We start from the raw sequence: 56,169 nt of genomic DNA, 5'->3' as shown, positions 1-56,169 counted from the left end.
GCACCGCCTCAAGTTCTGGACGCCGGGCGGCTCCTCGACCCCGATGTTCACCGACGAGCACCTCGACGTCCCCCTTGATTACGAAGGAGTGGGCGCCGCGGGTTCCATGCTCGGCACAAAAGCTCTCCAGTGCTTCGACGAGACGACCTGCGTGGTGCGGGCCGTGACGCGCTGGACCGAGTTCTACGCCCACGAGTCCTGCGGCAAGTGCACGCCCTGCCGCGAAGGGACGTACTGGCTCGTGCAGCTGCTGCGCGACATCGAGGCCGGCAAGGGACGGATGTCCGACCTCGACAAGCTGAACGACATCGCCGACAACATCAACGGCAAGTCCTTCTGCGCCCTCGGCGACGGCGCCGCCTCGCCGATCTTCTCCTCGCTCAAGTACTTCCGCGAGGAGTACGAGCAGCACATCACGGGCCGGGGCTGCCCCTTCGACCCGGCCAAGTCGACGGCCTGGGCCGACCGCACGGAGGTGAACGCATGACCGTGACCACCAGCTCTCCCTCAGGCGGGGGAGAGGCGGCGGTCCCGCCGGAGGACCTCGTGTCGCTGACGATCGACGGCGTGGAGATCAGCGTGCCCAAGGGCACCCTGGTCATCCGGGCCGCCGAACAGCTCGGCATCGAGATCCCCCGGTTCTGCGACCACCCCCTCCTCGACCCGGCCGGCGCCTGCCGCCAGTGCATCGTCGAAGTCGAGGGCCAGCGCAAGCCCATGGCGTCCTGCACCATCACCTGCACCGACGGGATGGTGGTCAAGACCCACCTCACCTCGCCGGTCGCCGAGAAGGCCCAGAAGGGTGTGATGGAGCTCCTGCTCATCAACCACCCGCTGGACTGCCCGGTCTGCGACAAGGGCGGTGAGTGCCCGCTGCAGAACCAGGCGATGTCGCACGGTGACGCCGAGTCCCGCTTCGAGGGCCGCAAGCGGACCTACGAGAAGCCCGTCCCGATCTCCACGCAGGTGCTGCTCGACCGCGAGCGGTGCGTGCTGTGCGCACGCTGCACCCGGTTCTCCAACCAGGTCGCGGGCGACCCGATGATCGAGCTGGTCGAGCGGGGCGCGCTCCAGCAGGTCGGCACCGGCGAGGGCGACCCGTTCGAGTCGTACTTCTCCGGCAACACCATCCAGATCTGCCCGGTCGGCGCGCTGACCTCGGCGGCGTACCGATTCCGCTCCCGCCCCTTCGACCTGGTCTCGTCCCCGTCGGTGTGCGAGCACTGCTCCGGCGGCTGCGCCACGCGCACCGACCACCGGCGCGGCAAGGTCATGCGGCGGCTCGCCGCCGAGGACCCCGAGGTCAACGAGGAGTGGATCTGCGACAAGGGGCGGTTCGGATTCCGGTACGCGCAGCAGCGGGACCGGCTGGAGACGCCGCTGGTGCGCAACGCCGAGGGTGAGCTGGAACCGGCCTCCTGGCCGGAGGCGCTCCAGATCGCGGCCCAGGGGCTGCTGGCCTCCCGGGGCCGCACCGGCGTGCTGACCGGCGGCCGGCTCACCATCGAGGACGCCTACGCGTACAGCAAGTTCGCGCGCGTGGCGCTCGACACCAACGACATCGACTTCCGCGCGCGCGTGCACAGCGGCGAGGAGGCCGACTTCCTCGCCGCCCAGATCGCCGGGCGGGGCCGGGACCTCGACGGTACGGGTGTCACGTACACCGCGCTGGAGAAGGCACCGGCCGTCCTGCTGGTCGGTTTCGAGGCGGAGGAGGAGGCGCCCGGCGTCTTCCTGCGGCTGCGCAAGGCCTGGCGCAAGCACGGGCAGAAGGTCTTCTCGCTGGCCACGCACGCCACGCGCGGTCTGGAGAAGGCCGGCGGGACGCTGCTGCCGGCCGCCCCCGGCACCGAGACCGAGTGGCTGGACGCGCTCGCGGGCAACGCCGGCCTTGAGGGCGACGGCGCGGCGGCCGCCGAGGCGCTGCGCGCCGAGGGCGCCGTGATCGTCGTCGGTGAGCGGCTGGCCGCGGTGGCCGGCGGCCTGACCGCCGCCGTACGCACCGCCTCCGCGACCGGTGCCCGGCTGGCGTGGATCCCGCGCCGGGCCGGGGAGCGCGGCGCCGTCGAGGCGGGCGCGCTGCCGTCGCTGCTGCCGGGCGGGCGCCCGGCCACCGACCCACGCGCGCGTGACGAGGTCGCGGGCGTCTGGGGCGTCGCCGGTCTCCCGCACCGCTACGGCCGCGACACCGGCCAGATCGTGGAGGCCGCCGCGACCGGCGAACTCCAGGCGCTGCTGGTGGCGGGCGTCGAGATCGCCGACCTGCCCGACCCGGCACGCGCGCGTGCGGCACTCGACGAGGCCGGCTTCGTGGTCTCGCTCGAACTGCGGCCCAGCGAGATCACCCGCAAGGCCGATGTCGTCCTGCCGGTCGCCGCGGTCGCCGAGAAGGCCGGCACCTTCCTCAACTGGGAAGGCCGGGTCCGCTTCTTCGAGGCCGCGCTCAAGCCCGACCACATGCCCCGCCGCCTCGCGCCCACCGACGCGCGCGTGCTGCAGATGCTGGCCGACGCCATGGACGTCCACCTCGGACTGCCCGATCTGCGCACCGTACGCGCGGAGATCGACCGGCTCGGCGCCTGGGACGGCCCGCGGGCCACCGAACCCCTGGAGACGGCGAGTGCCCTGCCCCGTCCGGCCGCCGGGGAGGCCGTGCTCGCCGGGCACCGGCTGCTGCTCGACCAGGGCGTCCTCCAGCAGGGCGACGAGGCACTCGCCGGCACCCGGCACGCGGCACGCGCGCGTGTGTCGGCCGCGACGGCCGCCGAGGCGGGCGTCAAGGAGGGCGACCTCCTCGCGGTGACCGGCCCCGAGGGAATCGTCGAACTCCCCCTCCAGATCAGTGAGATGCCCGACCGAGTGGTGTGGCTCCCGCTGAACTCCGCCGGCGGCGGCGTCGCCTCCGACACCGGGGCGCGGCCCGGCTCCCTCGTCCGCATCGGACCGGCGACGCTCGCCGGCGAGGCCCCCAAGGAGGTGGAGGCATGAGCCCGTACTTCGCCGCTGAAGACCTCTCGATGTTCGGCCACGACCCGTGGTGGCTGGTCGTCATCAAGGCGGTGTTCTGCTTCGCCTTCCTGATGGTGACCGTGCTGATCTCCATCGTCATGGAGCGCAAGGTCGTCGCCTGGATGCAGCTGCGCATCGGCCCCAACCGGCACGGCCCCTGGGGCATGCTCCAGTCGCTCGCCGACGGCATCAAGCTGATGCTCAAGGAAGACGTCATCGTCAAGCGCGCGGACAAGGCGGTGTACGTCCTCGCGCCGATCGTCGCGGCGATCCCGGCCTTCATGGCGATCGCGGTGATCCCCTTCGGCCCGGCGGGCAACGAGATCTCGATCTTCGGCCAGCGCACCACGATGCAGCTCACCGACCTGCCGATCGCGATGCTCTACATCCTCGCGGTCGCCTCCGTCGGCATCTACGGCATCGTGCTGGCGGGCTGGAGCTCCGGATCCACGTACCCGCTGCTGGGCGGTCTGCGCTCCTGCGCGCAGATGATCTCGTACGAGATCGCGATGGGCGCCGCCTTCGCCTCCGTGTTCCTCTACTCGGGGTCGATGTCGACGTCGGCGATCGTCGAGCAGCAGACCGACCGCTGGTACATCCTGCTGCTGCCGCTCTCCTTCGTCATCTACATCGTGACGATGGTGGGCGAGACCAACCGCGCCCCGTTCGACATGCCGGAGTCCGAGGGCGACCTGGTCGGCGGCTTCAACACCGAGTACTCGTCGATCAAGTTCGCGATGTTCATGCTCGCCGAGTACGTCAACATGGTGACCGTCTCGGCCGTCGCCACGACGTTGTTCCTCGGCGGCTGGCGGGCCCCCTGGCCGATCAGCACCTTCTGGGAGGGCGCGAACCACGGCTGGTGGCCGATGCTCTGGTTCACGGTCAAGGTCCAGCTGCTGCTGTTCATGTTCATCTGGATCCGCGGCACGCTCCCCCGCGTCCGCTACGACCAGCTGATGAAGCTCGGCTGGAAGGTCCTCATCCCGGTCTCGCTGGTCTGGCTGATGCTCGTCGCCACCGTGCGGGCCTTCCGGAACGAGGGCTACGACTTCGCCGACATCGCCCTCTACGTCGGCGGCGGCGTGCTGGCCCTGCTGGTGCTCTCCTTCGTCGTCGACATGTTCCGCGAGAAGGCGAAGGAGGCCGAGCAGCCGGCCGAGACCCCGGCCGCCTTCGACCCGATGGCGGGCGGATTCCCCGTACCGCCCTTGCCTGGGCAGGAACTTCCACCGGTCCCGCGACGGCCCTCGCGCCGTGAGCGGGAGCTGATTGTCAGTGGTGGGCCCGATACTCAGAGTGACGAATCTCTGGGCGGAACTACGGATGGAAAGGAGGCGTCCGATGGCTGAGGAACCGAAGGACACCAAGCCCGGGTTCCAGAACCCGGTGGCCGGCTTCGGCGTGACCTTCAAGGCCATGTTCAAGAAGCGGCTGACCGAGCAGTACCCGGAGCAGCAGAAGACCACGGCTCCGCGCTTCCACGGACGGCACCAGCTCAACCGCCATCCCGACGGCCTGGAGAAGTGCGTCGGCTGCGAACTGTGCGCGTGGGCCTGCCCCGCCGACGCCATCTACGTGGAGGGCGCGGACAACACCGACGAGGAGCGCTACTCGCCGGGCGAGCGGTACGGCCGCGTCTACCAGATCAACTACGCCCGCTGCATCCTGTGCGGCCTGTGCATCGAGGCGTGCCCCACGCGCGCGCTGACGATGACGAACGAGTTCGAGCTCGCCGACTCCAGCCGGGCCAACCTCATCTACACCAAGGAGCAGCTGCTCGCCGGTCTGGAGGAGGGCATGGTCGACACGCCCCACGCCATCTACCCGGGCACGGACGAACAGGACTACTACCGGGGCCTGGTGACGGAGGCGGCACCCGGCACCGAGCAGCAGGTCGCCCACTCCAAGGGCGAGGTCGTGCAGGAGGCCGACTCGACCTTCGGCGGGACGGAACCGGCGTCGGAGGAGGTGATCGGCCGATGACCACCCAGCTCGCCGCCTACTCCACCTCCACCGGAGAGGCCGTCCAGTTCTGGATCCTCGGCACGATCGCCGTGATCGGCGCCCTGTGCACCATCCTCATGAAGAGAGCCGTGCACAGCGCGCTCTGCCTCGCCGGGACCATGATCATCCTGGCGGTGTTCTACCTCGCCAACGGCGCCTACTTCCTGGGCGTCGTCCAGATCGTCGTCTACACCGGCGCGATCATGATGCTGTTCCTGTTCGTGGTGATGCTCGTCGGCGTCACCGCGGCGGACTCCCTGAAGGAGACCATCAAGGGCCAGCGCTGGCTGGCCCTGCTGTGCGGGCTCGGTTTCGGCGTCCTGCTGATCGCCGGCATCGGCAACGCCTCCCTCAGCGAGTTCAACGGCATCGGCCAGGCGAACGCCGGGGGCAACGTGGAGGGCATCGCCGCCCTCCTGTTCACCAAGTACGTCTTCGCGTTCGAGATCACCGGCGCCCTGCTCATCACGGCCGCCGTCGGCGCCATGGTGCTCACGCACCGCGAGCGCACCGAGCGGGCCAAGACGCAGCGCGAACTCTCCGAGGAGCGGGTCCGCGAGGGCAAGCAACTGCCGCCCCTGCCGGCCCCTGGTGTGTACGCCCGGCACAACGCGGTCGACATCGCGGGCCTGCTGCCCGACGGCACGCCCTCCGACCTCACCGTCAGCAAGACGCTCCGGGAGCGCGGCCAGATCCGGGACGTGTCGCAGGAGGCGCTCAACGACCTGCGGGCCCTGGAGCAGCGTGCCGAGGAGCGCCTGGAGCGGAAGGCCATCGAGCCGACCACGTTCAAGCGGCCCGAGGAGGCATCGAAGTGAACCCGGTCAACTACCTCTATCTCGCGGCCCTGCTGTTCACGATCGGTGCCACCGGCGTGCTGATCCGGCGCAACGCGATCGTCGTGTTCATGTGCATCGAGCTCATGCTCAACGCCTGCAACCTCGCGTTCGTCGCCTTCTCCCGGATGCACGGCAACCTCGACGGCCAGATCATCGCCTTCTTCACGATGGTCGTCGCCGCCGCGGAGGTCGTGGTCGGGCTCGCGATCATCGTGTCCCTGTTCCGCGCCCGCCACTCGGCCTCGGTCGACGACGCCAGCCTGATGAAGCTGTAAGGGGTCGGAAGAATCGTGGAGAACCTCATCGCGCTGCTGGTGGCGGCGCCCCTGCTCGGAGCGGCGGTCCTGCTGTGCGGCGGACGCAGGCTGGACGCCGTGGGCCACTGGCTCGGCACGCTGCTCGCGGCCGCCTCCTTCGTGCTCGGCCTGGTGCTGTTCAGCGACATGCTCGCCCAGGACCCCGAACACCGCGTCATGTCCCAGCACCTGTTCAGCTGGATCCCGGTCGAGGGCTTCCAGGCGGACGTCGCCTTCCAGCTCGACCAGCTGTCCATGACGTTCGTGCTGCTGATCACGGGCGTCGGATCGCTGATCCACCTCTACTCCGTCGGGTACATGGAGCACGACGAGCGGCGCCGCCGCTTCTTCGGCTACCTGAACCTGTTCCTCGCGGCGATGCTGCTGCTCGTCCTCGCCGACAACTACCTGCTGCTGTACGTCGGCTGGGAGGGCGTCGGTCTCGCCTCCTACCTGCTGATCGGCTTCTGGCAGCACAAGCCCAGCGCCGCCACGGCCGCGAAGAAGGCCTTCCTGGTCAACCGCGTCGGCGACATGGGCCTGTCCATCGCGATCATGCTGATGTTCCTGTGGTTCGGCACCTTCGCCTTCGGGCCGGTGCTCGGCGACCACGCGGAGGCCGGGCTCGCCGGTGCCGCCGGCGAGGACAAGCTCACCGCGATCGCGCTGATGCTGCTGCTCGCCGCCTGCGGCAAGTCCGCCCAGGTGCCGCTGCAGTCCTGGCTCGGGGACGCGATGGAGGGCCCGACCCCGGTCTCGGCCCTCATCCACGCCGCGACCATGGTGACGGCGGGCGTCTACCTGATCGTCCGCTCCGGGGCCGTCTTCAACGGCGCCCCGGATGCGCAGCTGGTCGTCACGATCGTCGGTGCCGTCACGCTCCTGTTCGGTGCGATCGTCGGTTGCGCGAAGGACGACATCAAGAAGGCCCTGGCCGGCTCGACCATGTCGCAGATCGGCTACATGATCCTCGCCGCGGGCCTCGGCCCCATCGGCTACGTCTTCGCGATCATGCACCTGGTGACGCACGGCTTCTTCAAGGCCGGGCTGTTCCTCGGCGCCGGTTCGGTCATGCACGGCATGAACGACGAGGTGGACATGAGGAGGTACGGCGGCCTCAGGAAGTACATGCCGGTCACCTTCGTCACCTTCGGCCTCGGCTATCTGGCCATCATCGGCTTCCCGGGCCTGTCCGGCTTCTTCTCCAAGGACAAGATCATCGAGGCGGCGTTCGCCAAGGGCGGCACCGAGGGCTGGATCCTCGGCGCCTGCGCCCTGCTCGGCGCGGCCATCACCGCGTACTACATGACGCGCGTGATGCTCATGACGTTCTTCGGCGAGGAGCGCTGGCGCAACGCCCCGACGCCGTCCCCGGCCGAACCGGACGTGGAGCCCGCCGCGGAGACCCGCGGCGAGTACACCCCGCCGCACCCGCACGAGTCGCCCAAGGTCATGACGATCCCCATGATCGTGCTGGCCGTCGGGTCGGTGGCCGGCGGTGCGTTCTTCAGCATCGGCGACCGCTTCCTGCACTGGCTGGAGCCGATCACCGGGCACAGCCACGGCAACCCGCCGATCAGCGCGGGTGTGGTCACCGGTGCGACCGTCGCGTGCATGGTCATCGGTGTCGCCCTCGCGTGGGCGCAGTACGGCCGCCGCCCTGTCCCGGCCGTCGCCCCGCGCGGCTCGCTGCTCACCCGGGCCGCCCGGCGCGACCTGCTCCAGGACGACTTCAACCACGTGGTCCTGGTCCGCGGCGGCGAGCACCTCACGCGGTCCCTGGTCTACGTCGACCACACCCTGGTCGACGGCGTCGTCAACGGCACGGCGGCCTCGGTCGGCGGCCTCTCCGGGCGGATGCGCAAGCTGCAGAACGGCTTCGCCCGCTCCTACGCGGTCTCGATGTTCGGCGGCGCGGCGGTCATCGTCGCCGCGACCCTGCTGATGAGGGCGGTCTGATACCGATGTCCTTTCCTCTGCTGACAGTGACAGCGGCGCTCCCGGCCGTCGGAGCGATCGCCACGGCCGCCGTACCGGCCGCGCGGCGCACCGCCGCCAAGTGGCTGGCGCTGCTCTTCTCGCTCGCCACGCTCGTCCTGGCGATCACCGTCCTGGTGCGCTTCGACCCGGACGGCGACCGCTACCAGCTCACCGAATCCCACGCCTGGATCGCCGACTTCGGTGTCCGCTACGAACTGGGCGTGGACGGCATCGCGGTGGCGCTGATCGCGCTCACGGCCCTGCTGATCCCGTTCATCATCCTCGCGGGCTGGCACGACGCCGACCCGCTGGAGACCGGCAGCACCCGGTGGCGGCCCACGCAGGGCTTCTTCGCCCTGATCCTCGCCGTCGAGGCGATGGTGATCCTCTCCTTCGAGGCCACCGACGTCTTCCTCTTCTACATCTTCTTCGAAGCCATGCTGATCCCGATGTACTTCCTCATCGGCGGCTTCGGGGACCGTGCCCACGAGCACGGCGAGAAGGCGGCGGCGACGCAACGGTCGTACGCGGCGGTGAAGTTCCTCCTCTACAACCTGGTCGGCGGTCTGATCATGCTGGCCGCGGTGATCGGCCTGTACGTGGTCGCCGGGAACTTCTCCCTCCAGGAGATCGCCGCCGCCCGCGCCAACGGCTCGCTCGACATGGCGACCAACACCGAACGCTGGCTGTTCCTGGGCTTCTTCTTCGCCTTCGCGGTGAAGGCGCCGCTGTGGCCGCTGCACACTTGGCTGCCCAACGCGATGCAGGAGTCCACCGCCCCGGTCGCCGTACTGATCACGGCGGTCGTCGACAAGGTCGGCACCTTCGCGATGCTCCGCTTCTGCCTCCAGCTGTTCCCGGAGGCCAGCAAGTGGGCGACGCCCGCGATCCTCGTCCTGGCCCTGATCAGCATCATCTACGGGGCGCTGCTCGCGGTCGGCCAGCGGGACATCAAGCGGCTGATCGCCTACGCGTCGATCTCCCACTTCGGCTTCATCATCATGGGCATCTTCGCGATGACCAGTCAGGGCCAGTCCGGCGCGACGCTCTACATGGTCAATCACGGCATCTCGACCGCCGCGCTGATGCTGGTGGCGGGCTTCCTGATCTCCCGGCGCGGCTCGCGGCTCATCGCCGACTACGGCGGAGTGCAGAAGGTCGCTCCGGTGCTGGCCGGCACGTTCCTGATCGGCAGCCTCGCGACCCTCTCCCTGCCGGGACTGGCGCCGTTCGTCAGTGAGTTCCTGGTTCTGGTCGGCACGTTCACGCGCTACCCGGTGATCGGCATCATCGCCACCTTCGGCATCGTCCTCGCCGCGCTCTACACCCTCGTCCTCTACCAGCGGACGATGACCGGGCCGGTGAAACCCGAGGTCAGCGCGATGCCGGACCTCAGGGTGCGTGAACTCGTGGTCGTCGCCCCGCTGGTCGCACTGCTGATCTTCCTGGGCGTCTACCCGAAGCCCGTCACGGACATCGTCAACCCTGCGGTGAAACAGACCATGTCCGACGTACAGAAGAAGGACCCCCAGCCCGAGGTGGAGGCGGCCAAGTGAGCGCAACAGCCGTCCACAGCCTGTGGACAACCGCGGCCGAGCCGATCACCAAGATCGACGCGCCGAAGTTCGAGTACGGACAGTTGGCGCCCACCCTGATCGTCGTCGGAGCGGCGATCATCGGGATCCTCGTCGAGGCGTTCGTGCCGCGCAAATCGCGTTATTACGTCCAGATGTTCGTGTCCGTCGTCGCCCTCGCGGCCGCCTTCGCCGCGGTCGTCGCCCTCGCGGCCGACGGCTACGGCACCACCAAGGCGCGCATCGCGGCGATGGGCGCGATCGCCGTCGACGGACCGGCCCTCTTCCTCCAGGGCACGATCCTGCTGGCGGCCCTGGTCGGCCTGTTCACCTTCGCCGAGCGGCGGCTCGACCCGGTGGTGCATGGCAACCGGGTCGACTCCTTCGCTGCACAGGCCGCGTCCGTGCCGGGCAGCGAGAGCGAGAAGGCGGCGGTCAAGGCCGGGTTCACCACCACCGAGGTGTTCCCGCTGCTGCTGTTCGCCGTCGCCGGCATGCTGATCTTCCCGGCCGCCAACGACCTGCTGACGCTCTTCGTGGCGCTGGAGGTCCTCTCGCTCCCGCTGTACCTGCTGTGCGCGCTGGCCCGCCGCAAGCGGCTCATGTCGCAGGAGGCGGCGGTCAAGTACTTCCTGCTCGGCGCGTTCGCCTCCGCCTTCACCCTGTTCGGCATCGCCCTGCTGTACGGCTACGCGGGCTCGATGTCGTACGCGACGATCGCGCAGGTCGTCGACGGCACGATCGCGGACGTCAACCCGGCGCTCGCGGACACCATGGGCAACGACGCGCTGCTGCTGATCGGTGCCGCGCTGGTGGTGATGGGCCTGCTGTTCAAGGTGGGCGCGGTGCCGTTCCACATGTGGACGCCGGACGTGTATCAGGGCGCGCCGACGCCGGTGACCGGTTTCATGGCGGCGGCGACGAAGGTGGCGGCGTTCGGCGCGCTGCTGCGGTTGCTGTACGTCGTCCTGCCGGGCCTGCGCTGGGACTGGCGGCCGGTGATGTGGGCCGTGGCGATCGTCACCATGCTGGGCGGCGCCATCGTCGCGATCACCCAGACCGACATCAAGCGGCTGCTGGCGTACTCGTCGATCGCGCACGCCGGGTTCATCCTGGCGGGTGTCATCGCGACGACGCCCGACGGTGTCTCGTCGGTGCTGTTCTACCTGGCCGCGTACTCGTTCGTGACGATCGGCGCCTTCGCGGTGGTCACGCTCGTGCGCGACGCGGGCGGCGAGGCGACGCACCTGTCCAAGTGGGCGGGGCTCGGCCGGCGTTCGCCGCTGGTGGCGGCCGTGTTCGCGGTGTTCCTGCTGGCCTTCGCGGGCATTCCGCTGACCTCCGGCTTCGCCGGGAAGTTCGCCGTGTTCAAGGCGGCGGCGGAGGGCGGGGCCGCCCCGCTCGTCGTGATCGGTGTGATCTCGTCGGCGATCGCGGCGTTCTTCTACATCCGCGTCATCGTGCTGATGTTCTTCAGCGAGCCGCGGCCCGAGGGCCCGACGGTGGCCGTGCCGTCGCCGCTGACGATCACGGCGATCGGGGTGGGCGTGGCGGTCACGCTGGTGCTCGGTGTGGCGCCGCAGTACTTCCTGGATCTGGCGGGACAGGCAGGAGTGTTCGTGCGCTGACACCCCCGTCCACAGAAGTGGGACCCGGTCTCCTTCGGGAGCCGGGTCCCACTGTGTGTCCGGGTCAGGGGCACGTCACCCTGGGGTTCCAGGGGTAGAAGACACCCCTGGGGTTGTCCTTGAAGATCCAGGCGTGCAGCGTGTAGACGACGCCCAGGCCGGGGGTCTCCTCCGGCCCGTCGAAGTGCCGGTCGCCGAACATGACCGGACGGTCGTCGTCCGTCGCCACGTTCTGGTCGGCGTCACGGACGATCCACTCCACGGCACCGAGACGCAGCTTGCCGTGCTTGCCCTTGTGGTAGACGAGGCCGGCGGGCTTGGTGGGGTCGGTGGAGTTGATGAGCCGCTGCTTGACGTAGTGGTAGCCCATGCCGCCCTCGCCGGGCAGGGCGGTGCACGGGCCGGCGGGGAGGTGGCCGTCCTTGATCGCGCGCTTCACGTGCTGGTAGTGGCGCGTGGCGGCGTACGTCTGGACGAGCTCGGGCTCGCCTTCGTGGTCGTGTCCGGCGGCGTGCGCCGGGGCTGCGGCGAGTGCGAGCGCGGTGGTCAGCGTGAGGGCACAGGCGGCCTTGAGAAAGGACATGTCGTGTCGCTCTCCTTGCGGGAGGGGTGCCCAGGGGCGGGCGCCCGTCATGGGGGCGCGGTCGCGCCCGGTGAGGGATGGGCGGGCCTCCCCCGTCCCGCGTCAGCAGCATCGCCCGGCCGGTGGGGGCGTGCCAGGCGGGGCGTCCGTTCGGGCTGGGTACGAGCCGTCGATTCGGGCGGGTGCGGGGTGTCTGTCCGGGCTGGGGGTCCGCTGTCCGTTCGAGCCGGGTGTCGACCGCCCGTTCGAGCTGGGTGCGGACGCGACGTGATCCGTCGGGCCGGGCCTGTGGATAACTCCGGGAGTGTCGGTGCGGGCACCTATGGTGGACGCAGTGGTCGAGGGGCGACGTACGGGGGACAGGACGATGGGCGCGATGGGCGGGACGGGTGTGATGACGGACGTGGACGCGGTGACCGGGACCGGCGGGCCAGGCGGTGCCAGCGACAGCGCGGCGCTGGCCACGCTGCACCGGGTCTTCGGGTACGAGGCCTTCCGCGGCGAGCAGGAAGCGGTCATCGAGCACGTGGTCGCGGGCGGCGACGCGGTGGTGCTGATGCCGACCGGCGCCGGCAAGTCCCTCTGCTACCAGGTCCCGGCCCTGGTCAGGCCCGGTACGGGGGTGGTCGTCTCCCCGCTCATCGCCCTGATGCAGGACCAGGTGAACGCGCTGCGGGCCCTGGGCGTGCGGGCCGGGTTCATGAACTCCACGCAGGACTTCGACGAGCGGCGGATGGTCGAGGCCGAGTTCCTCGCCGGCGAGCTGGACCTGCTGTACCTGGCGCCGGAGCGGCTGCGGCTCGAGAACACGCTCGACCTGCTCTCACGCGGGAAGATCTCCGTCTTCGCGATCGACGAGGCGCACTGCGTGTCCCAGTGGGGCCACGACTTCCGGCCGGACTACCTGACGCTGTCGCTGCTCGGCGAGCGCTGGCCGGACGTACCGCGGATCGCGCTCACGGCGACGGCCACGCGGGCGACGCACCAGGAGATCACCGAGCGGCTGAACATGCCGGCGGCCCGGCACTTCGTGGCCAGCTTCGACCGGCCCAACATCCAGTACCGGATCGTGCCGAAGGCGGACCCGAAGAAGCAGCTGCTGAGCTTCCTGCGCGAGGAGCACCCGGGCGACGCGGGCATCGTCTACTGCCTGTCGCGCAACTCGGTCGACAAGACCGCCGAGTTCCTCAGCCGCAACGGCATCGAGGCGGTGCCGTACCACGCGGGGCTGGACGCGGGTACGCGCGCGGCCCACCAGTCCCGCTTCCTGCGGGAGGACGGCCTGGTCGTGGTGGCGACCATCGCCTTCGGAATGGGCATCGACAAGCCGGACGTACGCTTCGTCGCCCACCTCGACCTGCCCAAGTCGGTCGAGGGCTACTACCAGGAGACGGGCCGGGCCGGGCGTGACGGGCTGCCGTCGACGGCCTGGATGGCGTACGGGCTGAACGACGTCATACAGCAGCGCAAGCTGATCCAGTCGGGCGAGGGCGACGAGGCGTTCCGGCGCCGGGCCCAGGCCCACCTGGACTCGATGCTGGCGCTGTGCGAGACGGCCCAGTGCCGCCGGGGCCAGCTCCTCGCCTACTTCGGCCAGGACCCGGACCAGCCCGCCTGCGGCAACTGCGACACCTGCCTCACCCCGCCGGAGACCTGGGACGGCACGGTCGCGGCGCAGAAGGTGCTGTCGACGGTGGTGCGGCTGCAGCGGGAGCGCGGGCAGAAGTTCGGCGCGGTGCAGATCGTCGACATCCTGCTGGGGAAGCGGACCGCCAAGGTCATCCAGTTCGACCACGACCAGCTGTCGGTGTTCGGCATCGGTGACGATCTGGCCGAGGGCGAATGGCGGGGCGTCATCCGGCAGTTGCTGGCCCAGGGGCTGCTCGCGGTGGAGGGTGAGTACGGCACGCTGGTGCTGACCGAGGCGAGCGGGGCGGTGCTGCGGCGGGAGCGTGAGGTGCCGCTGCGCAAGGAGCCGAAGAAGCCGGTGACCTCCCGGTCGGGGTCGTCGTCGTCCTCGGGTTCGGGGCGGGGCGAGCGCAAGGGCAAGACGGTTGCCGCCGAGCTGCCCGAGGAACTGCTGCCGGCCTTCGAGGCGCTGCGCGCCTGGCGGGCCGAGCAGGCTCGCGAACAGGGCGTCCCGGCGTACGTCATCTTCCACGACGCCACGCTGAGGGAGATCGCCACGGTGTGGCCGGGCTCGGTGGCCGAACTGGGCGGGATCAGCGGCGTGGGGGAGAAGAAGCTCGCGACGTACGGGGAGGGCGTGCTGGAGGTGCTCGCGTCGCTCGGCGGGCCGCAGGGTGCGGCGCCGGCGGCCGGCTCGGCAGCGGTGGCGGGCCCGACGGCGGCTGAGGCGCCCGGCCAGGACGCGGGCGAGCCGGACGAGTGGCCGGAGCTGCTCGGGGAGCCGGAGCCCGACTGGACATAGGGCCGAGCTTCGGCAGGGCAGGGTGTCGTCGGCGGCTGGGGTGGGGGATCGGCAGAGCTGGGCGTCGGCGCCCGGCGGCCCTCGAGCGTCAGCCCGCGCCCCGGCAGCACGGGGCAGCCGTCACCGTCCGGCAGCACGGGCCAATCGTCACCGTCCCGTCCGGCTACGACAGGGCGGTCAGACCCGGCGCGAACACGATGAGCAGGGGCAGCAGCGGTACCAGCGCGGCCGTGGTGGTCGTCAGGGCCCGGTGCCGGCGGCCCAGCCGGGGCGGCGGTTCCAGGAGCCGGTCGACCCGCTCGCCCAGCAGGCGGTGGCTGGAGGCGCAGGACAGGACGCCGCGGTGCTGGTTGAGCTCGATCAGCGCCAGGGCCGTGGTCAGGTGGCCGCAGCGGCGGGAGGCGGTGTCGTCGGCGGCCAGTTCGACCAGGCGGTGCGTCTGGTCGCAGAAGTGGGCGAACAGCGGGATGCGGGGGAAGCCCGTGGCCAGGGCGGTGGACAGGTGCAGCAGCCAGTCGTGGCGGGCGCGGGCGTGGCCGCGCTCGTGGGTGAGGACGGCGTCGAGCTGGTGGTCCGTGAGGCGGTGCAGGGCGCCCGTGGTGACGATCAGCTGGGGCGGGCTGCCGGGCATCCACCAGGCGTCGGGGTATTCGTCCTCCAGGACCAGGAGGGGGCCGCGGTCGGCGGGCAGTCCGGCGGGCAGGTCGGGGGCGCGTTCGCGGAGGTGGGCGCGGGCCTGGGCGCGGCGCCGGCGCGCCTCGACGAGTTCCCGTGCGAGCATCGCGGTCGTCCAGGCGGCGCCGCAGGCCAGCAGCAGGGTGAGGGCGGCGGCCCCCGGCGGGGCGGTGGACAGGTCGTACGCCGCCGTCACCGCGGGCGGGGCCGGGGCGAAGAGCTGGGCGCGGACCGTGCCGAACACGGCGGCGGCGCCCAGGGCGAGTGCGGTCACGCAGCACAGCAGGACGGTGGCGACCAGGCACTGCCACACCCACAGCGCGACCACCGGTTCCCGCTCGGGCCAGTCGGCCCGGGTCAGCGCACGGGGAACGGGTACGGCGGCCGTCACGGCGACAACGCTCAGCAGGAGCAGGCAGACGGTCATGGCCACGGGCTCCGGTCGGTCGGAAGAGGGGCGGCTACGGGTCGTGCGGGGGAGGGCGGCTGCCGAGCGCACCGGTGACGCGGCTGCGGTGCACACCGGCGAGCGCCCCGAACGTGCCGTGCACCGCGCACGTGCGGGCACACCGCCCGAGCCCAGTATGACGGTGCCGGGCGGTGTGAGTCAGGAGTCGAGCGGCATCACAAGCGCCGGGAGGGGCGACTGTCGGCCAGACCCGGACGACTGTAGGCCAGACCCGGGCCGTTGTCGGCCAGCCCCGGGCGACTGTAGGCCAGCCCCGGGCAACCCTGCGGGCGCACGACGGGACCGTCGCGGACGCCCCCTGGAACGCCGTCAGGCGGGCACCACCCGCCCCGTCACCTCGCCCAGCCCCACCCGCACCCCGTCCGGCCCCGGGGCCCAGGCGGACAGGGTCACCACGTCGCCGTCCTCCAGGAACGTCCGCTTGCCGTCGGGCAGTTCGAGCGGGTCGCGGCCGTTCCAGGTCAGTTCGAGGAGGGAGCCGCGTTCGCGGTCCGCCGGGCCGCTGACCGTGCCCGAGCCGTACAGGTCGCCGGTGCGCAGGGAGGCGCCGTTGACGGTCATGTGGGCCAGTTGCTGGGCGGCCGTCCAGTACATGGTGGAGAAGGGCGGCTCGGAGACGACGTGGCCGTTGACGGCGACGCTGATCCGCAGGTCGTAGCCGCCGGGTTCCTCGTCGCTGTCGTCCAGGTACGGCAGCAGCTCGTGCGTCCGCGCCGGCGGGGTCACCCGGGCCTCCTCCAGGGCGTCCAGCGGGGTGATCCACGCCGACACCGACGTGGCGAAGGACTTGCCGAGGAACGGGCCGAGCGGGACGTACTCCCAGGCCTGGATGTCGCGCGCGGACCAGTCGTTGAGGAGGCAGAGGCCGAAGACGTGCTCCCGGAAGCCGTCGAGGGACACCGGCGCGCCCATCCGGGACGGCACGCCGACCACGAAGCCGACCTCCGCCTCGATGTCGAGGCGCACGGACGGGCCGAAGACCGGAGCCGGGTCCGCCGGCGCCTTGCGCTGGCCCGAGGGGCGCATGACGTCCGTGCCCGAGACGACGACCGTGCCGGAGCGGCCGTGGTAGCCGATCGGCAGGTGCTTCCAGTTGGGGGTCAGGGAGTCCTCGGCGTCGGGGCGGAAGATCCGGCCGACGTTCCGGGCGTGGTTCTCGGACGCGTAGAAGTCGACGTAGTCCGCGACCTCGAAGGGGAGGTGCAGCGTCACCGAGGACAGGTGGTGGAACATCGGTGCGAGGGTCTCGCGGTGGGACGGCACGGTCACCCACGCCGTCAGCGCCCGGCGGACGTCCGACCAGGCCGTGCGGCCCGCGGCCAGCAGCGCGTCGAGGGTCGGCCGCGCGAGCAGGGAGGCGTACGGGGAGCCGAGGGCGTGGGCCGCCGCGCCGGCGTCCAGGACGTGGTCGCCGAGCCGGACGCCCACGGTCCGGTGGGAGGAGCCGGGGAGGGAGAACACGCCGTACGGCAGGTTGTGCGGGCCGAAGGGGTCGCCCTCGGGGACATCGAAGGGGGGCATCGGGTGCTGCCTCGCTTTCGGGTGTGCCGTGTCGTCGCCACGTGTTCGTGGTCCTGCCACACGTTACGGGTGGCACACCCGTCCTGGGCAGTGTCCGAGGAGGCGGATACGGGCGAACGGGGCAGGTGGGCCCGGGTGGGACCGGACGGCGCGGTTCGGGCGCGGCGGACGGGACGTCACATCCGTACGAGCCGGAAGTTATCCACAGGACGCGACGCAATCTTGACGGAGCGGTGCGAACGGGGCGACTCTGGGCGGGTGCCGGAAGGCCTCGGGGAGGGGGCGTTCCGATGGCACACCAGGGGGGCGGATGGCCATTGGGGAGGCCGGTCCGGGCTCGGTGCGGCATGGCGTGCAGCCGAAGCGGCTGGAAGAGGCCATGCGCGTGCGGCTCGGCCGGGAATGCGTGTATGTACCGTCGTGCCGTTTCGGGCTGTACGTGGCCCTGCGCCACTGGTGCCCGCCCGGCGGACGGGTGCTGATGTCGCCGGTCAACGACGACGTGATCTTCTTCGTCGTGCTCGCGGCCGGACTGCGCCCGGTGCAGGCGCCGTTGAACCCGCTCGACGCGTCCATCGACATCGAGGCCGTGCCGGGCGAGACGTGGAGATCGGTGTCCGCCGTGCTCACGACGAACCTGTACGGGAACCCTGACCCGGCACCGGGCCTCAGGCAGAAGTGCGACGCGCTGGGGATCCCGCTGTTCGAGGACGCGGCGCACGCCATCGGCAGCCGGGTGGGGGACCGGCCGGTCGGGGCGTGGGGCGAGGCCTCCGCGTTCAGCCTGTCCAAGCATGTCGGGGCCAAGGCCGGGGGCATGCTCTCCCTGGCCGACCCGGGGCAGCGCGACGCGGTGGAGAAGACCTGCGCGGGGCTGCTCACGCCGCGCCGCCCGGGCTCCGAACTGGCCTATGCGATCCGGCCGTACGCGGAGGCGGCGGTGCGCGGGCTGAGGCTGCGGCGCGCCGCCTGGGCCGCGATCCGGCTGCTGGGGCTGGCGGACCGCGAGGAGATCCGGATGCCGCTGCGCCCGGACGAACTCGCGCGGGCCGCCCGCCATGCGCCCGGGCTCGACGCCCACCACCCCTGGGTACGCGTCGACATGCACGACTACCGCCAGGAGTCCGGCCGGCTGCGCCTGCGGCGCGTCGGGCGCAAGCTCGACCGGCTGGACGAGGTGCTGGACGCCTGCCGGGCGGGCACCGAGCTGCTGCTGTCCACACCCTGGGCCAAGCCCCGTGACGGGCACGGCACCCAGCCGCTGTTCCGCGTCCCGCTGTTCGTGGCGGACCGCGACGCGGCGATCGCGGCACTGGCACGGCGGGGCATCGTCGTCGGCTACCTCTACGACCCGCCGCTGGACGACTACGCCGGCGAGCGGTTCACCGACCTCTCACCGGCCCCCGAGGCGGCCCGCTGGTTCGCGCGGCACGCGCTGCCCGTGGACCCGCTGCGGGCCCGGACGGTCGTGGAGGTGCTGGAGCGCTCCGGGGCACGGCCGGCCGGGGCACCGGGAGAGCCACCCCGCGGCGGGCCGGCATCGGGGAGGCTTGATCAGTCCCGTGGCTGAGATCCAGGTGCACGAGCCCGCCACCACACGCGCCGACGGCGGCGGACCGAAGCCTGCCGCCGACGAGCACACGCACGACTCGCTGTTCAAGAACGCCTACTTCCTCATGCTCAGCACCGGCGTGTCCGCCGTCCTGGGCCTGGGCTTCTGGCTGGTGGCCGCCCGCTACTACTCCGAGGAGGCCGTCGGCCAGGGCTCCGCCGCCATCGCCGCGATGCGGCTGCTCGCCAGCATCACGGCGACGACGATGATCGGCGCCGTCGTGCGTTTCGTCCCGCGCGCGGGACGGGAGACCGGGCGCCTGGTGTGGGGCATGTACGCGGCCAGTTCGCTGGTCGTGGCGCTCGCCGCCGCCGTCTTCCTGCTCACGATCGACGCGTGGGGAGCGTCGTACGCCCCGCTGGGCACGCCCATGGCGGGCGCGGTGTTCGTCGCGGCGTCCGTGGCCTGGGCGCTGCTCACACTGCAGGACGGGGTGCTCACCGGACTGCGCAAGGCGGAGTGGGTGCCGGCCGGGAACGCGGTGTTCTCGGTCGGGAAGCTGGCCCTGCTGGCCGTCTTCGCCGGCACGCTGCCCGTTCTCGGCATCTTCGTCTCCTGGGCGGTGGCGATCGCGTTCTCCACGCTGCCGCTGGGCTGGCTGATCTTCCGCCGGCTCATCCCGCGCCAGGCCGAGCTCGACCGCGAGAAAGAGACCCCGAAACTCCGCGACATGGGCCGCTTCCTGGCCGGGGACTCGCTGGGCGCGCTGTTCAGCCTGGCGATGATCAACCTGCTGCCGGTGATGGTCGCGGTCCGCTTCAGCGCCGCGGAGAACGGCTACTTCTACGTGGCGTACACCGTCGGCGGCACGATGGAGTTCATGGCCATCAACATGGCCTCGTCCCTCACCGCGCACGCCTCCCACGACCCCCGGCAGCTCGCCGACGGCGTCCGGGGCGCCCTGCGGCGCATGACGTTGCTGCTGGTCCCGGTCGTGCTGGTGCTGGTCCTCTTCGCCCCCTACATCCTCACGCCGTTCAGCCCGGACTACGCCGAGCACGGCTCGACCGTGCTGCGGCTGCTCGCCCTCGGCGCGCTGCCGCGGGTCGTGGTGGAGCTGTACATCGGCGTACTGCGCGTGCAGGGGCGCACGGGAGTGCTCGCCGCGCTCCAAGGCGCCATGTGCGTCCTGGTGCTGGGCAGCGCGGCCATGCTGTTCACCCCGGCCGGGATCGCGGGCGCCGGCTGGGCGGTGCTGCTGAGCATGACGCTGATCGCCGTCGTCTCCACGGTCGGGCTGCGAGCGGCACTGCGGCACAACGACAGCGCGCCCGCGCCCCGTACGTCCGCCGACCCCGCCCACCCCTCCTACGGCACGCGCTGGGCGAAGCTGAACGCCACCGCCGGGTACGGCACGACCTGGGCCCGCCGGGCCGCCTACCAGCCCCAGGACGGCGACCAGGACACGGTCACGCTGTTCATAGGGCGCCCCGGATACGAACGGGAGGCGCTCCAGGCGGACACACTGGCGCTGATCGTGCGGCCGGAAGGGCCGACCAGGGAGCCACCGCGCCAGGAGTCCGCGGAACCGGACCAGGAACCGCAGGAGCGGCGGCTGAGAGGCGCCCTGTGGAGCCTGCTCGGCGTCGCCACCGTCTTCTTCTGGGCGCCGTTGCGTGATCTGCCCTGGCTCGACCACGCCACCGAAGCGCCGCTGACGGGGCGCCAGTTGCTGGAGGGCCTGCCGCTTCCGTCGCTCACCGCGGGAGGCCTGCTGCTCGTGGTGTTCGCCGCCGCCGTGACGCTGTGCACCCGGCGCGACCCGTGGCTGCCCGGCACGGCGCTGTACGCCGCCCTGCTCGCCCTGTACGCCGCACCGGCCGCCCTCGGGCGGGAACCGCGGCCGGTGGACGGGGCGTTGTATGTGAAGACGGCCGGCTTCCTCGCGGACGCGGTCGGGCTCGACGGGCCCGAGGCGCTGCTTCGCTGGGCGCCGCCGGTCTGCCAGCTGCTGTGTCTCGTGCCTCTGTGGCTGCTGCTCGCGAGGGCGGGCGGACGGCTGCCGTGGCCGGGGCGCTGGGGGGTTCTGTATCTCGTCGCGGTCGGCGGCTGGGTGTGGCGTGAGGCGCTCGCACCGGTCGCGCCGCCCCTGCTCGCCTTACTCGTCGTACTCGTCCTGCTCCTGCCGCTCTGCCGCCGTGCCGCGTCGGCCCTACAGCACCGCAGAAGTCCGAACGGCCGACCCAGCGCCTGATCAAGCCCATGAGCCGAACAGGGCCCCGAAGAGAGCCGAACAGAGCCGAACCGCCAGGGGGGAACCACCGTGCGTCCGCCAGTCACTCCGAGGGAGAGATCCACGCCAGAACCCACACCGGCACGGGACGGCGCGAGCACCCCCGGCAGCAGCCCCGAAACCGCCGGCCAGTCCGCCGGCTCCTCGTCCTCGGAGTCGTCGAGCCCGGCCCATGAGCCCGTGACGGACCTGTCCGACCTGCCCCCCGCCTGGTCCGGGCGGCGCGCCCTGGCCTGGCCCGGTGTCCCGCTGCTCGTCGCACTCGCCCTGTGGGCGTACGCCGTGCGGCACACCGACGTCTCGCGGCTCGACGACTACGGGCTGGTCACGGCGCTGCACCCGGCCTTCTGGGCCGGCCTCGCGGTGCTTACCACCGGCTTCTGGTTCACGGTCCGCGACCCGCGCCGGCCGGGCGCCTGGGCGTTGGCGTACGTCCTCGGGCTGCTGGTGATGGAGCGGGTCACGCAGGCCGTCGTCTACCCGACCCCGCTGTACGCGTGGGCGTGGAAGCACGAGGCGGTCATCGACCACCTGCTGACGGCGGGCGGTCTGCAGACGGCCGACCAGGTCGGCGACATGGCGGTGTACGACCAGTGGCCCGGCTTCTTCGCCGCGCAAGCCGCCCTGATGCGGCTGCTGGGCGTGGACTCGGCGGCGATGTTCATGGCCTGGTGGCCCCTGGTCTCCAGCCTGATGCTGCTGCTCCCGCTGCTGCTGATCTACCGCACCTTCACGGAGGACCGGCGGCTGATCTGGACCGCGGTCTGGCTCTTCTACGTCGCCAACTGGGTCGGGCAGGACTACTTCTCCCCCCAGTCCGTGGCCTACGCGCTGCATGTCGGCGTCCTGGCCCTGGTCCTGCGCCGCTTCGGCCGGTCCGCCGTGCGGGACGGGCGGCCCCGGCAGGCCGTGTGGACGGTGATGCTCGTCGTCATGGTGGTGGCGATCGTCATCTCCCACCAGCTCACACCGGGCATGCTGGTCATCTGCCTGCTCGCCCTGTGCCTGAGCCGCCGCTACCGCGACTGGGTCCCGGTGGTCACCACCGTCGTGATCTTCCTGGCCTGGTGTCTCACGGCCGCGCTGCCCTTCCTGTCCGCGGCGATGCCGGACATGATCCGCTCCGTCGGCGACATCGGCGCCAACGTGGAGACGGGGTACGGCGCCACCCCGACCGGCACCGGAGCGATCGCCACCTCCTGGGCGGCCCGGCTGCTGTCCGCCTCCGTCCTGCTGCTCGCGGCCGTCGGCGTCCTGCGCCAGCGGGTGCTGCGGCACCGGGCCCGGCCCCTGCTGCTGCTCGCGGCGGCCCCGCTGCCGATGTTCGCGGCGAGCAGCTACGGCAGCGAGATGATCTTCCGGGTGCTGCTGTTCATGCTGCCCGGCGCCGCGTTCTTCGCGGCCGCCGCGCTGCTGCCCAGGGTCCGCACGCTGGCCGCCGACGCCGCGGCGAAGGAGGCAGGCAGCCGCCAGGTCGCCCCCGTGCAGGCCCGCAGACGAGGACTCGGCACCTGGGTGGGGCTGGCCGCACTGCTCGGCGGGACCCTGGCGTTCGTCCCGGCCTACTCGGGCAAGGACCGGATCAACTACTTCCCGCCGCAGGAAGTGGCCCTCGTACGGCAGCTCTTCGACCGGGCGCCCGACGGCTCGCTCGTCGTGGCCGCCAACCGCAACTACCCGCTCGCGTACGCCTCCTACTGGAGCGTCGACCACTACTGGTTCCTGGACGACGCCCGCAGTCACGTCGACCGGATCGTCGAGAACCCGGCCGGCACCCTCGCCAGTGACATGGCCGGGGTGGAGCGGCCGGCCCGGGCCTACTTCCTGCTCACCCAGGGGCAGTTGGCCAACTCCGAGATGAACGGACAACTCGACGAGGCGCAGCTGGACCGCATCCAGAAGTCCGTCGCCGCCTCACCACGCTTCCAGCTCGTGGCGGAGAACAGCGCCGGATGGCTCTACGTACTGAAACAGACCGGGGGAGCGGAGCGATGACACCGCAGGAACTCGTGGTCCGGATGCTGCCGCCGTTCAGTGGCTGGCTCGCGCTCGCCGCGCTCGCGCTGCCCGGCGGATCGCCGCTGCGGGGCGCCGCCGTCGCCCTCTTCCTGGCGGCGGGCCCGGGCGCGGCCATGGTCAGAGTCTGCGCTCCCGCGCTCGGGGAGCGGCCCGCCGAAGGCCCCGTCGAGCGCCGCGACCCGGACTTCGCCCGCCACTCCGACCTGCTGGAGCGGCTGATGCTGGTGCTGTTCGTGAGCACCGGCGCGGTGATGCTCGTCGCGACCGTGCTGATCGCCACGCACTCCTTCAGTGCGCAGCGGGTGCTGCTGACGTTGACGCTGCTGACCACGGTCGCCGCGTTCTGTCCGCCGCTGCGCGCCTCCCCGCCATCGAGGACGACACCGAGGACACCGAAGGGTTCTGCTCAGTGAGGTTCAACCGTCCCCACCGCCCCTTTCGCCGCACGCCGACCACGACGGGACAGCACCGCAGGAGGCCACAGCCACACGAGGAGAAGCCGTCCGCCGGCCCGTTCACATCGGGCCGGCGCCGACTGCTGATCACGTCCGCGACGATCGTCAGCGCGGTCCTGGTCGGCGTACTCGCCCTCCGGAACGCCTCCGGGCCGGACGAGAGCGGAGCAGCCGGTTCGCCTGCGGACTGCCGTCCCACGGCGCTCCTGGAACCGCCCTGCGGCGCCTGGTTCGGGGCGTTCGTGCCGCACGAGCGGGACGACCTGCCGGAGAAGGTGCGCGCCTACGAGAAGCGCGTCGGCCGCGAGCTCGACATCGTGTACACGTACCACGACATGTCCCTGCCCGAAGGCACGCGCAGGGAGGGCCAGTTACTCACCCCCGAGGAGCGGCGCGTCGGCGAGGACCGCCTGCTGCTGCTGTCCTGGGAGAGCAAGTGGTGGGGCGGCACCAAGGAGCAGCAGCCGACCTGGAAGCAGATCGCCTCCGGCGAGCTGGACAAGACCGTCATCGACGTCCAGGCCGAGCGCGTCAAGGACTACGGCAAGAAGGTCTTCCTCTCCTTCGACCTGGAGATGGACACCCGCACCCCGGCCAACGGCACCCCCGCCGAGTACGTGAAGGCGTACCGGCACATCCACGACCGGTTCCGCGCCCTGGGCGTCGACAACGTGGTGTGGACGTGGATCACCACCGGCTACCTCGACCACGCCGACGAGATGAAGGCGATGTATCCCGGCGACGACTACATCGACTGGATCGGCTACAACCAGTACAACTACTACCGCTGCCACAAGACCGGCTGGCGCACCTTCGCCCAGACGCAGCACTCCGTGCACGACTGGATCCGCGAGAACATCTCCGACGACAAGCCGCTGATGCTCTCCGAGTTCGGCACCGCCGCGGACGAGTCCCGCCCGCGGCGGCAGGCCGAGTGGTACGCGCAGGTGCCCGGTGTGCTGAAGGATCTGGACGGCGTGAAGGCGGCCCTCCAGTGGAACTACCGCGACCCCGGACCGCACTGCAACCTGGCCCTGGCGAACGACGCGGCCTGGGACAGCCTGCGCGAGGCGGTCGCCGACCCCTACTTCAACCAGCCGCTCAAGTAACCCGGACCGGGATCAGCCCGCGAACTCGGGCCCGCGCAGCACCGCGCGGGCCCGCCGGTACCAGCGCCACGCGATGGTCCTGGGCCCGTCCCGGTAGGGCGCGACCCGGGCGCCCGCACCCGCCAGCCAGGCCTCGACGTCGGCGACGGTGTGGGTACGCCGGACGATGAGCCGGGCGATGCGGTAGCGCTCGTCACGGTCGGAGCTGAGCGCGTGCCGCACGGCGGTCGCCGTCTCGTAGCCGGCCCGCGCCGACATCGCGCGCACACGCGGGCTGTTGTAGCCGTGCGGATAGGCGAGATGGCGGACCTCGTGCCCGAGGGCGTCCTCCAGTACGGCCTTCGACGAGCGCAGTTCGTACGCCAGGTCCTTGCGGGACAGGGTGTCGAGCTGCGCGTGCGTGACCGTGTGGCTGCCGATCTCCATGCCGTAACGTTCCAGCTCCGCCGCCCGGTCCAGGGTCATCATCGGCGCGGGCGGCAGCAGGCTGCGGCCGCCCGGGGCGATGGCGCCGGTGGTGAGATAGGCGGTGGCGGGCAGCGTCCGCTCGGCCAGCGCCTCGGCGGTGGGGCCGGGCAGATCGGCGAAGCCGTCGTCGAAGGTGAGCAGCACGGGCCGGGGCGGCAGGGGCGCGCGCCCCGCCAGATGATCGGCGACCGCGCTGATCGTGACGGGGGTGCGGCCGCTGCGGACCACGGCGTCGAGATGCGCGGCGAACTGCTTCGGCGTGACCGTGAACTCGGCGATCCAGCCGGGCGGATCGTCCATCACCGAGTGGTACAGGAAGACCGGGATGGCCGGGGAGCCGGCCGCGCCCGGTGCCGGTATCGGCCCTTCACCCTCCTGCGCAGCCCGCTCCGTCCCGCCTCTGCCGTCCCCTTGGCCCTCGTCCCGCGTGCGTGCCGACGTCCTCATCTCGCCCCCTCACCACGCGCCCGCAGCGCCCGCCGCGCGCGCAGATAGCCGACAGGCCCGTACACCATCCCCCGGCGCTGCAACCGCGACAGCCGCCGCGGCCAGGGATGCGTCCGTGTGTCGTGGTCGCCCGGCGCCCCGCCGCCCTCCGTCTCGCGTACGGCGGTCAGCGCGCGGGCGTGGGCGAGGCCGCGGGGCAGCTTCGCGAGGAACGCGGGCAGCAGCGCGGGGCGGTTCACGAGCACCGCGGTGAGATACGCGGTGAGCCCGGCGCCGTAGCCGTACGCCTGCGTCTCCAAGTCCTGCCAGGTCTCCCGGTGGTGGTGCCACACCAGTGCGGACGGGGTGTAGCGCAGCCGGTGGCCCTCGGCGAGGACGCGGACGAAGCCGTAGAGGTCGTCGCCGCCCCGGGCGGCCGTACCGGCACCGGTGGCCGGGTCGAAACCGCCGACGGAACGCAGGACGGCCGTCCGGAAGGCCATGTTCGCACCGGAGCCGAACCGCCCCGCCGTGAACGGGAACAGCGGCTCGTCGCCCGGCGGCCGCGCCGGGTCGTACGTCCTTGGAGTGAAGCCTTTGGCGAAGCCGCCGTGGCTCTCCAGCAGCACCTGGGCCGGCGTGGTCAGCCGTGCGGGCAGGATCAGCCCGGTGCTGCACCCGAGTCCGGGGTCGGCGGCGAAGGGCGCGGTCAGCTCGGTCAGCCAGCGCGGATCGGCGACCACGTCGTCGTCCGTGAAGGCGACGACCTCGCCGCGCGCGGCCGCGAGACCCGTGTTGTGCGCGACCGCGAGGCCGGGCACCCGCTCGCAGACGTACCGCACACGCTCGGCGTACTTCCGCTCGATGAGCTCCCGCGTCTCGCTCGTCACCGGAGCGTTGTCCACGACGACGATCTCGAACCGCGAATGGTCCTGCGCCAGCAGCGAGTCCAGCGCCCGCGCCAGCTGCCCGGCACGCTCCCGGGTGGCGACGACGACACTCGTGTACGGCGGCTCACCGGCCTCAGGAGTCGGCCGCGCCTTCTCCGGCTCCGCGAGCACGGCCCTCGCCCGCTCAGCGAGCACGGCCCTCGCCCGCTCCGCGAGCACCGCCCTCGGGTCCGCCCCCTGAGGCACCCGCCCGAGCAGCGTCCCGACGGGCCGCCCGTCCCGTCTGACCAGCACGAACACCTCGCCGTGCGTCACCGGCGGGCTCCCCGGGCCCGGTCTGAGCACCACCTCGTCACCGTCGAGGTCCAGCTCGGCGACCTGCACCGCATCGATGTCCAGGAACCGCCGTATCTCCTCCTGCGCACGTGCCGAACGGGCCATGGGCCCCTCCCCCCTCGTCATCAGGATCGTCGTCAGGTACGGCGCAGCCGCGCCGCGCCCTTCAAGGTCCGCGCGGCCAGCGCCGCGAGCCGTGGCCTGCCACGGACGAAGCTGTGCGCGCGGCGCGCCGGCTCGCGGCTCAGCCAGTGCAGCGCCGCGCCCGCCCCCGGTCGCGTCACCGCACCCTCGTACACGGGCAGTTCGCCCGTCTTCAGCGCGTCCTTGTACTCGGCCGCGCCCCGCCCCAGGTCGAGCATGTCGATGCCCTCTGCGGCCGCCGCCTCGGCCATGCGCAGGTGCAGCACCAGACCCGGCGAGTACTTCGCGAACTCCGGGTCGTAGGCCGGGAACCAGCAGGCCAGGACCGATGCCGAGCGCAGTCCGAAGTGTGCGGCCAGCGGCCGCCGGCCGGCGTACAGCACGGACAGCGTGCCGCTGCACTCGGGCGCCCGGGTCTCGGCCAGCCGCCCCACGAGCCGGGTGATCCACTCCCGGGCGAACCGGTCCCGGCGGCCCGTCCTGCGGTACTGCGCCGACTTCCACTCCATGAGCGTGCGCAGCGCGGCCGGCTCGCGCTCGTCGAAGACGAACCGCAGCTCGCCGACCTGCCGGCCCAGCCTGCGCTCCTTGGCCAGGGTGGTCTTCAGGAACTTCGGCGACTGGGCGCGCAGCACCGACTCGTATGTCTCGTAGCCCTTCTCCACGTCGATGACGTAGGTGGCGTGCTCCTCGGCCGCGTACCGGACGAACAGCCGCTGCTCGGCCTCCAGGTTGTCGAAGGCGAAGCTCGACAGCGAGCAGGCCCGCAGCAGTTCGCCCGTGTCCAGACGCAGGCCGGGCCGCAGGATCGCGCCCTGCGCGTCCGAGACGCCCAGCCCGATGGCCCGTCCTTGCCCCAACGGGCCCCGTTCATGGGGCAGGAAGCCGGCCGGCTCCAGCCCCTCGTACACCACCGCGACCCGCGCCCGCGGCTTCACCAGGCCGACGGCTTCGGCGAACTCCGGTTCCATGAAGGGGTTGCGCGGTGTCTCCGACGCCGCGCGCAGCGCGCGCCAGCGCTCCTTCTCCCCCTCGCCGAGCTCCCCGGGCCGAGCCACACGTATGCGCCCACTGCTCAACCTGACCCCCCGATCAAGTCCCCCCTGGACACTTGGAAGGTACCGCCCGAGACGGCCCCACGGGTAGGTAGCGGACCATCTTGTTGCCAACTGGTGCAGAGGCCTTCAACCGGGCAATCGGCGTGCGCCGTGCGATGAAACGAAGGGGCGCGTTGTCCGTATTCTCTGATCATGGCCGCACCCCTCGCATATTCACTCATCGCCACCGACCTGGACGGGACGCTGCTGCGCGGCGACGACACCCTGTCCGACCGGTCCCTCGCCGCACTCACGCGGGTGGTGGACGCCGGTGCCCGGCACCTCGTGGTGACGGGCCGGCCGGCGCCGAGAGTGCGGCCGCTCCTGGACGACCTCGGCTGTACGGGGCTCGCGGTGTGCGGACAGGGCGCGCAGGTGTACGACGCCGGCGCGGACCGGCTGCTGTGGTCCATCACTCTGGACCGGGAGCTGGCGGAGACCGCCCTCGGCAAGATCGAGGCCGAGGTGGGGCAGGTGTACGCCGCGGTCGACCAGGACGGGGTCGACGGCCTCACGCTCATCGAGCCGGGCTACCTGATGCCGCACCCGACCCTGCCGGCGGTGCGGGTCGACCGGCGCGACGACCTGTGGGGCGAGCCCATCAGCAAGGTGCTGCTGCGCCATCCCCACCTGTCGGACGACGAGTTGGCGGCGACGGCCCGCTCGGTGGTCGGTTCACTGGCGACGGTGACGATGTCGGGGCCCGGCACGGTCGAGCTCCAGCCGTGCGGCATCACCAAGGCCACCGGCCTGGCGCTGGCCGCCGAGCACCTGGGGCTGCGGCCGTCGGACACCCTCGCCTTCGGTGACATGCCCAACGACATCCCGATGTTCGACTGGGCCGCCCACGGCGTCGCCATGGCCAACGCCCATCCCGAGCTCAAGGCCGTGGCCGACGAGGTCACCCTGTCGAACGAGGACGACGGCATCGCCGTCGTCCTCGAACGACTGCTGGGCGGGACGGATCAGTACGGGCCGTTGACGTTGTCGATCGAGCCGTAGCGGGCCGCCGCGTAGTTGCAGGCCGCCGTGATGTTGGCGACCGGGTCGTACGGGTCCCACGACGTGCCGTCCACGTGGTAGGCCTGGAAGGTCGGGTCGATGGTCTGGAGCAGACCCTTGGACGGGGTGCCCTTGGCGGCGTTCGAGTCCCAGTTGTTGATCGCCTGGGGGTTGCCGGACGACTCGCGCATGATGTTGCGGTGGATGCCGTCGTACGAACCCGGGATCCCCTTCTGCGCCATGATGTCCAGCGCCTCGCGGATCCAGCCGTCCAGGTTGTTCGCGTAGGTCTTCACGGAGGCCTGGGTGGCCTTGGCGACGCCACCGGCGGGCTTCGCGGCCGGCTTGGCGGGGGCGGAGGACTTGGTCGCCGTCTTCTTCCCGGCGTCCGCCTTGGCCGTCTTCACCGTGAGCTTCAGACCCGGGTGGATCAGCTGCGGGTTGTCGCCGACGGCGGCGCGGTTGTCCTTGTAGAGCTGCTTCCAGCCGCCCGACACGTCGTACTTGTCCGCGATGCGGGCGAGCGAGTCGCCCTTGGTGACGGTGTACGTGAGGGACTTGGCGGGCTGGGCCGCCTGCGGCACGGACTGCGACACGGTGGGTGCGCTCTGGGCCGGCTGGGCGGCGTTGGCCTGCGTCGCGCCGATCAGCGGCAGGGCGAGGGCCGCTCCGCCGGTGCCGGCGGCCATGACGCGACGGGTGAACTGACTGGTTCTGGGGCGACGGTGCTTGCCTCGGGGCATGGGGATGTTCCTCTCCGGCGCCTGCGAGGTGAGCTGTCGGGTTCGGGCCGGGAGGTGCCCGGCCGCGTACGGCGCTGTGCGCTGTACGCGGCTTCACCCCGAGCCGTTCCGCTGCGCGGACCGGCGACTTACCTGGGTCCCCCGCTCCTGCCCTGCGTGAGTGAGTGGGTTCGTGTGGGGTGTCCGGGCGGTGGCAGGATTCGGCGTCCGCCGGACAGGCCCGGAACGTATGCGAGAGCACATGTCGGGAACAAGCACCGGAGTCACATATCGAGCGGTTGACCTTGGTCAGGGGCGTATGGGGCACTTGATCCTTTGCTGGAGCCAAGGCTCAACTTGCGTGCGGCGGAAGGAGGTACGGGCCGGTGCCGGAGTGGGATGTCCCAGGGGATAACGTGATTCAACTCACTGATCACGAGTCCGTGGGGCGATTTGCACTTAGGGGAATTCGCTTATCCAATGCCGCAAATCGTGCATAGCTCGCTATCGGCTGGTAAGTCGATAAATGTCTGTTCTTATGAGCTGATCGAAAACATTGCGGTCGTGATCGGATACCACCCGGCCTGTAACCCTGGGCGCTGGCGGTGATCGAAACGTGACCGGATACGCTGACTCGAGTGATGGCAGCGACCTATCGACAAACCGCGTAATCACCAGCAGACACACCGGCAGACACCAGCAGACAGGAGACCCCTCGTGACCGACGTCGGGCCGTTCGGGCTGAGCGTGCGGGACCAGGCTCTGGAAGCCGATGTCCAGGCCGGGATGGCGGCTGTCGAGGAAGGCTTGCTCGAGGCCACCAAGAGTGAGGTGCCCTTCATCACGGAGGCCGCCCAGCACCTGGTCCGGGCCGGTGGCAAGCGGTTCCGTCCGCTGCTCGTGATGCTCGCCGCCCAGTTCGGCGACCGGTACGCGCCCGGGATCGTGCCGTCGGCCGTCGTCGTGGAGCTGACCCACCTCGCCACGCTGTACCACGACGACGTGATGGACGAGGCCACCGTGCGGCGCGGGGTGGCGAGCGCGAACGCCCGCTGGGGCAACTCCGTCGCGGTCCTCACCGGGGACTTCCTCTTCGCCCGCGCCTCGCACATCCTGGCCGACCTCGGCCCGGAGGCGGTGCGGGTCCAGGCCGAGGCGTTCGAGCGGCTGGTGACCGGGCAGATCCTGGAGACGGCCGGACCGCAGGACGGCCGCGACCCGGTCGAGCACTACCTCGACGTGCTGGGCGGCAAGACCGGCTCGCTGGTGGCGGTGTCGTGCCGGTTCGGCGCGATGATGTCCGGCGCCGACGACACGGTCGTGGACGTGCTGACCCAGTACGGCGAACGGCTCGGTGTCGCCTTCCAGCTCGCGGACGACGTCCTGGACATCGCCTCCGACTCCCACGAGTCCGGCAAGACGCCCGGCACCGATCTGCGCGAGGGCATCCCCACGCTGCCCGTGCTGCGGCTGCGCGAGCGCGCGGCCCGGCTCGGACTCGCGGACGACATCGCCCTGTGCGAACTGCTGGACTCCGACCTCACCGACGACGACCGGCACGCCGAGGCCCTGCGCCTGCTGCGGGGCCACCCGGCGCTGGAACAGGCCCGGCGGGACACCGTCCGCTACGCCCAGGACGCCCGCTCGGCGCTGGCGCCACTGCCCGAATGCACCGCGAAGACGGCGCTGGTGGAGCTGTCCGACGCGGTGGTGCACCGGGCCGGCTAGCGCATTTCTCCCCCAGGACCCCTACGGGTCGGGGGAGATGCCGCCCCCTCGTGTCATACCGCAGCAGTACGTGGAGTTGATCCCGGGGTCTGACGTATTTCGCCGGCCGATTTGGTCAGATGGTCACCACGGAAAACACCACTCCTCACCAGTTCGGGTGAGAATGGCGGCTCAGGGACGAGTGCGTGCACGACACGGACAGCCGCCGCCGATCACGGAGGTAGGGCACACATGGCACCGTACGCATCCGACGACAGCACGACCGCCGGGGAGGTCGACGAGCAGCGCTCCGGGCGGCGCAAAGCCGCGCGGTACGTCGTCCCGGTCACGGTGATGGGGGTGGCGGCCGCGACGATCGGCCTGGTCCCCGCACTCGCCGACTCCGGTGACCCCGACCTCCCGAAGATCACCGCCCAGCAGCTCATCGAGAAGATCGCCCAGTCGGACGTCCAGCAGCTGTCCGGCACGGTGAAGATCAGCACGGACCTCGGCCTGCCGGACCTCGGCGGGCTGGAGAGCAGCCTGATGTCCGGGGCCGCGGGCCAGGGCGAGGGCGGCTCCTCCGCCGACCCGACGGCCAAGCTCACGGAACTGGCCTCCGGCACGCACACCCTGCGTGTCGCGGCCGACGGCCCGGACAAGCAGAAGCTGTCGCTGCTGGAGAACGCCGCCGAGTACAGCATCGTCCACAACGGCAAGGACGTCTGGGGCTACGACAGCAAGTCGAACGAGGTCTACCACGGCACCGCCTCCGGCAGCCCGGAGCGCGGGAAGGACCAGCAGCCGCCGGCCACGCCGAAGGACTTCGCCGAGGAGGCGCTGAAGGCCACCGACGACACGACCGCCGTGACCGTGGACGGCACCGCCCAGGTCGCCGGCCGGGACGCCTACAAGCTGGTCATCAAGCCGAAGCAGTCCGGCTCGACGGTCGGTGCGGTCACCGTGGCCGTGGACGCGAAGACGGGCATGCCGCTGAAGTTCACGCTGACCCCGGCGAGCGGCGGCGCCGCCGTCGTCGACGCGGGCTTCACCCAGGTCAGCTTCGCCAAGCCGGCCGCGTCGACCTTCGACTTCACCCCGCCCAAGGGCGCGAAGGTCACCGAGGAGAAGGATGCCGCCAAGGACTTCGGCAAGGGCTCCGACAAGCACTTCGGCAAGGACTTCGAGAAGGGCTTCGAGAAGGGCGGGGCGCGTGAGCACGCCCCCAAGGCCGGGGAGGACGCCGGCAAGGGCCTCGACGGCATGAAGACCATCGGCGAGGGCTGGAGCTCCATAGCCACCTTCGACACCGGCGGCGAGGGCATGCCCTCGGGCCAGGCCGGCGGCGAGTTCGGCGGCTTCATCGACTCGCTCGGTGACAAGGTCACCGGCAAGTTCGGCTCGGGCACGGTCTTCTCGACCCGCCTGATCAACGCCCTGGTCACCGACGACGGCAAGGTCTACGTGGGCGCCGTCACCAAGGACGCGCTCGTGAAGGCGGCCGACGCCGGGAAGTAGGTCCCGAACTCCCGCGGGACTCGGAGAGAACGAGGAAGCCGATGGGCGAACCGTCCGCCACGGAGCCGGAGCAGCGGGGCGATCAGACCGGGGACCCGGTCATCGCCACCCGCGCGCTCAGCAAGCGCTACCGCGGCGGACAGCTCGCCGTCGACGGCCTCGACCTGACCGTCCCGGCGGGCAGCGTCTTCGGCTTCCTCGGTCCCAACGGCTCCGGCAAGACCACCACCATCCGCATGCTGATGGGCCTCATCGAGCCCACCTCGGGCACAGCGACGGTGCTCGGGCAGCCCATGCCCCGGGCCACCCGCGCCGTGCTGCCGCACGTCGGCGCCCTCATCGAGGGCCCGGCCCTGTACGGCTTCCTCTCCGGCCGCGACAACCTCATCCGCTACGACTCCGCCGACCCGGCCGCCGATCCGCGCACCCGGAGGGCCCGAGTCGCCGCCGCGCTGGACCGGGTGGGCCTGACGGCCGCCGCGGGCAAGAAGGCCAAGGCGTACTCACTGGGCATGAAACAGCGCCTGGGCCTGGCGGCGGCGCTGCTCCAGCCGCGCCGGCTGCTCGTGCTCGACGAGCCGACCAACGGTCTCGACCCGCAGGGCATGCGCGAGATCCGCACGCTCATACGGGAGCTGGCCTCGGACGGCACCACCGTCTTCCTCTCCTCCCACCTGCTCGACGAGATCGAGCAGGTCTGCACGCACGTGGCCGTGATGACACAGGGCCGCCTCATCACCCAGGGCCCGGTCGCCGAGCTGTCCGCCGGGGCGCGCGGCAGGCTGGTGGTGAGCACGCCGGACCCGGCGGAGGCGGCCCGGGTGCTGAAGGAGCAGGGCGTCGGCGACGTCGTCGTCACGGACGACCGGGTGACCGGCGAACCACCGGAGCGCGACCTCGCCGATGTGAACGCCGCGCTGGTGACGGCAGGTGTGCGGGTCCGCGGCTTCACCGTCGAACGGGCCTCGCTGGAGGACGCGTTCGTGGCGCTGACCGGGGAGGGTTTCGATGTCGCAGGCTGAAGCCGCGAAAGCCGTACGGCCGGTGAGTCCGCTGTGGACCTTCGGGCTGCTGCGCAGCGAGCTCACCACCACCTTCCGGCGCTGGCGCACCCTCGCGCTGCTGGCCGTGCTGGCGGGCGTGCCCGTCCTGGTCGGCATCGCCGTCAAGATGGAGACGAGTGACGGTTCGTCGCCCGGCGGTGGCGGCGGGGGACCGGCGTTCATCTCGCAGATCACGAACAACGGCCTGTTCCTCGTCTTCACCGCGCTGGCCGCCACCCTGCCGTTCTTCCTGCCGATGGCGATCGGCGTCGTCGCGGGCGACGCGATCGCCGGCGAGTCGAACGCCGGCACGCTCCGCTACCTGCTGGTCGCCCCGGCCGGCCGTACCCGCCTGCTGCTCACCAAGTACGCCACCGTCGTCATCTTCTGCCTGGCCGCCACCCTCGTCGTGGCCGTCTCGGCGCTGACGGTCGGCGCGTTGCTGTTCCCGCTCGGCGACTTGACGACCATCTCCGGCACGCAGATCAGCTTCGCCGAGGGTCTGGGCAGAGCCCTGCTGATCGCCCTGGCCGTCGCCGCGTCACTGATCGGCGTCGCGGCGCTCGGACTGTTCGTCTCGACGCTCACGGGCAGCGGCATCGCGGCGATGGCGACCACCGTCGGCCTGCTGATCACGGTCCAGATCCTCGACCAGATCCCGCAACTGCACGCCCTCCAGCCCTACTTCTTCTCGCACTACTGGCTGTCCTTCGCCGACCTCATGCGCGAACCGGTCTACTGGGACGACCTGGCGAAGAACTTCGGCATCCAGGCCCTGTACGCGGCGGTCTTCGGCTCGGCGGCCTGGGCGCGCTTCACGACGAAGGACATCACCGCGTAGCGCCCGGTCCTGACAGCTCAGCCCCGTAGCACTCAGTCCTCGTACACGAACCGGGCCAGGGGCGCCTCCCGCGCGAAGAACGTCTTGGCCCGGGCCAGTGCCTCGGTGTCGTTCCGGACGTCACCGGGCTTGCTGCCGTTGCCGAGCAGTACTCCGCCGAACCGCATCCCCATGTACGCGGCCGAGTTGTTGAGCGTGCCGACCAGCGGGTCGGCCACCTCGGGCTGCGTGTCCGCGAGCGCGGTGACTCCCCACAGGGTGCGACCGGCCAGCGTCGCCTTGAAGTCGAGGCCGGGCGTGCGCAGCCAGCCCGACCAGTAGTCCAGGTAGCGCTTGGTGTGCGCGGAGACCGAGTACCAGTACAGGGGCGAGGCGATCACGATGTCCGTGGCCGCGAGGGTGGCGTCGAGCAGCAGTGCCACGTTGCCCTCGGTCGGGCGGACGTGGTCGCTGTCGTGCCGCAGGTCCTCGAAGTCGGGCACCGGATGCTCGGTGAGGTCGATCCACTGCTGTTCGACGTCCGGGGGCAGTTGCTCGGCGGCCGCGCGGGCCAGCAGCTCGGTGTTGCCGTCGGCACGGGCGCTGCCCAGGACGAAGAGGAAGCGACGGGTCATGAGGGTCCCCCAGAATGTAGGCGCACATCAATTACACGCGCTTGCATCATATGCGTACGCATGTAAATCCGCCAGGGGTGTCCTCAGTTCCCGACGCGCACCTCCGCCTCCCGTGCCACGGCCAGCAGCAGTGCCTCCCGGCCGTGCGGCGCCACCAGCTGCAGACCGGCCGGGCAGCCGTCTCCGCCGAAGCCCGCCGGGAGGCTCAGGGCCGGGTGACCGCTGAGGTTGAACGCCCAGGTGAGAGAGGTGGAGTAGCGGTCGCCCGGGCCGTCGTGGCCGTGCGGCGGGGTGGGCGTGGTCGGCGTCAGCAGCAACTCCGCCTCGGCGAACAGCGCGGCCAGCCGCCGGTCGTTCTCCGCCCGGACGCGGTGGGCTTCGCCCGGATCGGCACCGGGGGTGCGCAGGGCGAGCCAGGCGGGCCCGGGGTCCGTGAGGCGCAACGGCACCCGCGGCCGTACGAGCCGTACGACACCCGCCGCCGCGAGCCGTTCGACCGCCGCCCGGGCGAGTGCGACGGGCTCCGGATCGGGCCCGGCAAAGCCCAGGTCGGACGACCAGACGGCGGTGACGGGGAGCGGCGTGCCGGCCGGCACCCGCTCCTGGGACACCACCCGCCACCAGGCCGCCGCGTCCGACGCCGAGCGGGCGAGGACACCGGGCACGGCGAGCCCCGTACGGTCGGCGGAGGGCAGCCGTCCGGCCGTGGCCTTCAGGCCGGTCACCCCGCACCACGCCGCCGGGATCCGCACCGACCCGGCACCGTCGCTCCCCGTCGCCAGCGGCACCAGCCCGGCCGCCACCGCCACCGCGGCCCCGGCCGACGAGCCGCCCGGCGTACGGTCCGCCCGCCACGGGTTGAGGGTCCGGCCACGGGCGCCGAGCCCCCAGGTCTGCCAGGGCGTTCCCGGCCCGGGTACGGAGGTCGCGCCCACGGCGACACAACCGGCCGCGAGCAGCGGCCCCGCCGCACGCAGCCCGTGCCGCCCCTTCACGGCGATCGGCACCCCGGCCAGCGGCAGCGCTTCCCTCTTTCGGGCGACATCCCCGGCCCGCCGGCCGAGCCGTGCGTCCACCTCGCCCGCCCGCCGCAACGCCTCCTCGCGCCACACCTCGATGAACGCGCACAGCTCGGGATCGGCCCGCTCGATCCGCTCCAGCGCCGCCCCGACCACGTCGACCGCGCGCAGCTCCCGGGCCCGTACGCCCGCCGCGATTTCCCCGGCCGACAGGGACGCCGCCGTCAGTGCGCCGCTCCCGTCAGCCGGACCAGGGCCGAGGTCTCACGCGGCGGGCGCCCCAGCTCGCCCAGCCGCCAGGCCGGCACCCACGGCACCCGGTACACGTCGATGACCGACTCCAGCGACTTGACCCGCTGGGCGAGCGGACGCGGCAGCCGGCCCGGGGCGTCCGCCACGAGGACGACGGCGTCGAGGTCGAGCCCGGGCGGTGCCTGACCGCGCCGGAAGATCTCCACGGCACCGGCGACCGTGTCCAGCCCGGCCGCGTGCGTCCGCGCGACCAGCAGCACCGACGCCGGATCGCCCGGTCCGGGCCAGGCGCGGCCGCTGTCATGACCGCCGTAGACCGCGGCGAGGGTGGAGACGCCCGCACCGCCGTGTGTGCCGACCCAGGAGAAACGCCGTGCCGCGGCATGGGCGTGAGCGGGCTCCGGCGGCCCCGGCTCCTGGCTGGTCACCGGGCCGCGGATCCAGATCTCCGGCCCCTGTCGCATGCCTGTCTGCATGCCCCTCTCCTCCCTCGTACGCCCGATCCTCATGCCAAGCGGAACGATCCATGCCGGGACCTGGAACCCTTGGGACGAGCCTGTGACACCGCGGTGACGTGAGAAACGGGAGCGAGCGGACACACTCGACAGTAGGACGACGCCGAATGAGGGGAAGATGGCTCGACTCAGCCGCGAGAAGAAGCGGGAACAGAAGCAGGCCGCGCACGCGGCGACCCCGGCGGCGCCGATCGACGTCCGTGTCCCCGGGGCCGGAGCGGACCCGACAGGAGCCGTCCTTTCAGGAGCGGTTCCGGCCGGAGGTATCCCGGGAGCCGGCGCGGGGGGTGTCTGCGACGGTGCGTCGGTCGGCGGCGTCCCCGTCTTCGCGGCCCCCGGCGAGGAGATCCAGCAGGCCGTCCTGAACCGCCTTCACCACATCGCCCTGGCCACCGGCCATCCCGTCCTCGCCACGATCCACGACGAGCGCATCGGCTACGTCGTGCCGCTCCAGGTCGACCCGGACGGCTCCAGCCGCTTCACCGCCGAGCCGGTCCGCACGGCCCCGCAGGAGGACGCCGGCGCTGCCACGGGGACGCCGGCGGTGGACGCGGTGACGGAGACGCCCGGGCCGACACCGCCCGCGCCGGAGCGGCAGCACCCGCAGGAGGACAGGGCCACGCACGTCCTGCGCCCCGTACCGGAGCCCGCCCGTGGCACGGCCCAGACGTTCCCGCTGCGGGCGGTTCCCGAGCCGCAGCCGGCCGATCAGCCCCCACCGACGTTCGAGCTGCGAGCCGTACCGGAGGCGCCGCGCCCCGAGCCGGAGGACACCCCGCCCGGCACCGTGGCACCCCCGACCGGCGAGTTCGGGCCGCCTCCGCTCATGGACGTCAGGCCGCTCCCCGTCCCGGGAGCCGCCCCGGCCCCGCACCGCAGGCGGGAACCCGAGCCGATGTCCGAAGCGGAACTGCTCGCGGCCGAAGCGGACGCCAAGCCGACTCCCGCCCGGGGCTTCGACGCCGTCGCGGAGGCCGTGCTCGGCGACGAACCCCTCGGCGCCCCGGGCGACCCCACCGCGCCCGCCCTCCTCGCCGAGCCGGTCGCGCGGATCAACGAGGCCGTCAAGGAGGGCCGGATCGACGCGGCCGCCGGGCTGGCGGACCAGACCGTCGCGGAGGCGTCGGGGACGCTCGGGCCGGAGCACCCCGAGGTGCTCCGGCTGCGTGAACTGACCGCGTACATCTCCTATTTGGCGGGCGATCCGCTCCGGGCCTTCCATCTCTCCCTCGACCTGGCCGGCGCCCGCCGCCGCTCGGGCGACGCGGAGGCCGCCTACGGCAACGTGCAGAGCGCGGCCACCGCCTGGCGCGCCGTGCGCGACCCGGCGGTGGGCCTGGAGCTGGGGCGGGACCTGATCGGCCTGTGGACCGAACTCGCCGCCGAGGACGGCCCCGCCGCCGAGGAGATCGAGCAACTGGAGTCGGCCCGCGCCCGCATGGGCCGCCTGACCGAACGCGCCCGCAACCAGTAGGCGCTGTTACCGCGACAGCTCCCACACCGCGTGCGCGACGGCGTCGCTGTTGCGGTCGAGGGCGGTGTCGTCGATGTTGGCGGTGGTGTCGCAGGAGGAGTGGTAGCAGCGGTCGAAGGCCCGCCCGGCCGTACCGCCCCACTTGGCCGCCTGCGCCGCCGTCTTCGTCCTGCTCGCCCCGGTGAACAGGCCGCCCACCGGCACGCCCGCGCTCTTGAAGGGCGCGTGGTCGGAGCGGCCGTCGCCCTCGGTCTCGATCTCGGTCGGGACGCCGAGGCCGCTGAAGTACTCCTTGAAGGTCTTCTCGATCGCCGGGTCGTCGTCGTAGACGAAGTAGCCGGGGTTCGGCGAGCCGATCATGTCGAAGTTCAGATAGGCGCTGATCCTCGAACGGTCCCCGGTGGCCAGCCGGTTGACGTAGTGGCGGGAGCCGACCAGGCCGACTTCCTCCGCGCCCCACCAGGCGAAGCGCAGGTGCTTGGCGGGCTTGTACTGCGCCCGGGAGACGGCGAGCGCGGTCTCCAGGACGGCGGCCGAGCCGGAGCCGTTGTCGTTGATGCCGGGGCCGGAGGAGACGCTGTCGAGGTGCGAGCCGGCCATCACGACCTGGTTCGCGTCACCGCCGGGCCAGTCGGCGATCAGGTTGTAGCCGGTGCGGCCGGAGGCGGTGAACTGCTGGACCGTGGTGGTGTACCCGGCCGCGTCCAGCTTCGCCTTGATGTGGTCGACCGAGGCCTTGTAGCCGGGCCGGCCGTGCGCGCGGTTGCCGCCGTTGGCGGTGGCTATGGACTGCAGCTGGGACAGGTGGGCCTTGACGCCCGCCAGGGGTATGTCGGGCGCGGCGGCCGGTCTCGGGGGAGTCGACGCGGCGTCCGCCACGGCGCCGCCGGTCAGGAGCATGGCGGTCGCCACGACACCCGACGCCACGGCACGCGCGGAAACGGAGAGCTTCATGTGGGGGCTCCGGATTTCATGGGGAAGCCCGTGGGGTGTCCACGGGCGGCCCACAGTGAATGGGGTGCCTGGATGGTGAAGCTGGTATTGACTCTCCGTCAAGGGACGTATCAGGCCAGGGTGTTGTGAGACATCGGCCCGCACGGGAAGGTCACTGCACGCAGAACTCGTTCCCCTCCGGATCCGCCATCACGACCCACTCACCGCCCTGCTCCGCCACCCGCCGCAGCACCCGCGCACCGAGCCCCTCCAGCCGCGCGACCTCCTCCTCGCGCCGCCCCTCGCCCGGGTGCAGATCGAGGTGGAGCCGGTTCTTGACCGTCTTGGCCTCCGGAACCCGCTGGAACAGCAGCCGCCGCCCCAGCCCCGTCCCGCTCTCCTCCTCGAACGGGTCCTCGGGGTGCCGTACGGCGATCAGGTCCCGGAAGGCACGGCGGCCGTGGAACTCGACCGTGGCCTCTTCGGGCAGGGCGCCGAAGCCGAGCAGCTTCTCGATCAGGGCGCTGTTGTCCTCGGCCTCGTACCTCAGGGCGGCGGCCCAGAAGTCGGCCTGCGCGTGCGGATCGTTCGCGTCGATGACGATCTTCCAGTGCAGGGGGGCGGGTGATGCCGGGGTCTGTGTCATGTAACCAGTTATACTGGTTACATGAGTGGGCGCGCAGGGGAAACGCCGGACCGGACACCCGAAATGACACTGGTCTCGCACCAGGGGAAGGCCTACCGCTTCGACCCCGGCGCCCTGTGCCTGGAGCTGCTGACGACAGGCGGCCCCGGTCGGTTCGCCCGCTACGAGGTGCTGCGCGAGCCCGCCGATCTCGTCGCCTGGACCGCACGCAGCCGCCTCCCGGACGGCCTGGACATCACCGTCACCGAGGGCGAGCTGGAACGTGTCCGCGCCCTGCGCGACGCCTTGTTCCCGCTCGCCGCCGACCGCGCCCACGGCCGCCCGCTGCGGGCCGCCCACCTGGACGTCGTCAACGCCGCCGCGGCCGGGCCCCCGCTCGTCGCCCGCATCGAGCCGGACGGCACCCGCGCCTGGGCCCCGGACGCCACCGGAGCCCAGTTGCTCTCCACGGTCGCCCGGGACGCGATCGACCTGTTCACCGGTCCCTACGCGCACCGCGTCCGCGAGTGCGGCGCCCACGACTGCTACCTGCTCTTCGTCGACACCTCCCGCCCGGGCCGCCGCCGCTGGTGCGCGATGGAGCACTGCGGCAACCGTGAGAAGGCTCGGGCCCACCGGTCCCGGGCCCTGCCTAGGAAGCCGTAGCCTCCGCCTCGCGGGCGTCGTACGCGCTGCGGGCCGCCGCGATCTCGTCCTGGTGCCGCTCCGTCCAGGTCACCAGGGACTGGATGGTGGTGTGCAGAGTCCTGCCGAGGGAGGTCAGTTCGTACTCGACCCGCGGCGGCACCACCGGGTGCACCGTCCGCTTCACCAGGCCGTCCCGCTCCAGCGACCGCAGGGTCACCGTCAGCATCCGCTGGCTGACCCCGTCGATCTCCCGACGTAGCTCGGTGAAGCGCAGCCGTCGGTTCTCCAGCAGCGCGATGACGAGCAGCGACCACTTGTCGGCGATCCGGTCGAGGATCTGCCGGACCTGGCAGTCCTCGCGGGTGTCCCACTGGAAGGGGTCGGCGTCGCCGTGGTCCACGGTGCTCTCGCAGTTACTCGGTGACTTCGAAGTGCCTACTTCCATGTCTGTCGATACTGCCGCAGGGTGGTCGTGGTTACAAGAGGGAACCGACCCTCGCTTGCGTAACCGACTTCCACCAGAGGAGTGTTGACTCATGGGCACGCGTGCCTGGGCGTTGCTGCTCGTCCTGTGCGGGACGATCTTCCTTGAGGGCGCCGACGTCGCGATGATGGCGGTGGCGATCCCGGCCATCCGCTCCGATCTGGGCCTTGCCACCGGCACGGCGGCCTGGGTGCTGAGTGCCTACGTGCTCGGTTACGCCGGCTTCACCCTCCTCGGCGGCAGGGCCGCCGACCTGCTCGGCCGGCGGCGGATGTTCCTGCTCTGGCTGACCGTCTTCCTCGCCTTCTCCGGACTCGGTGGCCTCGCGACGGACGGCTGGATGCTGATCGTCGCCCGGTTCGTCACCGGCGTCGCCGCCGCGTTCATGACCCCGGCCGCGCTCTCCCTGATCACCACGTCCTACGAGGAGGGGCCGAAGCGCAACAAGGCCCTGCTGGTCTTCGCCGGGACCGGCGCGGCCGGCTTCTCCCTCGGCCTGGTCATCGGCGGCCTGCTCACCGAGCTCGGCTGGCGCTGGGTGTTCTTCGCGCCCGTACTGCTGACCGCCGCCCTGCTCGTCGCGGCCGTGCGCCTGGTGCCCCGGCGGGACGCCCCACCCGTGCGGGGGCGCACCTTCGACCTGCCCGGCGCGATCACCGCCGCCGGCGCCATGCTGCTGGCCGCCTACACCGTCGTACGCCTGGAACACGGCCTGCACGACTGGCCGCTCACCCTGGTCTCGGGGCTCGCGGCTCTGCTCGTGGCCGGTGCCTTCGTCGCGCTCGAACGTCGCTGCCCGGATCCGCTCGTCCGCCTCGGGATCCTGCGCCAGGGCCCGGTCGTGCGCGCCGACCTGGGGGCGTTGCTCTTCCTCGGTGCCTTCTTCGGCTTCCAGTTCGTCGTCACGCTCTACCTCCAGGAACTGCGCGGCTGGTCGTCCCTCCAGACCGCCGTCGCCCTGATCGTCATGGGTGTCGACGCGGTCCTCGCACCGACGCTCACCCCGAGACTGGTCGCCCGCTTCGGCAACGCACGGGTGATCGTCGGCGGATTCCTCCTGGCGGTGGCCGCCTACGCCCTGTTCCTGCCGGTGGGCATGGACTGGTCCTACGCGATGATGTTCCCGACGCTGCTGCTGTCCGGCCTCGCCTTCGCCCTGGCCTACGGGCCGCTGACGATCGCGGCCACGGACGGGGTCACCGGGTCGGAGCAGGGCCTGGCCGGTGGGCTGCTGACCACCGCCACCCAGTTCGGCTCCGCCATCGGCATCTCGGCGGTGACCGCGGTCTACGGCCTGGCGTCCACCGGGTCCGGCCCCGAGGCCACGCTGTCGGCGTTCCGGGCGGCGCTGATCGTGCCGCTGGTCCTGGTGGTGCTGGGCGCGCTGATCTCGCTGGTCAGCGTGCGGGAGGCCCGGCGGGCGGCGCGCAGGGCCTCCCAGGTGAGCAGCGCCAGCGCCAGCCACACCAGCGCGAACCCGGCCCAGCGCTCCGGCGGCATCTCCTCGCCGAAGTAGAAGACGCCCAGCAGGAACTGGAAGACCGGCGTCAGGTACTGCAACAGGCCGATCGTGGACAGGGGCACGCGGATGGCGGCCGCGCCGAAGCAGACCAGGGGCAGCGCGGTGACGATGCCGGCCGAGGCGAGCAGCGCCGCGTGCCCCGCGCCCTCGGCGGCGAAGGTGGACTCGCCCCGCGCGCTCAGCCACACCAGGAAGCCGAGCGCGGGCAGGAACTGCACCACGGTCTCGGCGGCCAGCGACTCCACGCCGCCGAGGTTCAGCTTCTTCTTCACCAGCCCGTACGTGGCGAAGGAGAAGGCGAGGCCGAGGGAGATCCATGGGGGCCGGCCGAAGCCGACGGTCAGCACGACGACCGCCGCGGCGCCGGTCCCGACCGCCAGCCACTGCACCGGCCGCAGCCGCTCCTTCAGCAGCAGCACACCCATGGCGATGGTGACCAGCGGGTTGATGAAGTACCCGAGCGAGGCCTCGACGACGTGCCCGGAGTTCACGGACCAGATGTACAGGCCCCAGTTGAGGGTGATGAACGTCGCGGCGACCGCGACGAGGCCCAGCCTGCGCGGCTGCCGCAGCAGCTCTCCGGCCCAGGCCCAGCGGCGCAGCACGAGCAGGGCGGCGCCCACGAAGACCAGCGACCACACCATCCGGTGGGCCAGGATCTCCATCGCCCCGGCGGGCTTCAGCAGGGGCCAGAACAGCGGAACGAGCCCCCACATGCCGTAGGCCGCGAAGCCGTTCAGCAGTCCAATGTGCCGCTCACCCCTCGGCTTGCCGCTCACGGGCCCCTCCTCCGTACGTGTGTTCCGCGTCCACGACGGTAACGCCGAGCGCCCCCGGCTGTCATGCCCGTATCGGTATACGGTCATGACAGCCGGGGGTGGGGCGGCTCAAGGGGGTGTCCGCGAAGTCCCGTCGTCCGCCCGGAGGGCGGGCCGCGCGGCGTCCGGTGCGTGCTCTCGGCGTGCCGGGCGGACGCCCGCCGCGTACTGGTTGTACGCGGGTGTTCGGCCGGTGCGGCGAGAGTGCGTGCCGGGCGTCGCGGGGCAGGCGGGACTTCGCGGACACCCCCTAGGGCCCGCCGGGGGAGTTCAGCCCTTGAGCGCCGCGGTGATGGCCTCGGAGAACGGGGTGGTCGGGCGGCCGGTCAGTCGGGACAGGTCGCCGGTGGAGACGACCAGCTCGCCCTTCTCGATGGAGGCGTCCACGCCCGCGAGCGTCTGCGCCAGCGGCTCGGGCAGGCCGGCGCCGGTCAGGATCCCGGTGAGCACGTCGGTCGAGACCGCGTTGTAGGTGATCTCCTTGCCGGTCTGACGGCTCAGCTCGGCCGCGTACTCGGCGAAGCTCCACGCGGTGTCGCCGCCCAGCTCGTACGTCTTGTTCTCGTGCCCCTCGCCGGTCAGCACGGCGACGGCGGCAGCGGCGTAGTCGGCGCGGGCGGCGGAGGAGACCTTGCCCTCACCGGCGGCGGCCACGACCGCGTTGTGCTCCAGCACCGGGGCGAGGTTCTCGGTGTAGTTCTCGTGGTACCAGCCGTTGCGCAGCAGCGCGTAAGGCACGCCGGAGTCCAGGAGCAGCTCCTCGGTGCCGCGGTGGTCGTCGGCGAGCGCGGCGGTCAGCGTGCCCGGGGCGCTGGTGTAGGCGAGCAGGGCGACACCGGCCGCCTTGGCGGCGTCGATGACGACCTTGTGCTGCTGCACGCGGCCCTTGTCGAACTCGTTGCCGGAGACCAGCAGCACCTTGTCACCGGCGGAGAACAGCCCGTCGAAGGATGCGGGCGCGTTGTAGTCGGCCAGCGCGATCTTCACACCGCGCTCCGCGAAATCGGCGGCCTTCTCCGCGTTGCGGACGACCGCGGTGATCTGCTCGGCGGGGACCTTCTCCAGCAGCTGCTCCACGACGTGACGGCCGAGGCTTCCGGTGGCTCCGGTGACGATGATGCTCATGAGGGCGACTCTCCTTGTGGGGTGCGATGGCACTAACCCTACGAGAGGCGCTAACTCTTGGAAAGTACCCACTTTGAAGTAAGGTACTGGCATGACAGTAAGTAGCGGCGACGCCGAGGCCCTGTGCCCGTACCGGCTGGTGCTGGAGCACGTCACCAGCCGCTGGGGCGTGCTCGTGCTGATCGAGCTCCTGAACCGCCCGCACCGGTTCAGCGAGCTGCGCAGGGCGATCAACGGCTACGGGGGCCGGGGCGTCAGCGAGAAGATGCTCACGCAGACGCTCCAGACCCTGGAGCGCGACGGCCTGGTCCATCGCGACGCCAAGCCCGTGATCCCGCCCCGCGTCGACTACTCCCTCACCGACCTCGGCCGCGAGGCCGCCGAGCAGGTGCGCGCCCTCACCCGGTGGACGCACCGGCGCATGGACGACGTGGACAAGGCACGCCGGGCATACGACGAGGCCCGGGCCGCGTCCTGAGACGGTCCCGGGCCTCGGTCTCCGAGGGGCATGCTCAGCCGACGACCGTCCAGGTGTCGCCGCCCGCCAGCAGCGCGCCCAGGTCGCCCTTGCCGTGCTGCTCGATCGCCGTGTCGAGCTGGTCGGCCATCTGCGTGTCGTAGACGGGCCGGTCGACGGAGCGCAGGACCCCGATCGGCGTGTGGTGCAGGGTGTCCGGGTCGGCGAGCCGGGACAGCGCGAACGCCGTGGTCGGGGACTCGGCGTGCGCGTCGTGGACGAGCACCTGGTCCTCGTTGTCCGGCGTCACCGCCACCACCTTCAGATCACCCGTCACCGGGTCCCGGACGACACCCTTGGCCAGGTCGCTGCCGAAGCGGATCGGCTTGCCGTGCTCCAGCCGGATCACGGCCTCCTCGGCCTGCTGCTTGTCCTTCAGGGCGTCGAAGGCGCCGTCGTTGAAGATGTTGCAGTTCTGGTAGATCTCGATCAGGGCCGTGCCCTGGTGGGCGGAGGCCTGGCGCAGCACCTCCGTCAGGTGCTTGCGGTCGGAGTCGACCGTCCGCGCCACGAACGACGCCTCCGCGCCGATCGCCAGCGACACCGGGTTGAAGGGCGCGTCCAGTGACCCCATCGGCGTCGACTTGGTGATCTTGCCGACCTCGGAGGTCGGCGAGTACTGGCCCTTGGTCAGACCGTAGATCCGGTTGTTGAACAGCAGGATCTTGAGGTTGACGTTGCGGCGCAACGCGTGGATCAGGTGGTTGCCGCCGATGGACAGCGCGTCACCGTCACCCGTGACGACCCACACCGACAGGTCGCGGCGGGAGCTCGCCAGACCCGTGGCGATGGCCGGGGCGCGGCCGTGGATGGAGTGCATCCCGTAGGTGTTCATGTAGTACGGGAAACGGGAGGAGCAGCCGATGCCCGAGACGAAGACGATGTTCTCCTTCGCCAGCCCCAGCTCGGGCATGAAGCCCTGCACCGCGGCGAGGATGGCGTAGTCGCCGCAGCCAGGGCACCAGCGCACTTCCTGATCGGACTTGAAGTCCTTCATCGACTGCCTGCCCTCGGCCTTGGGGACGAGGGAAAGCGCTTCGATGGTGCCCGTGCCTTGCGTGGACGTCTCAGCCATCGATGGCCTCCTTCAGAGCCGCGGCGAGCTGCTCCGCCTTGAACGGCATACCGTTGACCTGGTTGTACGAGTGGGCGTCCACCAGGTACTTCGCCCGGATGAGCGTGGCGAGCTGCCCGAGGTTCATCTCGGGGATCACCACCTTGTCGTAACGCCCGAGGACCGTGCCGAGGTTCTCCGGGAAGGGGTTCAGGTGGCGCAGATGCGCCTGCGCGATCGACTCCCCGGCCCGGCGCAGCCGCCGCACCGCGGCCGTGATCGGCCCGTACGTCGAGCCCCAGCCGAGGACCAGGGTCCGGGCGCCGTCCGGGTCGTCCACCTCGACGTCCGGGACGTCGATGCCGTCCACCTTCGCCTGCCGGGTGCGCACCATGAAGTCGTGGTTGGCCGGGGCGTAGGAGATGTTGCCCGTGCCGTCCTCCTTCTCGATGCCGCCGATCCGGTGCTCCAGACCCGGCGTGCCCGGGATCGCCCACGGTCGCGCCAGTGTCTGCGGGTCGCGCTTGTACGGCCAGAACACCTCGGTGCCGTCGTCGAGCGTGTGGTTCGGCCCCTGCGCGAACTGCACCCGCAGGTCCGGCAGCTCCTCCAGGTCCGGGATGCGCCACGGCTCGGAGCCGTTGGCCAGATAACCGTCGGAGAGGAGGAACACCGGCGTGCGGTACGTCAGCGCGATCCGGGCGGCCTCCAGCGCGGCGTCGAAGCAGTCCGCCGGCGTACGGGGCGCGACCACCGGGACCGGGGCCTCGCCGTTGCGCCCGAACATCGCCTGGAGCAGGTCCGCCTGCTCGGTCTTGGTGGGCAGACCGGTCGACGGGCCACCGCGCTGGATGTCCACGATCAGCAGCGGCAGCTCCAGCGAGACGGCCAGACCGATCGTCTCCGACTTCAGCGCCACACCCGGGCCGCTCGTCGTCGTCACGGCCAGCGAACCGCCGAAGGCCGCGCCCAGCGCCGCCCCGATACCGGCGATCTCGTCCTCGGCCTGGAAGGTCCGCACCCCGAAGTTCTTGTGCTTGCTCAGCTCGTGCAGGATGTCCGACGCCGGCGTGATCGGGTACGACCCCAGGTACAGCGGCAGATCCGCCTGCCGGCTCGCGGCGATCAGGCCGTACGACAGGGCGAGGTTGCCCGAGATGTTGCGGTAGATGCCCGGCGGGAACGCCGTGGCCGCCGGGGCGACCTCGTAGGAGACGGCGAAGTCCTCGGTGGTCTCGCCGAAGTTCCAGCCCGCACGGAACGCGGCGATGTTGGCCGCCGCGATGTCGGGCTTCTTCGCGAACTTCGACTTGAGGAATTTCTCCGTGCCCTCGGTGGGCCGGTGATACATCCAGCTCAGCAGGCCCAGCGCGAACATGTTCTTGCTGCGCTCGGCCTCCTTGCGGCTGAGGTCGAACTCCTTCAGCGCCTCCACGGTGAGCGTGGTCAGCGGCACGGGGTGGACGTGGTAGCCGTCCAGCGACCCGTCCTCCAGCGGACTGGTGTCGTAGCCGACCTTCTGCATGGCCCGCTTGGTGAACTCGTCCGTGTTGACGATCACCTCGGCACCGCGCGGCAGGTCGCCGATGTTCGCCTTCAGCGCGGCCGGGTTCATCGCCACCAGCACGTTCGGCGCGTCACCGGGCGTGAGGATGTCGTGGTCGGCGAAGTGCAGCTGGAAGGACGACACACCCGGCAGGGTCCCGGCGGGCGCCCTGATCTCGGCCGGGAAGTTCGGCAGCGTCGACAGGTCGTTGCCGAACGACGCGGTCTCCGAGGTGAAACGGTCACCGGTGAGCTGCATGCCGTCACCCGAGTCCCCCGCGAACCTGATGATCACCCGGTCGAGGCGGCGAACGTCCTTCGTGCCCGCCGCTTTGCGCTGCTCTCCTACGACAGTTTCGTCGGCCTGCTCCGCTGGGCTACTGACCTGGCTGGTCACTGAACTGGACCTCCCTCGAGGCGGCTGTCCGGGAAGGCCTTCCCCAGGCGTTCCCAGGATCAACACTACGACCGTAAGGGTCGCCTTCTTCGGGTCATTCGCATGTTGGACACGACTTTGAGACGATCGACCGCCCTGACCTGCATGTCGGGAGTTTCATGAATTGAGGTATGTCAGCACGGCCAGCACCCGGCGGTGGTCCCCCTCGCTCTGGGAGAGCCCCAGCTTCAGGAAGATGTTGCTGACGTGCTTCTCGACCGCTCCGTCGCTGACCACGAGCTGCCGGGCGATGGCCGAATTCGTCCGGCCCTCGGCCATCAGCCCCAGCACTTCCCGCTCCCGCGGGGTCAGCCCCGCCAGCACGTGCTGCTTACGGCTGCGGCCCAGCAACTGCGCGACGACCTCCGGGTCGAGGGCCGTACCGCCCTCGGCCACCCGCACCACCGCGTCCACGAACTCCCGCACCTCGGCCACCCGGTCCTTCAGCAGGTAGCCGACGCCCCGGCTGGATCCCGCGAGCAGCTCCGTGGCGTAGCGCTCCTCCACGTACTGCGACAGCACCAGCACGCCGAGCCCCGGGTGCGCCTTGCGCAACTGCACCGCCGCCCGCACGCCCTCGTCGGTGTGCGTCGGCGGCATCCGCACATCGGCGACCACGACGTCCGGCAGCTCGCCCTGCGCGTCCAGCTCCGTGATGGTCTTGATCAGCGCCACGCCGTCACCGACCCCGGCGACCACCTCGTGCCCCCGGTCGGTCAGCAGCCGGGTCAGGCCCTCCCTGAGCAGCACTGAATCCTCGGCGATGACCACCCGCACCCTGTCCTCCACGATGTTCGGCCCCCCACACCCCGACGCCGCCCGTCCGCAGCCCACAACGGCTCCGCGCCCACCCGTGCGACGGGTCCAGCATTTCAGGAACGGGCGCCGGATGGGGGTGGACCGGCTCGTTGTCCGACCGATCCGACCGGTTGGGGGGTGGTGGGGGAGCCGGTAGGGGGTGGTGGGGGAGCCGGTAGGGGGTGGCGGGAGAGCCGAAGGTCACCTCACGTGCGCGCCCCGCCACGGCAACTCCGCGGTCACCCGGGTCGGCCCGCCCGCCGGCGAGTCCACCACCAGGATCCCGTCCACCGCGTCGAGCCGCTCCGCCAGTCCCGCGAGACCGGAGCCCTGGGAGACATCGGCCCCGCCGACGCCGTTGTCCACGACCTGGAGCATCAGCCGGTCCTCCGTCCGCCACACCTCGACGCCCGCCCAGGTCGCCCGCGCGTGCTTGCTGACGTTCTGGAGCAGCTCCGACACCGTGAAGTAGGCGATCCCCTCGATCGCCGGCGCCGGCCGCTCCGCCAGGTCGACCTCGACCTGCACCGGCACCGTGCAGCGCGAGGAGACCGCGGACAGGGCCGCGTCCAGACCGCGGTCGGTCAGCACCGCCGGGTGGATGCCCCGGGCCAGGTCCCGCAGCTCCTGGAGCGCCGTCTTCACCTCTCCGTGCGCCTCGTCCACCATCCGCGCGGCCGTCTCCGGGTCCTCGTGGAGCTTCTCCTTCGCCATCCCCAGATCCATGGCCAGCGCCACCAGCCGGGCCTGCGCCCCGTCGTGCAGGTCCCGCTCGATGCGCCGCAGGTCCGCCGCCGCCGTGTCGACCACGACCCCCCGGTCCGACTCCAGCTCCACCACCCGTGAGGCCAGCCGCGACGGCCCGAGCAGCCCGTACACCAGCAGCCGGTCCACCATCGTCAGCGCCCGCACGATCCACGGCGTGGTGATCGTCAGCGCCAGACCCACCAGCGCGGTCACCGTGATCTCGAAGGGGTTGTCCAGATAGATCCGGTGCGTCCCGTCGCCGTACAGCTGGATCCCGTCCTGCCCGGCGTACATCGGGAACACCCAGAACCACAGCGGGTACGTCAGCAGGGCCCAGCCCAGCACCCAGAGGTTCACGGCGACGACGAACGAGAACACCGCCCACGGCAGGTGCAGCACCGCGTACAGCAGCGCCCGCCACGAGGAGCCGCTCTTGAGGACGGCCCCCATCCACGCCATCGCGCCCGGCTTCTTGATCCGCAGCGGCTCCGGGCCGGCCACGTCCAGGTCCAGCAGCGCCCGCGCCCGCCCCCGCTCCAGCGCTCCGAGGCCACGGCACCCCGCGAGCCCCGCCGCGAGCACCGGTATGCCGAGGAACGTCACCAGCAGTCCCGCCCCCAGCGACACCATCGTGACCGCGTAGGTGAACAGCAGGATGCTGATCGGCAGGCTCAGCAGCACATATCCGAGCTCCCGCCAGGTGCGGCCCTCGACCGGCGCCCGCAGCGCGGCCGGCAGACGGTGCCGCCGCTCGGTGCTCCCGGGGAACCCGGGCCTGCCGTCGAGCCCGTATCCCTGTCCGTACTCCGTGGCCATCGGCGTCGTCCTTCTCCCTCGTCCTGCGGCTGTCTTCCCGTACCTCCACCCTGCTCCGCCGCAGGTCGGCGGACCATGGAGTCCGTCGGCGTCTTGGACGGGGGGTTTTCCCTACCTCCGGGCGCCGCTCAGGGAGTGCCGGAGCCGGAGTCGTCCGTGCGGTCGCGCCAGGGCAGTTCCGCCGTGACCGTCGTCGGGCCGCCCTCGGGGGACTCCAGGACGAACAGGCCGTCGACGGCGTCCAGCCGCTCGGCCAGGCCCCGCATCCCCGTACCGCCGTCGAGGCTCGCGCCCCCGCGGCCGTCGTCCCACACCTGGATGAGCAGCCGGTCGTCCGTCCGCCACACATCCACCGACGCCGCCTTCGCCGCGCTGTGCTTGCTGACGTTCTGCAGCAGCTCCGAGACGGTGAAGTAGGCGATGCCCTCGATGGCCGCGGCCGGCCGCGTCGGCAGGTCGACCGTCACCTTGACCGGAACCGTGCAGCGCGAGGAGACCGCGGACAGGGCCGCGTCCAGGCCGCGGTCGGTCAGGACCGCCGGATGGATGCCGCGGGCCAGGTCGCGCAGCTCCTGCAGCGCCAGCTTCACCTCGCCGTGCGCCTCCTCGACCATCGCCGCCGCCGCGTCGGGGTCCTCCAGCACCTTCTCCTTGGCCAGGCCCAGCCCCATCGCCAGGTTGACCAGCCGGGCCTGCGCCCCGTCGTGCAGGTCCCGTTCGATGCGCCGCAGGTCCGCGGCGGCCGTGTCGACCACGACGCCCCGGTCCGACTCCAGCTCGGCGATGCGCCGCTCCAGCTCGTCGGAGGGCGACAGCAGCCCGCGCACCATGGCCCGGTCGGCGTTGGTCAGGCCCCGCGCGATGAACGGCAGCACCGGCCACAGCACGAACAGCGAGGTCAGCGTGATGGTGAAGGTGAGGACACCCCAGGGCAGCCGTATGAACTCGTACAGCACCGTGCGCCAGCCCACCGGGTCCTTCAGCGACATCCACAGCTTCTGGAGGAAGCCGCCCCGGCCGCGCAGCGGCAGCCGGCTCGGCTCGTCCACCCGCACCCCGAGCAGCGCCCTGGCCCTCGCCCGCTCCATCCGCCCCAGCAGCCGCGCGCCGCCGAGCGCTGCCGCGAGCAGCGGGAGCCCGATCACCGTGACCGTCAGCCCGAGGCTGGTGAACAGCGCCGTCACGACATAGGTGAAGCCGACCAGCGCCACCGGAAGGTTCGCCAGGAGATGCACGATCTCCTTCCAGGTGTGCCGGTCGTAGGCGAGACGGGGCGGCGGCGGGCGGTCGTCCGGCCCGGCCGCCGTCGGGGCCGCGCTGGTGCCCAAGGGCGGGATGCGTTCGGTCATATGCGTTAGCGTGCCCGGCGGCGGGCACCCGCGCCATGAGGCAGACCGCCAGGAACCGCTGGGGTAAACCCCACCCCCGCATGCCAGGGCGTGACGGGCTGCTTACCCTGCCTTTATCAGGGCCTAGACTCCCGTGCGTACAGATCGTCGAACGGCGGCGTCCGTTGTTCGTCGAACGGCGGCGTCCGTTGTTCCCGGCCGTGCCCCGGAGCCGCGGAACCGTCGCAGGATCCAGTCCGAGTTTCAGGGAGCGAGGGACGGACGTGCCGGAACCGACCGTCGTCACCACGACCGTCGTCGCGGCGGACTACTTCCAGTCCTATTCGGTCGTCGGGCTGCTCGCCGTCGTCGGCGTGCTGTTCGTCGCCGTCGCCTTCGGGGCCGGCCGCCTGCTGCGGCCCGTGGTCCCCACACCCGAGAAACTCCTGACGTACGAGTGCGGCGTCGACCCCGTCGGCGAGGGCTGGGCCCACACCCAGGTCCGTTACTACGTCTACGCGTTCCTGTACGTGATCTTCGCCGTCGACTCGATCTTCCTGTTCCCCTGGGCGACCGTCTTCGCAGCCCCCGGCTACGGCGCGACGACCCTGGTGGAGATGTTCATCTTCCTCGGCTTCCTGGCCGTGGGCCTGCTCTACGCATACAAGAAGGGCGTCCTGGCATGGACGTGACCCCCGCCGGCACCGAGCCCGAGCCCGTGCTGCTTCCCGAGCCGAAGCGGCTCGGCGCCCTGGCGCGTCTCGCACCCGAGCCGATGAAGGTGATCCTCAACTGGGGCCGCCGCTACTCGCTCTGGGTCTTCAACTTCGGCCTCGCCTGCTGCGCGATCGAGTTCATCGCGGCGTCGATGGCCCGCCACGACTTCATCCGGCTCGGCGTCATCCCCTTCGCGCCGGGGCCGCGCCAGGCCGACCTGATGGTCGTCTCCGGCACGGTCACGGACAAAATGGCGCCGGCGGTGAAGCGCCTCTACGAGCAGATGCCGGAACCCAAGTACGTCATCTCCTTCGGCGCGTGCAGCAACTGCGGCGGCCCCTACTGGGACTCGTACTCCGTCACCAAGGGCGTCGACCAGATCATCCCCGTCGACGTCTACGTCCCCGGCTGCCCGCCCCGGCCCGAGGCGCTGCTCCAGGGCATCCTCAAGCTCCAGGAGAAGATCGCCCGCGAGTCGCTGGGGGAGCGGTACGGCAGCGGCGCCGCCCGTCCTTCGGCAGCGGCGCTGCAGAGCGGTCTGGTGCAGCCGCCGGCCCCCGCCCCGGGCTCCGCCCCGGCCTCCGATTCGACGCCGGGGGAGGGACGATGACCGCGGTCGGCTGGCTCCCCGCCGACGCTGAGGAACTCTTCGGCACGGACGTCACGGCCGAGGAGTCGTACGAGGTCCTGACGGTCGACGTACCGCCGACGAGCTGGATCTCCGCCCTGGAGACCGCACGCGACCGCCTGACCTGCACGTACTTCGACTGGCTGAGCGCGGTCGACGAACCGGGCACGGGCTTTCGCGTGACGGCCCACGTCGCGGCGCTGTCCCCGCTCCGCCGCCTCCTCCTGCGTACGACGGTCCCGCACGAGGCCTCCACACTGCCCTCGGCGGTCGGGGTCTACGCGGGCGCCGCCTGGCACGAACGCGAGACGCACGAGATGTTCGGCATCACCTTCGAAGGCCACCCGGCGCTGGACCACCTGCTCCTGCCCGAGAACTTCGAAGGCCACCCCCTGCGCAAGGACTTCGTCCTGGCCGCCCGCGTCGCCAAGGCCTGGCCCGGCGCGAAGGAGCCCGGCGAGTCGGAACACGGCGGCCCCAAGCGCCGCCAGATGCTTCCGCCCGGCGTCCCCGACCCGAACGAGTGGGGCCCCCTGAAGGGCCAGCTCCCCCCGGCCCCGGCCCGCGGCGCCGGCCGCGCGGCAGCCGACCGCCCGGCCCGAGGAACCGCCCGCCCGGCAGGCGAACGCCCGGTACGGCGAACCCGCTCGGCGGGGGAGGGCTCGGCCAGTCAGGCTGCTGCCGGTGACGCGGCGACTCCGCCTGCGGCTGCCCCGCCTTCGGAGCGACCGCGCCGTAGCCGCTCGGCGGCGGAGGGTTCGGCCAGTCAGGCTGCCGCCGGTGATGCGGCGACTTCGTCTGCGGCCCCGCGCCGTGCGCGGTCGGCGGGGGAGGGGTCGGCGAGCCAGGCCGCGCCCGGGGAGTCGACTGCTTCGGCTTCGGCTTCGGCGGAACCGCGTCGTAGCCGCTCGGCGGCGGAGGGTTCGGCGAGCCAGACGTCCAAGGGTCCCGAAGGCACGAGCTCCGGTTCGGGAGACACGACCTCCGGTCCCGAAGGCACGAGCTCCGGTCCCGAAGCCACTGCCTCGGGCCTCGAATCCACAACCTCCGGTTCCGCATCTCGGGCGGCCGAAGCCGGACCAGCGGCGACCGCGGCCGGCTCTCCACCACCGGCCACCGAGCCGGAGTCGTCGGACGCCGGGCCCGGAACGCCGGGCGCCTCGGCGGAGCCGCGCCGGGCGCGAAGCGCGAGTGACGGCTCGGCGTCGCAGCAGGCCGCGTCCGACACCGGCGACAGCCGGCCGGGCAGGGCTGCCCGGCCCCCGCGCAGCTCGGACGCTCCCTGGCACCACGCCCGCCCGGCCTTCGAGGAGCCGGCTCCCGAACCGTCCCCCGAGGCCGGCGCGCTGCCGACTCCCGAGCCGTCGGACCCGAAGAGCCCGAACACGGCCTCGGAGTCACCGGACACCCCCGAGCCCGCTGCCGGCCCTGAGCCCTCTGGCACCCCTGAACCCTCGGACACCGCCGAACCCTCGGACACCGCCGAACCCTCAGAACCGGCGGACAACCCGCAGCCCACCGACAACCCCGATGACCCCTCAGGAGGCCCGCGGTGAACGACGCGCTCGACGTCACCCTGCGACTCCTGATCGTCTTCGTCGTCTTCCTCACCTTCCCCTTGATCATCGGCCAGACCGAACACAAGGTCATGGCCCACATGCAGGGCCGCCTCGGCCCCATGTACGCCGGCGGCTTCCACGGCTGGGCCCAGCTGATCGCCGACGGCGTGAAGTTCGCGCAGAAGGAGGACGTCGTCCCCGCGGGCGCGGACCGCCGTATCTTCCAACTGGCGCCCGCCGTCGCCCTCCTGCCGTACCTCCTCGTCCTGCTCGCCATCCCCATCGGCCCGGACGAGGGAGCCGTCGGCCAGGTCATCGACGCCGGTGTCTTCTTCGTCCTGGCCGTCATGGGCGTCGGCGTCCTCGGCTCGCTCATGGCCGGCTGGGCGTCCGCGAACAAGTTCTCCCTCCTCGGGGGCCTGCGCACCGCCGCCCAGCTCCTCGCCTACGAACTGCCGATGCTCCTGACCGCCGCCTCGGTGGCCATGGCGGCCGGCACCGTCTCGATCCCCGGCATCCTCGACGCCTTCGAGTGGTGGTGGCTGCCCTGGCAGATCGTCGGCGCGATCGTCTTCTTCGTGGCCGGCCTCGCCGAACTCCAGCGCCCGCCCTTCGACATGCCCGTCGCCGACTCGGAGATCATCTTCGGCGCGTACACCGAGTACACCGGCCTCCGCTTCGCCCTCTTCCTCCTCGCCGAGTACGCCGGGATCGTCGTCCTGTGCGGCCTGACCACGGTCCTCTTCCTTGGCGGCTGGCACGGCCCTTGGGGCGCCGACGGCCTCGGCTGGGTCTGGACCCTGCTGAAGGCCGCCGTCCTCGCCTTCCTCGTCATCTGGCTGCGCGTCACCTACCCCCGCCTGCGCGAGGACCAGCTCCAGAAACTGTCCTGGACCCTCCTCGTCCCCCTCTCCCTCGCCCAGATCGCCCTCACCGGCATCGTCAAGGTGGTGATCAACTAACCATGGCCCCCATCCCCGGCTCCGGCCTCGCCAAGGGCCTGGCCGTCACCCTCCGCACGATGACGAAGAAGTCCGTCACCGCGCAGTACCCGGACGCCCAGCCCGACCTCCCGCCCCGCACCCGCGGTGTGATCGGCCTGTTCGAGGAGAACTGCACGGTCTGCATGCTGTGCGCCCGCGAGTGCCCCGACTGGTGCATCTACATCGACTCCCACAAGGAGACGGTCCCGGCGGCGACCCCCGGCGGCCGCGAACGCAGCCGCAACGTCCTCGACCGCTTCGCCATCGACTTCTCCCTGTGCATGTACTGCGGTATCTGCATCGAGGTCTGTCCTTTCGACGCCCTGTTCTGGTCCCCGGAGTTCGAGTACGCCGAGACCGACATCCGCGACCTCACCC

48 protein-coding genes, 1 pseudogene and 1 riboswitch (2 of these 50 cut by a window edge) are annotated in these 56,169 nt (G+C 71.6%); of the genes and pseudogenes, 29 read left to right on the top strand and 20 right to left on the bottom strand.

Features of this window, described 5'->3' with window-relative positions:
• The 9 genes in view from nuoF to nuoN are tightly spaced (at most 15 nt apart) and all read left to right on the top strand, a layout consistent with a single transcriptional unit that may run on beyond the window.
• Window positions 1-487, top strand: partial view of an NADH-quinone oxidoreductase subunit NuoF gene (gene nuoF / locus ACZ3I3_RS06975; RefSeq protein ID WP_466094763.1) — the final stretch only. 860 nt of this gene lie to the left of the window's left edge; only the last 487 of its 1,347 coding nucleotides appear in the window; its start codon lies off the left edge, out of view; the stop codon is at window positions 485-487.
• Window positions 484-2,988 (top strand): NADH-quinone oxidoreductase subunit G, encoded by a 2,505-nt coding sequence (locus ACZ3I3_RS06970; protein WP_467363154.1) that lies wholly within the window; start codon window positions 484-486, stop codon window positions 2,986-2,988. Before nuoF ends, ACZ3I3_RS06970 begins: the two co-directional genes overlap by 4 nt.
• Entirely contained in the window at window positions 2,985-4,361 is a 1,377-nt protein-coding gene (nuoH, locus tag ACZ3I3_RS06965; RefSeq protein ID WP_467363152.1) for an NADH-quinone oxidoreductase subunit NuoH, read from the top strand. Before ACZ3I3_RS06970 ends, nuoH begins: the two co-directional genes overlap by 4 nt.
• The gene (gene nuoI, locus ACZ3I3_RS06960) at window positions 4,354-4,995 is read left to right on the top strand and encodes an NADH-quinone oxidoreductase subunit NuoI (protein WP_467363151.1); all 642 of its coding nucleotides are present in this window, start codon (window positions 4,354-4,356) and stop codon (window positions 4,993-4,995) included. Before nuoH ends, nuoI begins: the two co-directional genes overlap by 8 nt.
• Window positions 4,992-5,834, top strand: coding sequence for an NADH-quinone oxidoreductase subunit J (locus ACZ3I3_RS06955; protein WP_467363149.1), 843 nt, complete (start codon window positions 4,992-4,994; stop codon window positions 5,832-5,834). The genes nuoI and ACZ3I3_RS06955 overlap by 4 nt, the downstream gene beginning before the upstream one ends.
• A complete protein-coding gene (gene nuoK / locus ACZ3I3_RS06950; protein WP_003992252.1) occupies window positions 5,831-6,130 on the top strand; it encodes an NADH-quinone oxidoreductase subunit NuoK in 300 nt (99 codons plus the stop codon). Before ACZ3I3_RS06955 ends, nuoK begins: the two co-directional genes overlap by 4 nt.
• Before the next feature lie 15 nt (window positions 6,131-6,145).
• Window positions 6,146-8,110, top strand: coding sequence for an NADH-quinone oxidoreductase subunit L (gene nuoL / locus ACZ3I3_RS06945; RefSeq protein WP_467363147.1), 1,965 nt, complete (start codon window positions 6,146-6,148; stop codon window positions 8,108-8,110).
• 5 nt (window positions 8,111-8,115) lie between these two features.
• Entirely contained in the window at window positions 8,116-9,687 is a 1,572-nt protein-coding gene (locus ACZ3I3_RS06940; RefSeq protein WP_467363145.1) for an NADH-quinone oxidoreductase subunit M, read from the top strand.
• The gene (gene nuoN / locus ACZ3I3_RS06935) at window positions 9,684-11,333 is read left to right on the top strand and encodes an NADH-quinone oxidoreductase subunit NuoN (protein ID WP_467363143.1); all 1,650 of its coding nucleotides are present in this window, start codon (window positions 9,684-9,686) and stop codon (window positions 11,331-11,333) included. Before ACZ3I3_RS06940 ends, nuoN begins: the two co-directional genes overlap by 4 nt.
• Window positions 11,334-11,397: 64 nt before the next feature.
• On the opposite strand, the gene ACZ3I3_RS06930 is transcribed toward nuoN, so the two are convergent.
• Window positions 11,398-11,916 carry a hypothetical protein gene (locus ACZ3I3_RS06930; RefSeq protein WP_467363141.1) on the bottom strand — a complete coding sequence of 173 codons (519 nt, stop codon included), beginning with the start codon at window positions 11,914-11,916 and terminating at the stop codon, window positions 11,398-11,400.
• Window positions 11,917-12,292: 376 nt separating this feature from the next.
• Between ACZ3I3_RS06930 and recQ the strand changes: the two genes are divergently transcribed.
• Window positions 12,293-14,347, top strand: a complete 2,055-nt coding sequence (recQ, locus tag ACZ3I3_RS06925) for a DNA helicase RecQ (protein WP_467363140.1) — start codon at window positions 12,293-12,295, stop codon at window positions 14,345-14,347.
• Window positions 14,348-14,510: 163 nt separating this feature from the next.
• On the opposite strand, the gene ACZ3I3_RS06920 is transcribed toward recQ, so the two are convergent.
• Together ACZ3I3_RS06920 and fahA are read right to left on the bottom strand one after the other, a co-directional pair.
• Entirely contained in the window at window positions 14,511-15,449 is a 939-nt protein-coding gene (locus ACZ3I3_RS06920) for a M56 family metallopeptidase (protein ID WP_467363138.1), read from the bottom strand.
• A gap of 351 nt (window positions 15,450-15,800) precedes the next feature.
• The gene (fahA, locus tag ACZ3I3_RS06915; protein ID WP_467363136.1) at window positions 15,801-17,012 is read right to left on the bottom strand and encodes a fumarylacetoacetase; all 1,212 of its coding nucleotides are present in this window, start codon (window positions 17,010-17,012) and stop codon (window positions 15,801-15,803) included.
• A 310-nt stretch (window positions 17,013-17,322) separates the two neighbouring features.
• Here fahA and ACZ3I3_RS06910 point away from each other — a divergent pair, with 310 nt between their 5' ends.
• From ACZ3I3_RS06910 to ACZ3I3_RS06890, 5 genes are all read left to right on the top strand, one after another.
• Window positions 17,323-18,582, top strand: coding sequence for a DegT/DnrJ/EryC1/StrS family aminotransferase (locus ACZ3I3_RS06910; RefSeq protein WP_467363134.1), 1,260 nt, complete (start codon window positions 17,323-17,325; stop codon window positions 18,580-18,582).
• Entirely contained in the window at window positions 18,575-20,818 is a 2,244-nt protein-coding gene (locus tag ACZ3I3_RS06905; RefSeq protein ID WP_467363132.1) for a lipopolysaccharide biosynthesis protein, read from the top strand. The genes ACZ3I3_RS06910 and ACZ3I3_RS06905 overlap by 8 nt, the downstream gene beginning before the upstream one ends.
• 219 nt (window positions 20,819-21,037) lie before the next feature.
• Window positions 21,038-22,852: a glycosyltransferase gene (locus ACZ3I3_RS06900; RefSeq protein ID WP_467363131.1), complete on the top strand. Its 1,815-nt coding sequence runs from the start codon at window positions 21,038-21,040 to the stop codon at window positions 22,850-22,852.
• The gene (locus ACZ3I3_RS06895) at window positions 22,849-23,289 is read left to right on the top strand and encodes a hypothetical protein (protein ID WP_467363130.1); all 441 of its coding nucleotides are present in this window, start codon (window positions 22,849-22,851) and stop codon (window positions 23,287-23,289) included. The genes ACZ3I3_RS06900 and ACZ3I3_RS06895 overlap by 4 nt, the downstream gene beginning before the upstream one ends.
• Complete coding sequence (locus ACZ3I3_RS06890) at window positions 23,286-24,440, top strand: glycosyl hydrolase (RefSeq protein ID WP_467363128.1); 1,155 nt, start codon at window positions 23,286-23,288, stop codon at window positions 24,438-24,440. Before ACZ3I3_RS06895 ends, ACZ3I3_RS06890 begins: the two co-directional genes overlap by 4 nt.
• Window positions 24,441-24,452: 12 nt before the next feature.
• On the opposite strand, the gene ACZ3I3_RS06885 is transcribed toward ACZ3I3_RS06890, so the two are convergent.
• The 3 genes from ACZ3I3_RS06885 to ACZ3I3_RS06875 form a co-directional block, all read right to left on the bottom strand.
• Window positions 24,453-25,208, bottom strand: a complete 756-nt coding sequence (locus ACZ3I3_RS06885) for a polysaccharide deacetylase family protein (protein WP_467363376.1) — start codon at window positions 25,206-25,208, stop codon at window positions 24,453-24,455.
• A gap of 143 nt (window positions 25,209-25,351) precedes the next feature.
• Window positions 25,352-26,665, bottom strand: a complete 1,314-nt coding sequence (locus ACZ3I3_RS06880) for a glycosyltransferase family 2 protein (RefSeq protein WP_467363126.1) — start codon at window positions 26,663-26,665, stop codon at window positions 25,352-25,354.
• Between the two features lie 32 nt (window positions 26,666-26,697).
• Complete coding sequence (locus ACZ3I3_RS06875) at window positions 26,698-27,762, bottom strand: GNAT family N-acetyltransferase (protein WP_467363125.1); 1,065 nt, start codon at window positions 27,760-27,762, stop codon at window positions 26,698-26,700.
• A 192-nt stretch (window positions 27,763-27,954) separates the two neighbouring features.
• Between ACZ3I3_RS06875 and ACZ3I3_RS06870 the strand changes: the two genes are divergently transcribed.
• Complete coding sequence (locus ACZ3I3_RS06870) at window positions 27,955-28,803, top strand: HAD family hydrolase (RefSeq protein WP_467363123.1); 849 nt, start codon at window positions 27,955-27,957, stop codon at window positions 28,801-28,803.
• On the opposite strand, the gene ACZ3I3_RS06865 is transcribed toward ACZ3I3_RS06870, so the two are convergent.
• Complete coding sequence (locus ACZ3I3_RS06865) at window positions 28,767-29,546, bottom strand: transglycosylase SLT domain-containing protein (protein WP_467363121.1); 780 nt, start codon at window positions 29,544-29,546, stop codon at window positions 28,767-28,769. The two genes, ACZ3I3_RS06870 and ACZ3I3_RS06865, sit on opposite strands and share 37 nt — an antisense overlap.
• 3 nt (window positions 29,547-29,549) lie before the next feature.
• A riboswitch (cyclic di-AMP (ydaO/yuaA leader) is annotated at window positions 29,550-29,723 on the bottom strand.
• 519 nt (window positions 29,724-30,242) lie between these two features.
• On the opposite strand from ACZ3I3_RS06865, the gene ACZ3I3_RS06860 reads away from it, so the two are divergent.
• The 4 genes from ACZ3I3_RS06860 (at window position 30,243) to ACZ3I3_RS06845 (ending at window position 34,634) form a co-directional block, all read left to right on the top strand.
• Entirely contained in the window at window positions 30,243-31,253 is a 1,011-nt protein-coding gene (locus ACZ3I3_RS06860) for a polyprenyl synthetase family protein (protein WP_467363120.1), read from the top strand.
• Between the two features lie 231 nt (window positions 31,254-31,484).
• Entirely contained in the window at window positions 31,485-32,750 is a 1,266-nt protein-coding gene (locus tag ACZ3I3_RS06855) for a LolA family protein (RefSeq protein WP_467363119.1), read from the top strand.
• A 41-nt stretch (window positions 32,751-32,791) separates the two neighbouring features.
• Window positions 32,792-33,772: an ABC transporter ATP-binding protein gene (locus ACZ3I3_RS06850; protein WP_467363117.1), complete on the top strand. Its 981-nt coding sequence runs from the start codon at window positions 32,792-32,794 to the stop codon at window positions 33,770-33,772.
• Window positions 33,759-34,634 carry an ABC transporter permease gene (locus tag ACZ3I3_RS06845; RefSeq protein WP_467363116.1) on the top strand — a complete coding sequence of 292 codons (876 nt, stop codon included), beginning with the start codon at window positions 33,759-33,761 and terminating at the stop codon, window positions 34,632-34,634. Before ACZ3I3_RS06850 ends, ACZ3I3_RS06845 begins: the two co-directional genes overlap by 14 nt.
• Window positions 34,635-34,666: 32 nt before the next feature.
• Here the strand turns inward: ACZ3I3_RS06845 and ACZ3I3_RS06840 are convergent, their stop codons facing one another.
• From ACZ3I3_RS06840 to ACZ3I3_RS06830, 3 genes are all read right to left on the bottom strand, one after another.
• Window positions 34,667-35,248 (bottom strand): flavodoxin family protein, encoded by a 582-nt coding sequence (locus ACZ3I3_RS06840; RefSeq protein ID WP_467363115.1) that lies wholly within the window; start codon window positions 35,246-35,248, stop codon window positions 34,667-34,669.
• 83 nt (window positions 35,249-35,331) lie between these two features.
• The gene (locus ACZ3I3_RS06835) at window positions 35,332-36,423 is read right to left on the bottom strand and encodes an amidase family protein (RefSeq protein ID WP_467363113.1); all 1,092 of its coding nucleotides are present in this window, start codon (window positions 36,421-36,423) and stop codon (window positions 35,332-35,334) included.
• Between the two features lie 68 nt (window positions 36,424-36,491).
• Window positions 36,492-36,995, bottom strand: a complete 504-nt coding sequence (locus tag ACZ3I3_RS06830) for a DUF6668 family protein (RefSeq protein WP_467363111.1) — start codon at window positions 36,993-36,995, stop codon at window positions 36,492-36,494.
• Between the two features lie 157 nt (window positions 36,996-37,152).
• Here ACZ3I3_RS06830 and ACZ3I3_RS06825 point away from each other — a divergent pair, with 157 nt between their 5' ends.
• Complete coding sequence (locus tag ACZ3I3_RS06825; RefSeq protein ID WP_467363110.1) at window positions 37,153-38,508, top strand: tetratricopeptide repeat protein; 1,356 nt, start codon at window positions 37,153-37,155, stop codon at window positions 38,506-38,508.
• Between the two features lie 6 nt (window positions 38,509-38,514).
• Here the strand turns inward: ACZ3I3_RS06825 and ACZ3I3_RS06820 are convergent, their stop codons facing one another.
• Complete coding sequence (locus tag ACZ3I3_RS06820) at window positions 38,515-39,462, bottom strand: M28 family metallopeptidase (RefSeq protein ID WP_467363108.1); 948 nt, start codon at window positions 39,460-39,462, stop codon at window positions 38,515-38,517.
• A gap of 151 nt (window positions 39,463-39,613) precedes the next feature.
• Window positions 39,614-40,087: a VOC family protein gene (locus ACZ3I3_RS06815; protein WP_467363106.1), complete on the bottom strand. Its 474-nt coding sequence runs from the start codon at window positions 40,085-40,087 to the stop codon at window positions 39,614-39,616.
• A gap of 21 nt (window positions 40,088-40,108) precedes the next feature.
• Between ACZ3I3_RS06815 and ACZ3I3_RS06810 the strand changes: the two genes are divergently transcribed.
• Window positions 40,109-40,732 carry a CGNR zinc finger domain-containing protein gene (locus ACZ3I3_RS06810; RefSeq protein WP_467363105.1) on the top strand — a complete coding sequence of 208 codons (624 nt, stop codon included), beginning with the start codon at window positions 40,109-40,111 and terminating at the stop codon, window positions 40,730-40,732.
• Here ACZ3I3_RS06810 and ACZ3I3_RS06805 read toward each other — a convergent pair.
• Window positions 40,719-41,159 carry a winged helix-turn-helix transcriptional regulator gene (locus ACZ3I3_RS06805; RefSeq protein WP_467363103.1) on the bottom strand — a complete coding sequence of 147 codons (441 nt, stop codon included), beginning with the start codon at window positions 41,157-41,159 and terminating at the stop codon, window positions 40,719-40,721. The two genes, ACZ3I3_RS06810 and ACZ3I3_RS06805, sit on opposite strands and share 14 nt — an antisense overlap.
• A gap of 91 nt (window positions 41,160-41,250) precedes the next feature.
• Here ACZ3I3_RS06805 and ACZ3I3_RS06800 point away from each other — a divergent pair, with 91 nt between their 5' ends.
• Window positions 41,251-42,714 (top strand): MFS transporter, encoded by a 1,464-nt coding sequence (locus ACZ3I3_RS06800; protein WP_467363101.1) that lies wholly within the window; start codon window positions 41,251-41,253, stop codon window positions 42,712-42,714.
• On the opposite strand, the pseudogene rarD reads toward ACZ3I3_RS06800, so the two are convergent.
• Window positions 42,699-43,436, bottom strand: a pseudogene (gene rarD / locus ACZ3I3_RS06795) (EamA family transporter RarD); the annotation flags it as partial. The gene ACZ3I3_RS06800 and the pseudogene rarD sit on opposite strands and share 16 nt — an antisense overlap.
• A 372-nt stretch (window positions 43,437-43,808) precedes the next feature.
• Window positions 43,809-44,663, bottom strand: coding sequence for an SDR family oxidoreductase (locus tag ACZ3I3_RS06790; RefSeq protein WP_467363099.1), 855 nt, complete (start codon window positions 44,661-44,663; stop codon window positions 43,809-43,811).
• A gap of 91 nt (window positions 44,664-44,754) precedes the next feature.
• Here ACZ3I3_RS06790 and ACZ3I3_RS06785 point away from each other — a divergent pair, with 91 nt between their 5' ends.
• On the top strand, window positions 44,755-45,141 hold the full coding sequence (locus tag ACZ3I3_RS06785; protein WP_467363097.1) for a winged helix-turn-helix transcriptional regulator: 387 nt from the start codon (window positions 44,755-44,757) through the stop codon (window positions 45,139-45,141).
• A gap of 34 nt (window positions 45,142-45,175) precedes the next feature.
• Here ACZ3I3_RS06785 and ACZ3I3_RS06780 read toward each other — a convergent pair whose 3' ends face one another.
• The 5 genes from ACZ3I3_RS06780 to ACZ3I3_RS06760 all read right to left on the bottom strand — a co-directional run bounded on the left by ACZ3I3_RS06780 (window position 45,176) and on the right by ACZ3I3_RS06760 (window position 51,925).
• Window positions 45,176-46,255 (bottom strand): 2-oxoacid:ferredoxin oxidoreductase subunit beta, encoded by a 1,080-nt coding sequence (locus ACZ3I3_RS06780; protein ID WP_467363095.1) that lies wholly within the window; start codon window positions 46,253-46,255, stop codon window positions 45,176-45,178.
• A complete protein-coding gene (locus ACZ3I3_RS06775) occupies window positions 46,248-48,176 on the bottom strand; it encodes a 2-oxoacid:acceptor oxidoreductase subunit alpha (RefSeq protein WP_467363093.1) in 1,929 nt (642 codons plus the stop codon). Before ACZ3I3_RS06775 ends, ACZ3I3_RS06780 begins: the two co-directional genes overlap by 8 nt.
• A 156-nt stretch (window positions 48,177-48,332) precedes the next feature.
• Window positions 48,333-49,004 carry a LuxR C-terminal-related transcriptional regulator gene (locus tag ACZ3I3_RS06770; RefSeq protein ID WP_467363092.1) on the bottom strand — a complete coding sequence of 224 codons (672 nt, stop codon included), beginning with the start codon at window positions 49,002-49,004 and terminating at the stop codon, window positions 48,333-48,335.
• A 210-nt stretch (window positions 49,005-49,214) separates the two neighbouring features.
• Window positions 49,215-50,576: a sensor histidine kinase gene (locus ACZ3I3_RS06765; protein ID WP_467363090.1), complete on the bottom strand. Its 1,362-nt coding sequence runs from the start codon at window positions 50,574-50,576 to the stop codon at window positions 49,215-49,217.
• A 128-nt stretch (window positions 50,577-50,704) separates the two neighbouring features.
• The gene (locus ACZ3I3_RS06760) at window positions 50,705-51,925 is read right to left on the bottom strand and encodes a sensor histidine kinase (RefSeq protein WP_467363088.1); all 1,221 of its coding nucleotides are present in this window, start codon (window positions 51,923-51,925) and stop codon (window positions 50,705-50,707) included.
• 263 nt (window positions 51,926-52,188) lie between these two features.
• Here ACZ3I3_RS06760 and ACZ3I3_RS06755 point away from each other — a divergent pair, with 263 nt between their 5' ends.
• The 5 genes in view from ACZ3I3_RS06755 to ACZ3I3_RS06735 are tightly spaced (at most 2 nt apart) and all read left to right on the top strand, a layout consistent with a single transcriptional unit that may run on beyond the window.
• Entirely contained in the window at window positions 52,189-52,596 is a 408-nt protein-coding gene (locus ACZ3I3_RS06755; protein WP_010041427.1) for an NADH-quinone oxidoreductase subunit A, read from the top strand.
• Window positions 52,587-53,231 carry an NADH-quinone oxidoreductase subunit B gene (locus tag ACZ3I3_RS06750; protein ID WP_467363086.1) on the top strand — a complete coding sequence of 215 codons (645 nt, stop codon included), beginning with the start codon at window positions 52,587-52,589 and terminating at the stop codon, window positions 53,229-53,231. Before ACZ3I3_RS06755 ends, ACZ3I3_RS06750 begins: the two co-directional genes overlap by 10 nt.
• Window positions 53,228-54,805 carry an NADH-quinone oxidoreductase subunit C gene (locus ACZ3I3_RS06745; protein ID WP_467363084.1) on the top strand — a complete coding sequence of 526 codons (1,578 nt, stop codon included), beginning with the start codon at window positions 53,228-53,230 and terminating at the stop codon, window positions 54,803-54,805. The genes ACZ3I3_RS06750 and ACZ3I3_RS06745 overlap by 4 nt, the downstream gene beginning before the upstream one ends.
• Window positions 54,802-55,770 carry a complex I subunit 1/NuoH family protein gene (locus tag ACZ3I3_RS06740; protein ID WP_467363082.1) on the top strand — a complete coding sequence of 323 codons (969 nt, stop codon included), beginning with the start codon at window positions 54,802-54,804 and terminating at the stop codon, window positions 55,768-55,770. The genes ACZ3I3_RS06745 and ACZ3I3_RS06740 overlap by 4 nt, the downstream gene beginning before the upstream one ends.
• Before the next feature lie 2 nt (window positions 55,771-55,772).
• Window positions 55,773-56,169, top strand: partial view of a NuoI/complex I 23 kDa subunit family protein gene (locus ACZ3I3_RS06735; protein WP_467363081.1) — the 5' portion only. 317 nt of this gene lie beyond the right edge of the window; 397 of the gene's 714 nt are visible here — the first part of the coding sequence; it begins with the start codon at window positions 55,773-55,775; its stop codon lies beyond the right edge, outside the window.

The sequence above is a fragment of the Streptomyces sp. NPDC016851 genome, from assembly GCF_055562795.1.
This window is presented reverse-complemented; position numbering and strand designations above follow the sequence as displayed.

Excerpts from the sequence above, each read along its gene's own strand:
- ACZ3I3_RS06970 (WP_467363154.1), top strand. The coding sequence starts at position 484 with ATGACCGTGACCACCAGCTCTCCCTCAGGCGGGGGAGAGGCGGCGGTC.
- nuoH (WP_467363152.1), top strand. The coding sequence starts at position 2,985 with ATGAGCCCGTACTTCGCCGCTGAAGACCTCTCGATGTTCGGCCACGAC.
- nuoI (WP_467363151.1), top strand. The coding sequence starts at position 4,354 with ATGGCTGAGGAACCGAAGGACACCAAGCCCGGGTTCCAGAACCCGGTG.
- ACZ3I3_RS06955 (WP_467363149.1), top strand. The coding sequence starts at position 4,992 with ATGACCACCCAGCTCGCCGCCTACTCCACCTCCACCGGAGAGGCCGTC.
- ACZ3I3_RS06940 (WP_467363145.1), top strand. The coding sequence starts at position 8,116 with ATGTCCTTTCCTCTGCTGACAGTGACAGCGGCGCTCCCGGCCGTCGGA.
- ACZ3I3_RS06930 (WP_467363141.1), bottom strand. The coding sequence starts at position 11,916 with ATGTCCTTTCTCAAGGCCGCCTGTGCCCTCACGCTGACCACCGCGCTC.
- recQ (WP_467363140.1), top strand. The coding sequence starts at position 12,293 with ATGGGCGGGACGGGTGTGATGACGGACGTGGACGCGGTGACCGGGACC.
- ACZ3I3_RS06920 (WP_467363138.1), bottom strand. The coding sequence starts at position 15,449 with ATGACCGTCTGCCTGCTCCTGCTGAGCGTTGTCGCCGTGACGGCCGCC.
- fahA (WP_467363136.1), bottom strand. The coding sequence starts at position 17,012 with ATGCCCCCCTTCGATGTCCCCGAGGGCGACCCCTTCGGCCCGCACAAC.
- ACZ3I3_RS06910 (WP_467363134.1), top strand. The coding sequence starts at position 17,323 with ATGGCCATTGGGGAGGCCGGTCCGGGCTCGGTGCGGCATGGCGTGCAG.
- ACZ3I3_RS06895 (WP_467363130.1), top strand. The coding sequence starts at position 22,849 with ATGACACCGCAGGAACTCGTGGTCCGGATGCTGCCGCCGTTCAGTGGC.
- ACZ3I3_RS06885 (WP_467363376.1), bottom strand. The coding sequence starts at position 25,208 with ATGGACGATCCGCCCGGCTGGATCGCCGAGTTCACGGTCACGCCGAAG.
- ACZ3I3_RS06880 (WP_467363126.1), bottom strand. The coding sequence starts at position 26,665 with ATGGCCCGTTCGGCACGTGCGCAGGAGGAGATACGGCGGTTCCTGGAC.
- ACZ3I3_RS06870 (WP_467363123.1), top strand. The coding sequence starts at position 27,955 with ATGGCCGCACCCCTCGCATATTCACTCATCGCCACCGACCTGGACGGG.
- ACZ3I3_RS06865 (WP_467363121.1), bottom strand. The coding sequence starts at position 29,546 with ATGCCCCGAGGCAAGCACCGTCGCCCCAGAACCAGTCAGTTCACCCGT.
- ACZ3I3_RS06855 (WP_467363119.1), top strand. The coding sequence starts at position 31,485 with ATGGCACCGTACGCATCCGACGACAGCACGACCGCCGGGGAGGTCGAC.
- ACZ3I3_RS06850 (WP_467363117.1), top strand. The coding sequence starts at position 32,792 with ATGGGCGAACCGTCCGCCACGGAGCCGGAGCAGCGGGGCGATCAGACC.
- ACZ3I3_RS06845 (WP_467363116.1), top strand. The coding sequence starts at position 33,759 with ATGTCGCAGGCTGAAGCCGCGAAAGCCGTACGGCCGGTGAGTCCGCTG.
- ACZ3I3_RS06840 (WP_467363115.1), bottom strand. The coding sequence starts at position 35,248 with ATGACCCGTCGCTTCCTCTTCGTCCTGGGCAGCGCCCGTGCCGACGGC.
- ACZ3I3_RS06830 (WP_467363111.1), bottom strand. The coding sequence starts at position 36,995 with ATGCAGACAGGCATGCGACAGGGGCCGGAGATCTGGATCCGCGGCCCG.
- ACZ3I3_RS06825 (WP_467363110.1), top strand. The coding sequence starts at position 37,153 with ATGGCTCGACTCAGCCGCGAGAAGAAGCGGGAACAGAAGCAGGCCGCG.
- ACZ3I3_RS06820 (WP_467363108.1), bottom strand. The coding sequence starts at position 39,462 with ATGAAGCTCTCCGTTTCCGCGCGTGCCGTGGCGTCGGGTGTCGTGGCG.
- ACZ3I3_RS06815 (WP_467363106.1), bottom strand. The coding sequence starts at position 40,087 with ATGACACAGACCCCGGCATCACCCGCCCCCCTGCACTGGAAGATCGTC.
- ACZ3I3_RS06810 (WP_467363105.1), top strand. The coding sequence starts at position 40,109 with ATGAGTGGGCGCGCAGGGGAAACGCCGGACCGGACACCCGAAATGACA.
- ACZ3I3_RS06805 (WP_467363103.1), bottom strand. The coding sequence starts at position 41,159 with ATGGAAGTAGGCACTTCGAAGTCACCGAGTAACTGCGAGAGCACCGTG.
- ACZ3I3_RS06800 (WP_467363101.1), top strand. The coding sequence starts at position 41,251 with ATGGGCACGCGTGCCTGGGCGTTGCTGCTCGTCCTGTGCGGGACGATC.
- ACZ3I3_RS06790 (WP_467363099.1), bottom strand. The coding sequence starts at position 44,663 with ATGAGCATCATCGTCACCGGAGCCACCGGAAGCCTCGGCCGTCACGTC.
- ACZ3I3_RS06785 (WP_467363097.1), top strand. The coding sequence starts at position 44,755 with ATGACAGTAAGTAGCGGCGACGCCGAGGCCCTGTGCCCGTACCGGCTG.
- ACZ3I3_RS06780 (WP_467363095.1), bottom strand. The coding sequence starts at position 46,255 with ATGGCTGAGACGTCCACGCAAGGCACGGGCACCATCGAAGCGCTTTCC.
- ACZ3I3_RS06765 (WP_467363090.1), bottom strand. The coding sequence starts at position 50,576 with ATGGCCACGGAGTACGGACAGGGATACGGGCTCGACGGCAGGCCCGGG.
- ACZ3I3_RS06760 (WP_467363088.1), bottom strand. The coding sequence starts at position 51,925 with ATGACCGAACGCATCCCGCCCTTGGGCACCAGCGCGGCCCCGACGGCG.
- ACZ3I3_RS06750 (WP_467363086.1), top strand. The coding sequence starts at position 52,587 with ATGGACGTGACCCCCGCCGGCACCGAGCCCGAGCCCGTGCTGCTTCCC.
- ACZ3I3_RS06745 (WP_467363084.1), top strand. The coding sequence starts at position 53,228 with ATGACCGCGGTCGGCTGGCTCCCCGCCGACGCTGAGGAACTCTTCGGC.